This window comes from Planctomycetaceae bacterium (assembly GCA_039680605.1).
In the GTDB taxonomy this organism is placed as follows: domain Bacteria; phylum Planctomycetota; class Phycisphaerae; order SM23-33; family SM23-33; genus JAJFUU01.
Genome location: JBDKTA010000071.1, coordinates 1 through 54,881, shown reverse-complemented (window position 1 = coordinate 54,881; position 54,881 = coordinate 1). Strand labels below are relative to the sequence as shown.

67 protein-coding genes and 2 tRNA genes (1 of these 69 running past the window's edge) are annotated in these 54,881 nt (G+C 62.7%); all 69 read right to left on the bottom strand.

Annotated elements, in window-relative coordinates:
* Positions 1-1,046: the 5' portion of a right-handed parallel beta-helix repeat-containing protein gene (locus tag ABFD92_21680; GenBank protein MEN6507155.1), read on the bottom strand. It extends 445 nt beyond the left edge of the window; only the first 1,046 of its 1,491 coding nucleotides appear in the window; its start codon is at positions 1,044-1,046; the stop codon falls past the left edge of the window.
* A gap of 3 nt (positions 1,047-1,049) precedes the next feature.
* Positions 1,050-1,820 carry a hypothetical protein gene (locus ABFD92_21675; GenBank protein MEN6507154.1) on the bottom strand — a complete coding sequence of 257 codons (771 nt, stop codon included), beginning with the start codon at positions 1,818-1,820 and terminating at the stop codon, positions 1,050-1,052.
* An 8-nt stretch (positions 1,821-1,828) separates the two neighbouring features.
* Complete coding sequence (locus ABFD92_21670; GenBank protein MEN6507153.1) at positions 1,829-2,191, bottom strand: hypothetical protein; 363 nt, start codon at positions 2,189-2,191, stop codon at positions 1,829-1,831.
* A gap of 9 nt (positions 2,192-2,200) precedes the next feature.
* Positions 2,201-2,941, bottom strand: coding sequence for a hypothetical protein (locus ABFD92_21665; GenBank protein MEN6507152.1), 741 nt, complete (start codon positions 2,939-2,941; stop codon positions 2,201-2,203).
* Positions 2,938-3,858: a hypothetical protein gene (locus ABFD92_21660; protein MEN6507151.1), complete on the bottom strand. Its 921-nt coding sequence runs from the start codon at positions 3,856-3,858 to the stop codon at positions 2,938-2,940. Before ABFD92_21660 ends, ABFD92_21665 begins: the two co-directional genes overlap by 4 nt.
* On the bottom strand, positions 3,855-4,142 hold the full coding sequence (locus ABFD92_21655; protein MEN6507150.1) for a hypothetical protein: 288 nt from the start codon (positions 4,140-4,142) through the stop codon (positions 3,855-3,857). Before ABFD92_21655 ends, ABFD92_21660 begins: the two co-directional genes overlap by 4 nt.
* Positions 4,143-4,242: 100 nt before the next feature.
* Positions 4,243-4,449 carry a hypothetical protein gene (locus ABFD92_21650; protein MEN6507149.1) on the bottom strand — a complete coding sequence of 69 codons (207 nt, stop codon included), beginning with the start codon at positions 4,447-4,449 and terminating at the stop codon, positions 4,243-4,245.
* 28 nt (positions 4,450-4,477) lie between these two features.
* Positions 4,478-5,407, bottom strand: a complete 930-nt coding sequence (locus ABFD92_21645; GenBank protein ID MEN6507148.1) for a hypothetical protein — start codon at positions 5,405-5,407, stop codon at positions 4,478-4,480.
* A gap of 3 nt (positions 5,408-5,410) precedes the next feature.
* Positions 5,411-5,800, bottom strand: coding sequence for a hypothetical protein (locus ABFD92_21640; GenBank protein MEN6507147.1), 390 nt, complete (start codon positions 5,798-5,800; stop codon positions 5,411-5,413).
* Positions 5,800-6,489 carry a hypothetical protein gene (locus tag ABFD92_21635; GenBank protein MEN6507146.1) on the bottom strand — a complete coding sequence of 230 codons (690 nt, stop codon included), beginning with the start codon at positions 6,487-6,489 and terminating at the stop codon, positions 5,800-5,802. The genes ABFD92_21640 and ABFD92_21635 overlap by 1 nt, the downstream gene beginning before the upstream one ends.
* A 116-nt stretch (positions 6,490-6,605) precedes the next feature.
* Positions 6,606-6,779, bottom strand: coding sequence for a hypothetical protein (locus ABFD92_21630; protein MEN6507145.1), 174 nt, complete (start codon positions 6,777-6,779; stop codon positions 6,606-6,608).
* A 29-nt stretch (positions 6,780-6,808) separates the two neighbouring features.
* Positions 6,809-6,881: transfer RNA gene (locus ABFD92_21625), tRNA-Ile, on the bottom strand.
* Positions 6,882-6,948: 67 nt separating this feature from the next.
* Entirely contained in the window at positions 6,949-7,350 is a 402-nt protein-coding gene (locus ABFD92_21620; protein MEN6507144.1) for a hypothetical protein, read from the bottom strand.
* Between the two features lie 374 nt (positions 7,351-7,724).
* On the bottom strand, positions 7,725-7,985 hold the full coding sequence (locus ABFD92_21615; GenBank protein MEN6507143.1) for a helix-turn-helix domain-containing protein: 261 nt from the start codon (positions 7,983-7,985) through the stop codon (positions 7,725-7,727).
* 187 nt (positions 7,986-8,172) lie between these two features.
* Positions 8,173-8,385 carry a hypothetical protein gene (locus ABFD92_21610; GenBank protein MEN6507142.1) on the bottom strand — a complete coding sequence of 71 codons (213 nt, stop codon included), beginning with the start codon at positions 8,383-8,385 and terminating at the stop codon, positions 8,173-8,175.
* The gene (locus ABFD92_21605; GenBank protein MEN6507141.1) at positions 8,382-9,341 is read right to left on the bottom strand and encodes a phage Gp37/Gp68 family protein; all 960 of its coding nucleotides are present in this window, start codon (positions 9,339-9,341) and stop codon (positions 8,382-8,384) included. Before ABFD92_21605 ends, ABFD92_21610 begins: the two co-directional genes overlap by 4 nt.
* 767 nt (positions 9,342-10,108) lie before the next feature.
* On the bottom strand, positions 10,109-12,646 hold the full coding sequence (locus tag ABFD92_21600) for a phage/plasmid primase, P4 family (GenBank protein MEN6507140.1): 2,538 nt from the start codon (positions 12,644-12,646) through the stop codon (positions 10,109-10,111).
* A 39-nt stretch (positions 12,647-12,685) separates the two neighbouring features.
* Entirely contained in the window at positions 12,686-12,886 is a 201-nt protein-coding gene (locus tag ABFD92_21595) for a hypothetical protein (protein ID MEN6507139.1), read from the bottom strand.
* A 2-nt stretch (positions 12,887-12,888) separates the two neighbouring features.
* Positions 12,889-13,551, bottom strand: a complete 663-nt coding sequence (locus ABFD92_21590; protein ID MEN6507138.1) for an ERCC4 domain-containing protein — start codon at positions 13,549-13,551, stop codon at positions 12,889-12,891.
* A complete protein-coding gene (locus tag ABFD92_21585) occupies positions 13,548-14,585 on the bottom strand; it encodes a DNA cytosine methyltransferase (GenBank protein ID MEN6507137.1) in 1,038 nt (345 codons plus the stop codon). Before ABFD92_21585 ends, ABFD92_21590 begins: the two co-directional genes overlap by 4 nt.
* A 164-nt stretch (positions 14,586-14,749) precedes the next feature.
* Positions 14,750-15,646: a putative metallopeptidase gene (locus tag ABFD92_21580; protein MEN6507136.1), complete on the bottom strand. Its 897-nt coding sequence runs from the start codon at positions 15,644-15,646 to the stop codon at positions 14,750-14,752.
* Between the two features lie 22 nt (positions 15,647-15,668).
* Positions 15,669-15,923, bottom strand: coding sequence for a hypothetical protein (locus ABFD92_21575; protein ID MEN6507135.1), 255 nt, complete (start codon positions 15,921-15,923; stop codon positions 15,669-15,671).
* 1 nt (position 15,924) lies between these two features.
* Positions 15,925-17,391 carry an AAA family ATPase gene (locus ABFD92_21570; protein ID MEN6507134.1) on the bottom strand — a complete coding sequence of 489 codons (1,467 nt, stop codon included), beginning with the start codon at positions 17,389-17,391 and terminating at the stop codon, positions 15,925-15,927.
* 163 nt (positions 17,392-17,554) lie between these two features.
* Positions 17,555-18,553, bottom strand: coding sequence for a helix-hairpin-helix domain-containing protein (locus ABFD92_21565; GenBank protein ID MEN6507133.1), 999 nt, complete (start codon positions 18,551-18,553; stop codon positions 17,555-17,557).
* Between the two features lie 13 nt (positions 18,554-18,566).
* On the bottom strand, positions 18,567-19,454 hold the full coding sequence (locus ABFD92_21560) for a hypothetical protein (protein MEN6507132.1): 888 nt from the start codon (positions 19,452-19,454) through the stop codon (positions 18,567-18,569).
* 36 nt (positions 19,455-19,490) lie between these two features.
* Positions 19,491-19,561, bottom strand: a tRNA-Ser gene (locus ABFD92_21555).
* Between the two features lie 63 nt (positions 19,562-19,624).
* The gene (locus ABFD92_21550; protein MEN6507131.1) at positions 19,625-20,215 is read right to left on the bottom strand and encodes a hypothetical protein; all 591 of its coding nucleotides are present in this window, start codon (positions 20,213-20,215) and stop codon (positions 19,625-19,627) included.
* Between the two features lie 80 nt (positions 20,216-20,295).
* Positions 20,296-21,690, bottom strand: coding sequence for an ATP-binding protein (locus tag ABFD92_21545; GenBank protein ID MEN6507130.1), 1,395 nt, complete (start codon positions 21,688-21,690; stop codon positions 20,296-20,298).
* Between the two features lie 30 nt (positions 21,691-21,720).
* The gene (locus ABFD92_21540; GenBank protein MEN6507129.1) at positions 21,721-22,140 is read right to left on the bottom strand and encodes a hypothetical protein; all 420 of its coding nucleotides are present in this window, start codon (positions 22,138-22,140) and stop codon (positions 21,721-21,723) included.
* Between the two features lie 361 nt (positions 22,141-22,501).
* A complete protein-coding gene (locus ABFD92_21535; protein MEN6507128.1) occupies positions 22,502-22,984 on the bottom strand; it encodes a GNAT family N-acetyltransferase in 483 nt (160 codons plus the stop codon).
* Between the two features lie 305 nt (positions 22,985-23,289).
* Entirely contained in the window at positions 23,290-23,808 is a 519-nt protein-coding gene (locus ABFD92_21530) for a hypothetical protein (GenBank protein ID MEN6507127.1), read from the bottom strand.
* 542 nt (positions 23,809-24,350) lie between these two features.
* Positions 24,351-24,572: a helix-turn-helix transcriptional regulator gene (locus ABFD92_21525; protein MEN6507126.1), complete on the bottom strand. Its 222-nt coding sequence runs from the start codon at positions 24,570-24,572 to the stop codon at positions 24,351-24,353.
* A complete protein-coding gene (locus tag ABFD92_21520) occupies positions 24,563-24,997 on the bottom strand; it encodes a hypothetical protein (protein ID MEN6507125.1) in 435 nt (144 codons plus the stop codon). Before ABFD92_21520 ends, ABFD92_21525 begins: the two co-directional genes overlap by 10 nt.
* 50 nt (positions 24,998-25,047) lie before the next feature.
* Entirely contained in the window at positions 25,048-25,236 is a 189-nt protein-coding gene (locus ABFD92_21515; GenBank protein MEN6507124.1) for a hypothetical protein, read from the bottom strand.
* 96 nt (positions 25,237-25,332) lie between these two features.
* Positions 25,333-25,533: a hypothetical protein gene (locus ABFD92_21510; protein ID MEN6507123.1), complete on the bottom strand. Its 201-nt coding sequence runs from the start codon at positions 25,531-25,533 to the stop codon at positions 25,333-25,335.
* Positions 25,534-25,570: 37 nt separating this feature from the next.
* A complete protein-coding gene (locus tag ABFD92_21505; GenBank protein MEN6507122.1) occupies positions 25,571-25,774 on the bottom strand; it encodes a hypothetical protein in 204 nt (67 codons plus the stop codon).
* 146 nt (positions 25,775-25,920) lie between these two features.
* A complete protein-coding gene (locus ABFD92_21500) occupies positions 25,921-26,619 on the bottom strand; it encodes a glycosyltransferase family 2 protein (GenBank protein MEN6507121.1) in 699 nt (232 codons plus the stop codon).
* The gene (locus tag ABFD92_21495; protein ID MEN6507120.1) at positions 26,619-28,739 is read right to left on the bottom strand and encodes a hypothetical protein; all 2,121 of its coding nucleotides are present in this window, start codon (positions 28,737-28,739) and stop codon (positions 26,619-26,621) included. Before ABFD92_21495 ends, ABFD92_21500 begins: the two co-directional genes overlap by 1 nt.
* A 60-nt stretch (positions 28,740-28,799) precedes the next feature.
* Positions 28,800-29,084 (bottom strand): hypothetical protein, encoded by a 285-nt coding sequence (locus ABFD92_21490; protein MEN6507119.1) that lies wholly within the window; start codon positions 29,082-29,084, stop codon positions 28,800-28,802.
* Positions 29,085-29,182: 98 nt separating this feature from the next.
* Positions 29,183-30,004: a hypothetical protein gene (locus ABFD92_21485; protein ID MEN6507118.1), complete on the bottom strand. Its 822-nt coding sequence runs from the start codon at positions 30,002-30,004 to the stop codon at positions 29,183-29,185.
* The gene (locus tag ABFD92_21480) at positions 30,001-30,690 is read right to left on the bottom strand and encodes a hypothetical protein (GenBank protein MEN6507117.1); all 690 of its coding nucleotides are present in this window, start codon (positions 30,688-30,690) and stop codon (positions 30,001-30,003) included. Before ABFD92_21480 ends, ABFD92_21485 begins: the two co-directional genes overlap by 4 nt.
* Position 30,691: 1 nt before the next feature.
* Positions 30,692-31,348: a methyltransferase domain-containing protein gene (locus tag ABFD92_21475; protein ID MEN6507116.1), complete on the bottom strand. Its 657-nt coding sequence runs from the start codon at positions 31,346-31,348 to the stop codon at positions 30,692-30,694.
* Entirely contained in the window at positions 31,348-32,283 is a 936-nt protein-coding gene (locus ABFD92_21470; GenBank protein MEN6507115.1) for a radical SAM protein, read from the bottom strand. The genes ABFD92_21475 and ABFD92_21470 overlap by 1 nt, the downstream gene beginning before the upstream one ends.
* On the bottom strand, positions 32,280-33,026 hold the full coding sequence (locus ABFD92_21465) for a hypothetical protein (protein MEN6507114.1): 747 nt from the start codon (positions 33,024-33,026) through the stop codon (positions 32,280-32,282). The genes ABFD92_21470 and ABFD92_21465 overlap by 4 nt, the downstream gene beginning before the upstream one ends.
* Positions 33,023-33,757: a hypothetical protein gene (locus ABFD92_21460; protein MEN6507113.1), complete on the bottom strand. Its 735-nt coding sequence runs from the start codon at positions 33,755-33,757 to the stop codon at positions 33,023-33,025. Before ABFD92_21460 ends, ABFD92_21465 begins: the two co-directional genes overlap by 4 nt.
* A 1-nt stretch (position 33,758) precedes the next feature.
* Positions 33,759-34,328 (bottom strand): class I SAM-dependent methyltransferase, encoded by a 570-nt coding sequence (locus ABFD92_21455; protein MEN6507112.1) that lies wholly within the window; start codon positions 34,326-34,328, stop codon positions 33,759-33,761.
* On the bottom strand, positions 34,304-34,990 hold the full coding sequence (locus tag ABFD92_21450; GenBank protein ID MEN6507111.1) for a radical SAM protein: 687 nt from the start codon (positions 34,988-34,990) through the stop codon (positions 34,304-34,306). The genes ABFD92_21455 and ABFD92_21450 overlap by 25 nt, the downstream gene beginning before the upstream one ends.
* Entirely contained in the window at positions 34,987-35,742 is a 756-nt protein-coding gene (locus ABFD92_21445) for a hypothetical protein (GenBank protein ID MEN6507110.1), read from the bottom strand. The genes ABFD92_21450 and ABFD92_21445 overlap by 4 nt, the downstream gene beginning before the upstream one ends.
* Positions 35,739-36,104, bottom strand: coding sequence for a cupin domain-containing protein (locus ABFD92_21440; protein ID MEN6507109.1), 366 nt, complete (start codon positions 36,102-36,104; stop codon positions 35,739-35,741). The genes ABFD92_21445 and ABFD92_21440 overlap by 4 nt, the downstream gene beginning before the upstream one ends.
* 266 nt (positions 36,105-36,370) lie before the next feature.
* On the bottom strand, positions 36,371-37,432 hold the full coding sequence (locus tag ABFD92_21435) for a hypothetical protein (protein MEN6507108.1): 1,062 nt from the start codon (positions 37,430-37,432) through the stop codon (positions 36,371-36,373).
* Positions 37,429-37,743 (bottom strand): hypothetical protein, encoded by a 315-nt coding sequence (locus tag ABFD92_21430; GenBank protein MEN6507107.1) that lies wholly within the window; start codon positions 37,741-37,743, stop codon positions 37,429-37,431. Before ABFD92_21430 ends, ABFD92_21435 begins: the two co-directional genes overlap by 4 nt.
* Entirely contained in the window at positions 37,740-38,255 is a 516-nt protein-coding gene (locus ABFD92_21425) for a hypothetical protein (protein ID MEN6507106.1), read from the bottom strand. The genes ABFD92_21430 and ABFD92_21425 overlap by 4 nt, the downstream gene beginning before the upstream one ends.
* A complete protein-coding gene (locus ABFD92_21420) occupies positions 38,255-39,769 on the bottom strand; it encodes a hypothetical protein (protein MEN6507105.1) in 1,515 nt (504 codons plus the stop codon). The genes ABFD92_21425 and ABFD92_21420 overlap by 1 nt, the downstream gene beginning before the upstream one ends.
* A 15-nt stretch (positions 39,770-39,784) precedes the next feature.
* On the bottom strand, positions 39,785-40,279 hold the full coding sequence (locus ABFD92_21415; protein ID MEN6507104.1) for a hypothetical protein: 495 nt from the start codon (positions 40,277-40,279) through the stop codon (positions 39,785-39,787).
* Between the two features lie 12 nt (positions 40,280-40,291).
* The gene (locus ABFD92_21410) at positions 40,292-41,089 is read right to left on the bottom strand and encodes a hypothetical protein (protein ID MEN6507103.1); all 798 of its coding nucleotides are present in this window, start codon (positions 41,087-41,089) and stop codon (positions 40,292-40,294) included.
* A 47-nt stretch (positions 41,090-41,136) separates the two neighbouring features.
* Positions 41,137-41,682 (bottom strand): hypothetical protein, encoded by a 546-nt coding sequence (locus ABFD92_21405; GenBank protein MEN6507102.1) that lies wholly within the window; start codon positions 41,680-41,682, stop codon positions 41,137-41,139.
* Between the two features lie 37 nt (positions 41,683-41,719).
* Positions 41,720-43,558: a hypothetical protein gene (locus ABFD92_21400; protein ID MEN6507101.1), complete on the bottom strand. Its 1,839-nt coding sequence runs from the start codon at positions 43,556-43,558 to the stop codon at positions 41,720-41,722.
* A 3-nt stretch (positions 43,559-43,561) separates the two neighbouring features.
* Positions 43,562-45,439 (bottom strand): hypothetical protein, encoded by a 1,878-nt coding sequence (locus ABFD92_21395; protein ID MEN6507100.1) that lies wholly within the window; start codon positions 45,437-45,439, stop codon positions 43,562-43,564.
* A gap of 30 nt (positions 45,440-45,469) precedes the next feature.
* Positions 45,470-45,700: a hypothetical protein gene (locus ABFD92_21390; protein MEN6507099.1), complete on the bottom strand. Its 231-nt coding sequence runs from the start codon at positions 45,698-45,700 to the stop codon at positions 45,470-45,472.
* Positions 45,701-45,708: 8 nt separating this feature from the next.
* Positions 45,709-46,029 carry a hypothetical protein gene (locus ABFD92_21385; protein MEN6507098.1) on the bottom strand — a complete coding sequence of 107 codons (321 nt, stop codon included), beginning with the start codon at positions 46,027-46,029 and terminating at the stop codon, positions 45,709-45,711.
* The gene (locus tag ABFD92_21380) at positions 46,029-47,444 is read right to left on the bottom strand and encodes a hypothetical protein (protein MEN6507097.1); all 1,416 of its coding nucleotides are present in this window, start codon (positions 47,442-47,444) and stop codon (positions 46,029-46,031) included. The genes ABFD92_21385 and ABFD92_21380 overlap by 1 nt, the downstream gene beginning before the upstream one ends.
* Before the next feature lie 2 nt (positions 47,445-47,446).
* Positions 47,447-47,656, bottom strand: a complete 210-nt coding sequence (locus ABFD92_21375; protein MEN6507096.1) for a hypothetical protein — start codon at positions 47,654-47,656, stop codon at positions 47,447-47,449.
* On the bottom strand, positions 47,653-48,081 hold the full coding sequence (locus tag ABFD92_21370) for a hypothetical protein (GenBank protein ID MEN6507095.1): 429 nt from the start codon (positions 48,079-48,081) through the stop codon (positions 47,653-47,655). Before ABFD92_21370 ends, ABFD92_21375 begins: the two co-directional genes overlap by 4 nt.
* A 22-nt stretch (positions 48,082-48,103) precedes the next feature.
* Positions 48,104-48,592 (bottom strand): hypothetical protein, encoded by a 489-nt coding sequence (locus ABFD92_21365; GenBank protein MEN6507094.1) that lies wholly within the window; start codon positions 48,590-48,592, stop codon positions 48,104-48,106.
* A 13-nt stretch (positions 48,593-48,605) separates the two neighbouring features.
* The gene (locus ABFD92_21360) at positions 48,606-49,115 is read right to left on the bottom strand and encodes a hypothetical protein (GenBank protein ID MEN6507093.1); all 510 of its coding nucleotides are present in this window, start codon (positions 49,113-49,115) and stop codon (positions 48,606-48,608) included.
* 88 nt (positions 49,116-49,203) lie between these two features.
* A complete protein-coding gene (locus ABFD92_21355; GenBank protein MEN6507092.1) occupies positions 49,204-50,250 on the bottom strand; it encodes a hypothetical protein in 1,047 nt (348 codons plus the stop codon).
* A gap of 72 nt (positions 50,251-50,322) precedes the next feature.
* Positions 50,323-50,748 carry a hypothetical protein gene (locus tag ABFD92_21350; GenBank protein MEN6507091.1) on the bottom strand — a complete coding sequence of 142 codons (426 nt, stop codon included), beginning with the start codon at positions 50,746-50,748 and terminating at the stop codon, positions 50,323-50,325.
* A gap of 69 nt (positions 50,749-50,817) precedes the next feature.
* Entirely contained in the window at positions 50,818-52,797 is a 1,980-nt protein-coding gene (locus tag ABFD92_21345) for a hypothetical protein (GenBank protein ID MEN6507090.1), read from the bottom strand.
* 314 nt (positions 52,798-53,111) lie between these two features.
* Positions 53,112-54,881, bottom strand: a 1,770-nt coding sequence (locus tag ABFD92_21340) for a hypothetical protein (GenBank protein ID MEN6507089.1), incomplete at its 5' end; no start/stop codon positions are given.

Below are 54,881 nucleotides of genomic sequence, written 5' to 3'. Positions count from 1 at the left end.
TTGTAGATGTCGCAGCCGACAATCTGGGCACCTCCTCCAGTGGCACCGATGGCGACATGTACACCATTACCTGAGTTTGACTCCGAAACGCAGTCGATCAGCCATGCCGCGCTGCCGTAGTTGCCAATCGTGAAACCGGCTGTCAGTGTCCCTCCAGAGTTATCGTGGGAAATGCACCTACGAGCAACGCCCTGCTGGACGAAGAAAGCAGCGGTATTCCCCATTCCACAACCATACACCTCGCACTCGAAAGCCTCAGCCGAAGCACTGGCGACAATGATCCCGTTCCCTCGAATCGCCGTGGCGACACATCGCATTATCCAGTTACCGTTCCCGGCTATATTCAGTCCGTATCCCTGCGGATACAAATTTCCGGCCCCGTTGTTTTGTGCTTTGAAGTATCGCAGTCCGTTTGCCGTTCCGCGAAGCTGGAACATATTCAGCGACGTGGCCGGGCTGCCGCCGTCAAGGATCGCATAGCCGCCATCACCAGCGGCAGTCGTATAGCCCTCGAAAACCACCGGACCTGCGAGGTTGTGGTCAATGCCTGCTGTGATATTGAACGTGCCGTTGAAGTTCACTCTTGGACTGCAATTTCCGGTGGTATCTACAGCAGCACCGGTGATGAACGCAAACGGAAACTGCACGGTTGCTGCCGGTCCAGCCCAAGCCCCGCCTACCTTGATCGTGTAGCCGTTAGCTTGGTCTGCTATTGGCGTTCCGAGTGTGTTTCGCTTGGCGATGCTCAGCGTGATCGTCTTTGCTGTGTTGTCGATGGCAGTAATCAGAGCGTTGACGTAACGATTCGCAGTAGGGGTTGTGTCTCCGTCCTGAAAAACGCTGGCGTACATGCCGACCATGCCAGCGGTAAGCGTAGGCGAGTCGGAACAAGTAAACGTGCTGACGGTGGTATCCGTCGCAATGGCGTCCCAGGCTCCGTTCGTGCTGGTCAGTACGGCCGCACCAATAGCGGTCGTGGAAGTGCCTTCGCTGCCCCCATTCATGTTTGAGCCGGCGGAATTGCAGAAGAATTCTTGGTACGCCATCGCCTACCCTCCCATTGCTTCCGCCAATGCCGCCGGCACGTCGGTCAAGGCCGCCTGCACCGGGGCAATTGTGGCCGTCAGCGCGTCCCGTTGCACGCCGAGTGTGGTCAGCGTGCCGTCGAGTTCGGCGATGGTTGCTGGCAGGGAAGCCGCCTGCGAAGTCGCCTCCGCAAGCTGGGCAGTGAGTACCAGCACTTCGCCGGCCGCCACGTCCCGCTGATCTTGCGTGGCGTCCTCCGGCAGGGCCGCAACCGCTGCCTCTGCCGCCGCGATCTGGCCGGGCAAGGCCGCAACGGCCGCTTGAGCCGTCGCGAGGGCTTGCTCAGCATCGACCTTCGCCCCAGCAGTCGCCACTATCTGCGCGTCAAGGGCTGCCAGTTGCGGCATGAGAACCTCATCCAGCAACAGGAGCCGTGGGGCCGCATTGTTGACGAGAAGCATCACCAGCCCGACCACGGGCCACTGCTCGCCGAGTGCATCCACGTCGGGGTAGGCGTGGTTGAGTGGCCGGCACTTCGCGCGGTCTGCATCGTTCAGGAGGGCAAGATCCTCGGGCGAGATGAAGGTCTGGGCTGCCGAGTTGTAGCCGCCGCGAACCGTCAAAGTCAACTCGCGAAACCACTCGTGTTCGTCGGCGGGGTTGCCCCGCTCGTTGGCCGGCTTTGGCTCCCGTCGCATCCTGAGAAACGTCGTGGCGACGTGGGGATGCGGGACGGCCGGCCGCTCGGGTACCGTGACTTCGCCAAGAGGATTGATGACGGGGTTGATTGGCATGATTGCTCCTATGCCTGTGCTTTGTCTTTGATTCGAGTCGCTATGCGATCCACAAGCCGGTCGCTTCGCTCGTCTGTGAGCAAGCATGGCTTGCCTTCAAGAGTGTCGCGCAAGTCACGGATTGCCGTTGAGTTGTCCACAAGCGCGGTTTGCGTCTTCTCGATCATGGTCGCCAGTGTGGCACGCTGGTAATCCTCCAGCGTGTTGATCCGTGCAGCCATGGAGTCCTCGCGCTTGTTGGCCTGCGCCATATACACCTTAACGAGCCAGGAAATAGCGGCGATGCAAGCGATCAAAACGAACGCCACCATCATTGGCTCCCAGCCGCCGCTGTCGCCGGCCTTACGGATAATCTCGGTTGCGTCGGGCATGATGATCCTTTACTTCTCGATGAATGTCAACGTGCTTGGATCGCCACCAAAGAACACCGGCCGAAACTTCTTCGCGTGCTCCACGGTCATCTTGCCAGCGCCAGGATGCTCGTAATAACAGCCGTGGAACTCAACCTCAGTGGCAACGCTGCCGCGATACAAGCACGCCTCGCGCGACTCGAAGGTCACGCCAAACGAGTACAAGCCTCGCAGTGGATTCGGCAGGCCGTTCAGCGATTCAATGAAGGTCGTGCCGGGGTATGGGCCGGTCATCTTCCCCCGCCGCAACACAATGTCGTTCGCCCAGCCGCCAGCCTTTGCTTCCATGACTAAGCCGCGTTCAGCGTAGATTTGCCCGAAACTGATTTCGTTGTACGAGCAGCTTTTGCTGTCGCCAACCAGCTTGATGCCGGTATGGAAGTAATGGATGAAGTCGATATCCAGCTTCGCGTAATTGACGTTGACGAGTTCCAGGCCAGTCAAGCCTTGAGGTCGCGGCTTGTCCGAGTTGTAGGGTGCTTCCAACCGCAAGCCGGTGATTCGCGCGAAGCTACACTTGGACAGGCGGATTGCCGGGCGAGGTTCAAGCGTAATCTTGATTGTGACCCCGTGTGCGAGCACAACCGGCGAGCCCTTGCCTGCCCACTCCAGCGTGCCGTCTGTGAGGTACGTTCCTGGCGGAATGGCCAGCACGCCGCTGTCCGGCAGGCGGTCCCACAGTGACTGTAGATAGCGAGTATCGGTATTCATCTCGCCCTCCTCAGCAACGGCTGCCATTGGATGCCCTGCGTGCCCTGCGCCCCAGGCGTAGGACACTGGCCCCCAGGACAGCCACCGGGCGCGGCGAGTCGCGGTACGGCTGCCGGCACGCTGTACTCGCGTGGCATTGACGCGCGAGGAGCGGCGGGCTGGCCCGTTGGTGTGTTGACCGCCGCGGCCGGTGGCACGCCTACGATCATTCGTTGCAGCCGAGCGCTCTGGTATTCGATCAGTGCGGCCAGCGGCTCGGCGTCGTAATCGGGTGTGCTGCGCGCGATATCCAGCAGGGTGCGAGCGTAAGCCTCAAACTCCCTGCACACCTCGATACCATGGCGTATGTTGGCCCGGTCGCGCCTGAGGATGTCGCACTCCAAACCGTTGATGTAGCACGACCACTCATTGAGCACGTAGGTTGGCTCGTTGTCCCATCCTGCGCGCGCCTGCTGCACCAAGTAGAGACCGTATCGCTTGCCGCGGAGTCGCTCGGGGATGGCCCTGGCCACGGCAGTGAGCGTGAAGCGTGGCACCGGAATCAGCGCCGCGCGTCCATGCATGAGATACACCGCCTCGTGGCCCGGGTACTGCTGGCGCAACCGTCCCTGCACGCCGTGGCTGTCCTCGTGCGCATCGTAGTTCCCGCCGCCATGAGCAGACGGATCGTCGCATAGATCGCGAGGGACGCGGAGGCGCGGCACGGTCACCCAGCGGATGGCGCTGCGGACTGGCGTGATGGCAGGCCGGACAAGGATCGGGGATGGATCGTAGAAGCGATAGTCGGCCGACCACCAGACGTAATCGGTGGATAGTGCTGTGCTGCCGATCAGCGCCCACAGAAGCAGCGCGAACAGCGCAAATACAACATGCAAAATGAAGTCCCATGGACCAGCGAAGTCGTTGTCGTGTTTCATCCCCCATCCTCCCTCAGTATTTCGGTTTCATGGGTCGCCCCACACTCCCTGCAAGTAACGTGCTTTGGCACAAGCGTAATGCGGTTTATCAGCACAGCTGACGAATAGCTGCCGTCGTCCTGCTGCTCAGCGTTCGGTGCAAGGAAGTCTTCCACTACCTGGTCGCGGTCGGCAATCGCCTGAAACGCTGCTTCGTCAAGGTTGCCTTCGATTACGCGAGTGAAGTTCTCGGTTCCGCACGAATCGCAATCCCACACGAAAGCTGGGTGAAGTTCTGCTGTCATCTTGCATTCACTCCGTAAGACGCTGGCCGGGGAGTTGAACCCCGCGCTTCTCTCGCTATGGCCACTTGCGAGAGGGCGAGCAAACCGGCTGCCAGTGTGTCTAGCGACAGACCTTCCCATCGCGCCCAACGAGCTTGACGCGACCAAGGCTCGTCGTAACCTTTCCGATCTGTTCGACCATGGCGGGATACGAAGACACGGCGTATTGCATGCCGCTCCCGTCGCCGTCGTCGGAACGTCGCGCCTGCTCGATTACGGCACTCAACATGGCCACAAGGGCCTCCGCGTCCTCAATGAAACGCTCCATGATATCTCCCTCGATTGTGTCTGGTAAATCAATAAAACAGGTAATCCAATGGTTTCGGCTCAAACCCCTCCATGTCGCTCACGGCATACGCCTCGCCCTTCGAGACGATCTTGTCGAACTCGTCCGCCTCGCAGAGGTAATCGCCGTCAGGCATGTCTTCCAGCACGCCCTTTGGCCCGGCCACCCAGTCGTCGCCCCAGGATTTGTTATCGAGAAGAATCCCCGGCCGTTGCCGGTCGTCGACTACGCCTGTGGCGATCCAGCAGTGGCCCGTGCTTCCTCGCGTGGTGAGGAATCCCTGCTTGTCGCGTTGTGCCGGCAGCGAGCGTCCCCACTGCGCGCGAGAAGTCCCGAAGATCACCACGTAACCGCTTGCAATCGCGTCGCGTGCCTGGGTGTAGCCCGAGATGGGAGTCCACGCCTTGACGATTCGCCGCTTGGCCAAAGCCTCGAGCGCGGCGGGAACGCCCTCCTTGCGGTCGTTGCCCCATTTCTGGGCGAGATCATCATCATCCGTCGCAGGCACACCAGGATCACAGCGGAGCACGCTGCCAAATTTCCGCATCGCTTCGACGACCCAGGCCACCACGGCGCCGTCCGATGGCGGTCGCTGCTTGTGTTCCAGTAGGCCGACTTCGATCCGTGCGAAGGCAAAGGCCGCCTCCGAACTGGCGAAGGCTGTCCACGCGCCCTGCATGGCCTGGAGCAGGTCCACGGTACGAGCGCCACCACGGCCAACACACGTTCCCGAGGTCTGATTTGGATAGGTTGGCTGGCGGCCGAGCGTATTCGAGAACGCCCGATACAAGCACACGGTCTTGCCCTCGCCGATCCCTGGCGTTGGCGCACCCCAGGTAGTGAGCTTGTCCGCCGTGGCCTCGATCACCGCGCCGATCGACACAGGGTCGTAGGTCCAGCCGCCGTAGTCGAGAAGACGGTCCATGAGTTTGAAATGCATGGTTTAGCTTCCTTTCACCTGCACGTCCATAATCGCCGCTTCCGGTGTATCGCATATCGCGGACGACGATGCCGAGCGATTATCGTGGTGGTAGACGTGATACCGCCACCGCACAGGTCCGCAAATGCGCGGTGAGTCAAACTCGCGAAACGAGATCAACGTGACTGTTGAATTTTCCTCCGCATCGGCGCGAAGTTTGCCAAGTACCGCCTTCAGCCTCGCTATCTCTACCCCCGCGGCTTTCAGTGCGTCAAGCGCCTCAAGCATCATTTCTACATCGGCAATGGCGTCACTTCTGCGCTGCTGAACGAGTTGCACATCGGCTCGCTCTGCCGCTTTATCGAGCACCCTCTTGCACGCATCGCGAATCTTTTCCTGCCGTTCCGTGGTCACTACTTCACCTCCTTGAGTCCGCGCGACAAGTCCGTAAACGGCTGCTGATGATCCTTCGCCGTCTTGAGCTTTCCCGCTTTGGCCTCCGCGGCAAACCACACGCGACAAGCCTCCCACCACGGTCCCCAGGCCTGGCCCTCGGCCGGCGTGAGGGTGAGGTGCGTGCTCGCGTAGACTGCCGCCACGCAATCCGCCGGCGTGGCGAGATCCCCGGCAGCGATGCGAGTAGCCGCGCCCTGAAACGCGGCGGCGATCTTCGCGGCGGCCTGGCGTTCCGTCTTCACGGCGGCCGACCAGTCGAGCGAAAGTTTCGCGAGGCCGGTCAGAGTCTCTGGGGTAGGTGTTGGCGGGGTAGGTGTTGGCGGGGTGGGGGTAGGTTGCGGCGGGGTTGGGCCCGGAGTCCCGCCCTCGGGCGAGACAAGAAAGGCGCCGGTGTCCTCGCCGTTGGCAAACACCAGCATCCAGCCGCTTGGCGTGGCGACTACGCGGGCCTTGACGTGCTTGCCATCCGCGAGGACCAGCCAGACTTTCGAGCCGACTTGCAAGCCTGGCTCCGCGCCGCTCACCAGCGGCACCAGGGCCATTATGGCGGTCCAAATGGCGAGGATCAGCAGCAGAAGCCAGAAGCGAAGTTTCGCGGCGCTGCGCGTGCTTTCGCGGTGGCGTGGTTCGTAGGGTCGCGTTTCCATTGCCGTGCCTTTCGCTACAAATGATCGGCCCAAAATATCACCGCCAGCAGAAACACCAGATCGCCCAGCAGCACAGCCATCATCACGGTGATGAAAAGCGTGAGAGTTTCCATCACTTACACCTTTCCGCGGCTGAACTCCACCACGGCCCCATTCGGTTTTCCATCCGAACCAAAGGAAATCGCTACGCTTGCTGATCCTGCCCCTTGGCCCGCCTGTCCCTTGGCAGCCTCGATCAATGCGTCATACACTTCCTTCAGATCAAACAAAACGTGGATCGTGGTCTTCATTTCATGCTCCCTGCTTTGCTTGCTTCCAGTGGCCGAGGCGGGACTCGAACCCGCGAACTCCTGGTTATGAGCCAGGCGAGGTGCCAACTCCTCCACTCGGCGTCTCGGCACACGCTGGCCCCAGCGCGCGGATGCAACTCCACGCGCTGGGGCATCCCTGCAGGGTTCGCTACTTTGCCGGTTCCACGTCCGGCGTCAAAAACAGCGGCAAGACGAGCGGCAGGATCTTCTCCGCCAGCTCCAGAAACTTCAGCAGCGCCTCCATCAACTTGCCGTCGCCAAGCTTCCCAAACACCTCAGGATCGTGCTCAGCCAGCGCCCCGCAAACCATCGGCACCGAGGACCGGTCGAAGCGGTACACGCCATCGTCGCCCCTGGTCATGCTCAGCGTGACGCCGTTGGGCAGCGAAATGAACGCCTCGCCAGTCGTGACGATCTGCTTGGCGAGCGACGCCACAAACTCGGAAATGGAAGGGCCGAGGCCGTTCCACCAGGCGAGGAAACTCGCCGCATCGGTGAACACCGGCAGCGGAATGGCTGCCTTCAGTAGCGCGAGCAGTTTCAAAAACATCTTGGCTCTCCTTGGTCGGCGCGGTCGGTTTGGCCTGCGCCTTTGGTCTTGAAATGGCATTTTGTGCCTCGTCGCCATCATGCATACCACAGGTTCTGGAAAATGTTAAGCGCACTCATTTTCAGATTTTTAGCCTACAGCTCGGGGTTATCGCCAGTAGGCAAGTTTGTACTGGCCGTTTGCCCGACGACAGCACTGGTAGCACCATGGCTGCCGAGACCAATAAGATTGCCTGGCTGCGCCCCACCCGCGCCGTGGAAATACCATGCGCACACGGTCTGACGATCCACAGAGCGAGCATGGCTTGTTAACGAGCAAATGCGCCTTGATGTTCCGTGGTTTTGGAGTTTCGTTAGTGTTAATCAATTTTTTTCTCACCTAAAGTCCCCCTCGCGCATCACCAGCCTCTCCCGCCTATTCCGCTCCGCACACAAACAGATCAGGCACGGCCGCAGCGTGACGCGATTCCCGCAGCCAGGACAGCGGTACGCAGGCACTTCCACGGCCGGCCGGGCGAGGATGGCAGAGACCAGGTTGCGGTTTCGGTTGACGATTCGCGCGATCTCGGTGGCGCAGAGGCCACGGGCGGCCAGGTCGAGGATGCGGATCCGCTCGGTCATGGTGGTGCGGTTCATGGTCGCTCCCTTTTTTCCCAGCACACGCAACCGAAATCGTTGCGAGTGTAGATCACTCCGACCAATACAATGCTCAGCCGCTCCCGCTCCTCTCCACGGTCTCCTGTGAGTTTCACGCAACCATAAAAGTGAGGTTTACTTGGATGCGCCAGGACGCCCGACCACCAATGGCAGGTTTCGCAGAAATTCATCTTTTCACCCTCGCCTTCACGTGATGGGAGCACACCGCGGCATCGTACCAGGTGAAGCTCAGTTCCGGGTTGGCGGCGAACCGTCCCATGGTCCGCATGAGTTTGTCCTCTTCGGACGGCGTGAAGAGGAAGATATACCTCTCGGTGCCTTTGACGAAGACGAGCTTGCGCGCGTTGCCTAGTTTGTACAGCGTGATGGATGGGGTCACGTGGGGAACTCCTTGTGCTCGCGGCCGTCGAGCAGGCAGCCGGCGGCGTGCTTGCCAACACGTGTAACGAAACTGAAATTGCCATCATGGGATATGAGTGATCGAGGCCATGCTTCGCCTTTCCGCTGAAAATCTTCGTCGGAAATAAGCCTTCGCCCATCCCGGTAGATGCCTTGCGCTGGATTCAACTTGGACCCGTAATTACCCGGTGCCCACGATCCCCATTGTTTGAAAAAGTAAGGCACGCCAGCCGCCGCGCACTGATCGCGCAGCGAACGGAACCAGTCGGGGTGCGATGGCCTGGCGTTGGGGCCGCTCTCGCCGCCGGCGATGACCCATTCAACACGGCATTGCATGATGCATGGCCCGTTCGTTCCAGGGCACTCCGCGTAATCGTACTCATTGCATCGACGGTCGCATGGGGTTGCGAGACGAAGATTCACCGGCCCCAGCAATGGCTCGCACGACAAGAACCGCACCTTCGCCGGGCACCGCAACAGCATCGGTATTCGCTCGTCGGCGGTCGCCTGGTTCTCGACCGTGACACCCAGCCAGACGTTATCTGGAGGTGGACCATATCGCCACCCGCCTCGCCCGTTAAAAAACTCCTCCATACGCCCTGGCCGCTTCGTTAGAATTTGGAACGTGTGCTTCGGACAATCTCGGATCACGTCGAAAACGTGCGTGGCCCAACCAAACGGGACGTCTTTGTGGAAGAGGTCACCCATGCTCACGACGAACACGCGGCGCGGCCTCCGCCAGCGCCGCGGCTCGTCGAGTAGCTCGGGATGAAGCGTCACGCGAAATGGATCGTCGGCCGGGTAGCCGCAGCACCCGGCCAGCCGCTTTGCCATCCGCGCGGCATAGCAGTTGTCGCACGCCGCGCTGATTGGCGTGCAGCCGGTGACGGGATTCCATGTTGCGTCCGTCCACTCGATCTTGCTGTTGGCTCCCATATTTACTCCAATCTGTGGATTTATCGTCTTACCTTATCGCCTCCGCTTATCGCCTTCCTTCCCTGCTCGCCTTATCACCTTCCTTCCATACTCGCCTTATCGCCTCCGCTCCTCATCTCGCCTTATCGCCTTCTCACGCCTCGCAAACCACTCCAGATTATCGCGTGCATCTATCGCCTCGCGTCGCGTGACGCCTGGCCGGCGGTAGATGATCGAGCCGTTTGCATCGAAGACGATGCGGATGTGGGATGGAATATCGAGTGGCATGCGTGATGCATCAGAACCGTCACCAGCAGCAGGAGCCGCACCAGCAGCAGCCGGAGCAGCCGCGGCCGCCGTTCCTCCTCCGCCACCACCGGCAGGCGGAGCAAGGCCGGCCGTTGCAGGCGCCGCAGGTCCAGCCGAAGCAGCCGCCGGCAGGCTAGCCGCCTGGCGTTTCTGACGTTCGAGCAATTCGCGGATCCCGGCCATGATGATACCCCCTCTAGGTTCATACCCCCCTGGCAATGTTAAAATGGGTAAGTGTCATAGGTGTCATAGGTGTCACCCTCCTGCTACTCCCTCACATAGCGCTATTTATTACTATCATATATATATGTCTAATTCTTTTTTGCTTACGTGGGGGTATGGTTTACTATGACACCTATGACACCTATGACACCTTTACCTATCTTAACATTTCGTGTCATAGGTGTCACGGTGACACGCACGGTTTTTGAAAATGCAAAAATTGGTGTCATAGGTGTCACGGTAGATGCTTCACTTTTTCAAAATAGTTCTTTGTCGGCCGTTGTCTCTCCCGCGATTTCGTCCTGGCTGTAAGCGATTCCTTCGTAAGCGTTGAACCGATCCGACTTACCCCCCCTTCTGACTTTCTTCGTTCCGCGAAACACCCTCATGACCTCTTTCCCGAGGTTGCCGGAGGCCATCGGCTTGTGGCCGTTGGCTTCGCACCAGCGGCGATACAGGCGGTAGATATGGTCGGTGCGGACAACAGAACCATCGGATCGCTCCAGGTTCTCGCACAGGAACACCCGGGCCGGATTCATCTCCTCGCGATACTCCTCCAGCGTATCGTTCATCACTTGCGAGTAAGTAAATCCGTTCTGTGCTCTGAGGCGATGCAGGCCGGCAACCGCCCAGTTGAAGATACCGCTTAGCTCGCCTGACCGCTCCCACCAGTCGGTTTGATCCATCCCTTTGATGCGTCGCTTTGGCTCGATCTGCACGCGCCAAGGCACGATAAGCATGCGACGGAATACCCCATCGCTGTGGTCGTTGAAGCGAGGCCGGTTGTTGCATGCGACCATCAGGCGGGCGGTTGGAGCGAGGTCTAATGGGGCCATCCCCTTGCGATCGAAGGTCATGGGGTTGCCGGCAGTGAACGATTTCAGGTGGCCCTCGGCGGCCCGCTCGATCTCCCCGGCATCCGATGCGATGTTGCAGAGCTTGCCGATGGTTTGGGTGAGCTGGAACCGCTCGCCGAATATCTCCAGGGGGACGTGGGAGACGTTATCCTTGCCGAGCATGGACTCGATTCCGGCGCAGAAAACGCTCTTCCCATTGGCCCCCTCGCCCTCCAGGATCATGAATTTTTGCTCCCCGGTGTACGGGAGAAGCAGGTAGCCGGCCCACTCCTGGAGCAGCTTGATTCGCTCGGGGTCCAGCTCCAAGTTGTACTCCAGGAATGCCAGCCACTTCGGGCACTCCGCTGCAATGTCGAATGGGTACGGGAGACTGACGGTTGAGAACCAAGACGGAGAGTTCGGCCGCAGGAAATCCTCCGGCTCGGCGCCGGCCAACAGGGCCTCCACGTTGAGCAGGCCGTTCGCGAGCGAGATCAGCGGCAGCCGCTGCTTCGTCGGCAGCCAGGTATTGTGCTCGATTTCGCCGGACAGGACCGTCATCCCCGACGTGGCCTGGAGCACGCTCCCGACAATATGCGTGGATACCTTTTGGACCTCCGGCGGCCCCTTGTCTTTCGTTGGGTCCAGCAGGCCCAGGGCCTTTCGCTCTTCGTAGCTCTTGACATCCACGATGTTGAGTCGGTCGAATTCCGCCTTGATCGACGTGGCGATCTTCGCGCGCAGTTCTTTCTCGGGGATCTTGCGGTAACGATTCCTTTTCCACGCATACCACTCGTCCCGCCAAAAGACGATCGTCCGACCGTCGTGCCGGGTCGCGTAGCGCTCGAGGTTCACCCGGGCCAGTCGGTGCGGGTCGTCTGGGGCCTCGTTGGGCTTGATGCCGGTGGCGTCGATCGGCTTGATGTCGGCGGCCGGCGTCTTCTCGACGATTTTCAGAAACTCCTCGAGGGTGCCCCCGGCCGCGATCCACTCCACCACGTCGCCCTTCGGCGGGAGCCCCGGCAAGCGGATGATCTTGATGACCTGGTCCTCGGGCCGCTGGGTGCGAAGGATGGCGCCCACGGCCTGGCCGAATCGCTCGCCGGCCGAATCGTTGTCTGTGACGATGGCCACGGTCTGGAAGCGAGCCGCCGGGCCCCAATCGGTCAGGCGGATGGCCTCCTCGCCGCCGGCGTTCGTGGTGCTGGGGAGGAGGATGGAGGCCGCGGCGGCGTCGGCGGCCTTCTCCCCGCCGTGGATCGTGAGGAGGGATGAATCAGTATCGGCGGCCGCCTGGATCTCTGGCAGGCGATACAGCGGCCGCGGTCCAGGCGGATAGCCGAGCGCCCACCCCAGCGTGCCGGAAGTGCCGAGCGGGGCCTGGTGGACGGGTCGGAATTCCTTGCGTTGCTTTTCGCCGGCAGGGGTGGGGAGGTCGAATCGCAAGACCGAGAAGGTGGGGTACTTCCAGGACCGCACGAACCGCACGCCTGGGCCTTCCTTGGCAACCAGGGCATTGTGGATCGTGTGGACGATGCCTTCCGCGGTGGCCCAGACGCGGGCCTTGTGCGGCTTGCTGGGGGCTTTTTTGGGAGTGCTGGGGGATGATGCGGTGGTGCCATGGGATGGAGCAGGATCCAGGTGCAGGTAGCTCGTCAACTGCGCCAGCACCGTGGGAAGCTCGCTGCCGGTCAGCCAGCGGATGGACGCGATCCCGTCGTGGTTCTTCTCCGCGAAGCATTGATTACAGTAGCAGCCGCCGTCCCGATCCCCGAGGAAGCGGAAGCGATCGGTCCCGCCGCACTTGGGGCAGGGGTGGTGTTTGCCGTCCAGGAAATCGGGGGCGATGCCCGCCAGTGCCGGGAGGATCTCGCGCCAGCGGCCGGAGGCGGCTGTCTTGATGGCGAGGATGTCGGGGGGCTTGTGGCTGGGGGATTTCTTGGCTGGCGTCTTGCTCATGGCGTGCATCCTGTCTGGCTACTGGTCAGTTCCACACTCCTACATCTCCGCTTTATCCATCCTGCACGCACGGCAATCGATGCCGTACATTTCCGCCTGATATTCTGCCGCGAGTTCAGCCGCTCGCTGAGAGCGGTAAACGATCATCCCCTGGTCGTCTGATTCAGGGTTGTCATCAATTGGAACCACTGGCTCATTTGATTTGCATAAAACGACAGTCCATAAATCTTTGATTTTCATGTTCACGCCTTTCTTTTCTGGGTTTGCTCTTTCCACCACGCCTTCAGCACCCCGAATACCCGCTCCTCCGCCTGCCTCCGCGTTCCCATCGGCCACCAGTGGACCACGGGATATCGAACCGACCAGGCCGCGATCGTCCCTTCCACGCTTCGCGGATCGAGCCGCGAGTGCCAGCAGGGGTCGGCCTCGTCGGGGTGCAGGATATCCGTGGCGGATGCCTCGATCACCACGGCCGCGAAGTCCATCTTCGCCAGCCGCTCGAATTCACGCTCGAACCGCTCCCGGCCGGCGCCCAGGGTGCCGTAGAGGTCTTGCAGGGATTTCCGCTCGATGGCGATCTTGTCCTGAAATCCTTCAAGCGAGTAATCGCCTGACTCCAGGCCCAGGCGGATCACCGGCACGATGATTTCCCGGCCGGCCTCCTGCATGTCGTCGAAGGTGTAGGGGAGCTGCTCGCGCGTGTCCACGATGATCGTGAACGGACAGATCGAGAGGGAGCGGAATAGCGACGGCGCGCGGGGTGATGCGTTAGGCTTCGCCGATTCACCCGGCTTCCCGGACTTCCCTCGCCTGCCGGAACGTGCCGGCAGACTAGCGGGAGGTTTCGCGGGAGGCCGCGCGCCGTCGCTGAGGTCAATCTCGATTTCCGCTGGCTTGGTTTTCACGATGTGCTTTCAATAAACGCCCTTATGAATTCCGCCGCCGTTTGGGGGCAGATGGCGTTGCCCGCTCCCCGCAGAATGCCCACGCGATTGGGAAGCCCATGAGCCAGAGGGAAAAGCGCGGGTTCAAGCGGTATCCTCCTCCACTTCCCGTCTCGACAGAGGATGGGGCGGGAGTCGGACCATATCGACCTTCCGCCTGATTGGTCAGGCACGCTTGCTGAGGACCGCCCGCGTTCTCGCTGTCCATTGCCTGTGGTGTCGCCCAGCCTTGGAGTCCCAGGCCCAGTCCTCCCATCAGCAACTCGTCCTTGCGGTTCCAGGATCGGCTCGTCGAACCGCCTTCCATCGCATTGGGCGTCGGCCAGTCTGCCAGTTCCGCCGCATACCCGGCAGTGGGTCGCAAAGTCATCTGAGAATCTCTGGAGATACCATCCCCTCCCATCACAGACGGAACAAGCATCGCCGTCGATTGCAGGTCGATCCCGCCGCTGTTCGGCCGGTGGCTCTTGTCCATCTCGCAACCGCGATTCGGGACATTGGGCGTCGGCCAGCCTGTCAGGTTCGCCGTCACCGCCCCAAGCGTCACAGACCTCTTGGCCCCGCTCGGTCGCGTCCCGCCGACTTCCTTGCTCACACGGCCGCCGTCCGCGTCCGATTTCTCCGGTGTCGGCCACCCAGTACAACCGCTGTCGGATGTGCGGCGCGCCGATGCTGTGTGCGCCAAGTACGACCGCCCCGCAGGCGTAACCTTCTCTTTCCAGGTCTGCGAATACTCCATCGAGCCATCCGTGGCCAATCGCGCTTGCAACCTGTTCTCCAATGACCGTTGGAGGGCGACACTCACCGATGAGGCGGGCGAACTCGGGCCAGAGGTGGCGGGAGTCCGCTTGCCCTTGCCGCTTCCCCGCCGCCGAGAAGGGTTGGCAGGGGCAGGAGCCGGTCCAGACTGGTCGATTCTCTGGCCATCGGGCAAGCTGGAGGGCGAGATCCCAGCCGGCAATCCCGGCGAAGAAATGGCATCTTGTGTATCCCATAACATCGTCTGCCGTAACATCCGCGATACTCCTAGTGTCGATGTCGCCCGGCATGATGAGGCCGTCCGCGATGAGTTCCTTCAGCCATGCGGCGGCGAAGGGCTCAATCTCGTTGTAATATGCGGCGGCCTGCATCATGCCTCTTTCCTCTTCTCCCCTCTCCCCTACTTCTCATCCGCTTGGAATTCCGGCCTCGCTTGCCGCATTGCCGCAATCGCCTCGGTCAGCGCGTCATATCCGTTCTCCCCGAGACCTTTGATTGCCTTGTACCAGAATCCCGGCTCCGCGGCCTCCTGAATCGACCTCATCAGCTTGCCGAGCGTGCCGAGCCCCGCCTCACAGAGCAGCTTGACCTTCCCGGCAGGCAGGCCGTAGTGCCCCAGCACCTCGGTCTTCCAGGATCGCCAATCCACGTTGCTGGCCGCGGTGCCTTCGATCGGCGTGCCGGCAGGGACGGGAACACCGTTGGTGTAGGTTGCGGGGGTGCTGGTGCTGGTGCTTCCATTCCCGCCACTGCTGGAATTTCCACCGCCATTCAGCAGCGGCCGCTTCTTATCGTTCACCGCCGCTCTGGCGATACTCTCCAGATCCTGCGTCCACAACCCGTGCCGCTCCACGATGCACCTAAACTCCTCCACGTCATGCTTCTTGGTCCGGCAGACGAGCCGCTCTCGGTCGTTGATCTTGGGATTCCCGTCGGCGTCCATCGACAAAGCCGCGTGGCACAACTCGTGGTCGAGTAGCGCCAGCTTCTGCTTCTCGTTGAGCGTCGGCCACGCCTCTTCGTTCAGGAGGATGACAAAATCAAAACCCGTGTACATCTCCCGATCGAGGTCACTGGACTTCCGGCACTGGCCGAGTCGCATGTGGCCGTCAGTGTCGGACCTCCAGCCGAGGCGCCACGCCAGGCCGATCTTCGCTTCCGCGAGGTGCGCGTGGTACTGCCGGCGGATATCCGCGAGCAGGCGATGGGGCTCCGTGATCTCCCCGGCGTGCTTTTCCTTGATGATGCGGACGGTTACTTTCTTCCGCTTCTTGACCTTGCTCCCTTTGCGTCCCATGTCGTTTCCCTTTCCTGCTGGATCAATCGTTAAACCACCGTTGGAGACCTTCCAGCATGTTCTCCAGGGCGGCATATTGCTTGTCGGTGACGCGGTTGTGGCGTTCGATATTGGCCGCGATGTCGCGGGCCTTCTCGGTGACCGATGCGGCGAAGTCCTCGCCTTCCTCCGGCACTTCGGAAGCGAGTTCTTCGATCTCCTCCGCGAGCTCCAGTGCCGCCTGCACGTCCTCGTCTTGCGGGTCGCCGAGGTCGATGCTCAGTAATTGGTCGGCCATGTCATACCTCCATTAGTTCGCGGTCCCACGCTTGAGCGAGTCCCGCCTGCTTGAGTTCCGAAATCTTCTCCACCAAAAACGTCTTCCTATTCCACAGCCCGCTCTTCCGGCACATGTCGTCGGCCACCCCACGCTGCCCCAGCGTAACGCCCATCGTCTTCGCGCGAGACAAGGCGGTATACAACCATTCCCTGGTGCAAAGCATCCTGGCCCCCGGATACGCATCCAGGAGCGTGATTACCACCGGCCACTCGCTTCCCTGAGACTTGTGGCAGGAGACAGCGTAGGCCAGCTCCCAATTGCAGCCGGCGTTTTCAATCTCGCCAGCCTCGTTGGTATAACTGTCTCCCTTCGGAATGCGGACCAGGCGGTCTGGCGCCCAGAGCCTGGCCACCGTGTAGCGAGGGAAGACGGCCAGCACGCGGGCCTGCTCGCCGTTCGCGCAGTAGACCTTCCCTTCCTTCTGGTCGGCGTTCACTCGCACGCCGGCCAGTTCGCGCGGTCTGCTGGCTTCCACCGGCACCCAGCCGTTCTTCGTGCAGACGAGCTTGTCGTTTACCCTGAAACCATTTCCCGGCACCTGCTGGCCGGCGGGATTCAAAAACCCCTGCAAGATGGCGTTGAGTGCCTTGCGCCCGAGCGGCGACTTCTCGTTGACGGCCGTGATGATCTGGCAGTCCCACACGGGATCCACGATGTTCCCAGCGATGCGCGAGCCGTTGCGGAATTTCTCCAACATGGCCTTCAGCGCTTCAATCTGCGCCTCCGGCTCCCGCCGTTCCACGTGCAGGAGGTTCTCGGGGGCCTCCCCTGAGAAGTCCAGCTTCGCGGAAGGTGCATATCGCTGCCGGTCGATGATCTCATGGCATGCTTTGACGATCCTCCCGCTATTCCGCTGGATCTCCGTCAGTTCGCCATGCGGCACCCCAGCAGCGATCAGATCCCGCAGCGGCGCCCCGTGGCCGACCGGCGCCAATTGATTCACGTCCCCGATGAGCATTACCCGGCAGCCGGTCCCCAGGGCTGCAAGTAAGCTGCCGGCAAGCGGGGTGTCGATCATTGATCCTTCATCAATGAAAATGTAATCGAGCGGGAGCGGGTTCGATTCATCGTGCTCGAATCCCCAGCCGTCGCCGTCGTCCTGGTCGCAGACCTTGAGGAGGGAATGGATCGTTGTCGCTCGCACGCGCGGCACCCCAGCACGGGCCAGCGATTCCGTCACGCGCACGGCGGCCTTGCCGGTTGGGGCAGCGACTGCCGAGCGCGCGGAGGGAATGGATTTCAGGATGCGAGCGAGCGTGAATGTCTTGCCGGTGCCCGGCCGGCCGCCGAGGATTGAGAGGGAGCCGCGGTTGCTGGGATGCGATGCGGCGAGGGCATATTGCTCGCGCTGGTGGCTGGAGAGATCGGGGATGGATTGGGGGGAGGGGAGGGTCAATTCGATTCCCTTTCCGGCTTGTCCTTCCATTCGAATGGATGAATGCGAGTGACTCGCTTCGCCCCGTGATGCTTGTTTTGATACCACCTCTTGTCGTGGCTCCAGTAAAAACCCGTGCCCTCGCTCTTGTCGCCGAACTTTACACAAACGTCGCGGCAACTATCTGGAGGCAGTGCCACTGAACACCAATCCTTCATTTTGCTATCCTTTCGTTTTTGCTGCTGAAATCCTCCACCATCGCTCGCCAAACACAATTCGCCAGCCTCGTCTCGGCCGCCGCCTTCGCACCATCCGCCATCCATCGCCTGACCACCCTGCACCCGCCTCCCTCGACCACCTCGTCCCTCACGGCCACGTGGCCGGCCTTAATGGCCCACGCCAGGCCACCTGCCATCATCACGCCATCGACCTGCACGCCGGCCACGCCGTCGCGTATCGCTCGCTCCGGCACTGTCACCGGCAGCCAGGTGTGCCCCTGCCGATCGCTATAGAGCGAATGCCAGGCACACCAGCCGAGGCGTTCTGGGGCAGCGGGATCTTTGCCGAGTTGTAGGTAGAGTCGATCCGACCGTCCGAATCCCACGCCATGGAAACGAATCAAAGAGTAGGGATTCTCTTTCACCTTCTCGGCCGCCTTCACCCCGAATCTCTCGATCAGCCGGTCAACCAGCTTCCGCGGCGTCCCCATGCCGCTCAGCAGCTCCAGCAGGTCTTGCGTGGTCTTCTCGGCCGCGATGTGCGACTGAAAATAGGCGGCGGCTTCCCGTGCCTTGGTTTCCGTGAGTCCGTGGCACTCCGCCGCCGCCCGAGCCGGATCGGTCCTGATTACTTCCAATGCGCTCGATCCGTAGAGATCCCAGAGCTTCGCAGCACGCTTCGGACCGATGCCGGGACCGCGCGTCAGGTAGGCGATTGTCCCCTGCTTGCCGGAAGGTTGAGCGAGGATAAAGCTCTGGAAGGCGAATTGCCGGCCATACTTGGGATGCGTGGTCCAGTAGCCGTAGAAGCGGTAGGTGAGTCCCGATTCCAATTCACCCTCGCGGGCCTTCCCTTTCACTACCGTTCCCGAGGTATTCGAGTCCTCGCCGCCGCCGTCGTCCAGCACGCCGATGATGGAACGGTCGTCTTCGCGACCGAAGACATTGCGCTCGTATCCGAACTCGGCGATCAATTCTTCGCAGCGGCGAGGCATGGAAATCCTTTCTTTAGACGGGATCGGCGGATTCGCTTCCGACTGCCGGAAGGGCTTTGTCGATGGCATTGCGAATGTCTACCAGGACGTCGACCAGTAAGCCGCAGATTTCGTGATAGACGGCCTGTGCATCTCCAGAGACTTCCGGCACCGTGATGTACGATATCGCTTTTACCACCCACAGCAGCTTCTCCCGATCCGGCCGCAATGCTTCTGCTTGTGCCTTCGCCGCTGCTTGCTCTTCTTGCCTGGCCTTCTCGCGCGCCGCCTTCTCTTCCGCCTCCCTGATAAGCCGCTTCTCCGTTTCGATTATCGCTTTCTCCATCGCCTCCGCGCGGGCCTTCTCCATTTCCAGCTTCCAGTTTTCGGCGTCAATGCGGTCCTGCTCCGCCTGCTGCCTTGCACGCTCGGCCGCGATCTTCTCTCGCTCCTCTTCCATCGCTCGCCGCTCAGCTTCCAGCTTCTCACGTTCCACCCGCAGCCGTGCTTCTTCTGCCTCGCGCTCCGCGCGAATCTTCGCTTCTTCCGCCTCTCTTTTGGCACGTTCCTCTGCTTCTGCTTTCAGCCGTGCCGCATTCTTGATCCGCTCTTTCTCGGCCTCGTATGCCTCCTCTTCTTGCGAGAGGTGCGATTCGATCGGTTCCAGCAGGCTGGTGATTCGCTTGGCCTCCGCGTCCACGCGCCGGCCGTACTCCAGGGCATCGGCCTTGAGTTCCTTGCGGAGTTTCTCGACCTCCACCCGCTTGTTTTTCACCACCATGCGGGCAGCGTGGACTGCCTTGTAGCCGGCGGTGTCGTTCACGTCGCGGATCGTGAGCGGGAGGTATGCGGCGGACATTTCCGCGATGGCAGAATCGCTTGCGGAGAATCGAGCCAGTTGGTTGTCGGAAACTGTTTCCATGGTTGGTGTCGTCCGTTGGGTTGGGATTGATTGCAGTGGGGCGGGCAGGATTCGAACCTGCAACAAGGCCCTTCCTGGGCCACCTCTTCCAATTGGGCTACCGCCCCCTCGCGGCAGCGCGGTCGAAATACCTCCCGCGCCGCCGCTCGTGGACCTGCTGCTGGGAATCACTACAGCAGGTCATCCACGTTATCGAAGACGCCGGCAGCGGCGGCGTTTTCTTCCTTCTTCTCGCCGCCTCCCGTGCCACCAGCTTCCCTCGGAATCCCTTCCGCCTTCGGATCACTGGGGTGCCAAAGATCCCAGTGGCCCTTGGTGAACAGCGTGGCCTTTGTGCCCTCACTCCCATCGGCCTTCGGATACTTCTCGTGCTTGATGATTCCGCAGCATCGCCGGCCGATCGCTTCGACCAGGTTCACCCGCAGCTTGGGGTTGGCCTTCAATTGCTCCTTCGTCGCCAGTCCCAAAGCGTAGAACAACTGCCGAAAGATGCTCCGCCTGACGCCGTTCGCATTGTCGCTTAGTCCCGTTTCGGGATACTTGAAATACTCGTGGTGCGTTCGGCCCTTCTGATTCGGCTGAGTGCCAGCCGTGACCTCCAGCTTGACGAGCATGTCGCCACTGTTCTCGGTGTGCGGCTCGATATCCACGAGCACGAACTCATAGCCGCCTTCCGGCAGCATGCCGCCAGTGCCGTCCTTGTCGATATCGTCGCCCTCGAAGTCCATGTCGAAGGTGAAATCGTCGTTTTGCGTGCTCATTGTGTTGCCGTTGCCTTTCTGGTATTGATTGGGTTTTTCGTAAATAGTGGTTGGTGGTTGGTGGTTAAATTCAGTTTCGCTCAGCCGAAGGGAATTTCATCCGTTCCAGTTGCCGGCGGTGTATCACGCGTGTCGCCAGGCTTCTCGTCGCCAGGCTGCCGGTCCTTCGCGGTCGATTGCTTCGCCGCCGCACTCGCCGCCGCCTCCCGCTTCTTCATCGCTTTCCGCAAACTCTCGATCAGCGTGTTGCAGTCGGCTCGCTTCAATTGACTCGCTTTCTCGACCCCTGCCTTCGACAGGATGGAAACCATCTTCGCCTTGTCGAGGTTCAATTGCTTGAACAGGTCGATCACCTCCATGGCCTGCTGGCGGGTCGCGAAGTCTCCGGCAGCGGCTGATTCTTTGCCGTTTCCACCGGCAACCTCCCGCTTCTCTTTCTCCTGCTGGTTTCCTTCCAGCAGGCGAGCCTCGCTGGCTTTCGCGCCGGCCATCTTCGCCTCGGCCTCCGCCTTCAATCGGTCAATTTCCTCCTGGGTCGGCGTGCTGGAAGAAGAGGAAGATGTAGCCGGCTTCCCGACAGGCTTGGCTTGCGGTGCCGGTGCCGCATTGGCTTCCTTCCCCTTCCCTTCCTGCTCCGCCTTCACCTCCGCGGCCGTCTTCTTCCCGGCCTTCGCCTTCGCCTTCTCGGCCGCCGCCTGCTCTTCCTCCCGCGCCGCCGCACTCAATTGCAGGTCGTACTCGTTCGCCGTGTAGTACCCTTCCGGCGGTTCGCTCCCTTCATTGAGCCAGGACACCAGGGGCGCGAACGTCTCGGCGCCCGGCTTCACTGCCACCAGGCCGTCGATGTTCGGGCAGCGCGTCTTCTCGATCGACAAGGTGTGCGTGAGATCCATCCGGCCGAACACGTCGAACTCGTATTCCACTCCCTCCCGTTGCACCGGTTTCATTCCCAACTTGACCGGAACCGCCTTCCCGTGCTCATTCTTCTCCAGCGAATACTCCGTCTTCGTCCGCACGGTGGCAATGACGTGGCAGGGGCTGCGAACAATCGCCTCGAACAAGGCCCGATGCATCGGCGTGACCTGGCCCCAGCCGTCCGTGAATTTGTTGCCCCTGCCGGCACTGGCCTTCTTGTCAACCAGCTCCAGGGCCCCGCCTGTGCCTTCCCACTCGTGGGAGAGCGAATCGATCACGCACACGTCGTAGCGCTCCTGCCCGGCAGCCACGACGGCCGAGCGGTATGTCGAAGGCGAGTAATCGTCCAGCGTGCAGATATCGAAGTTCCATTGCACGCCATCGGGGGCCAGGCCGACATACTTCTCAGCGGCGCCCGGCTCGGTGGCAATCATGCACACCTTCTTCCCGAGGGCGAATGCGGCCCGCAGGGCGGTAAACGTCTTGCCGGATCCAGAAGGTCCGGCGATGGCAGCGCGGAGTTTCGATTTCGTCCGCGATGCCGGCTTGAAGATTCCCATGTGATTCCCTTTCTTACCTGATGATGAAAACTACACTCCCATCCGTTCCAATTCCGCCAGCGCCTTCACCAGCGCGGCCTTGGCGAATTTCAATCCTTCCACCTGCGCTTCCTCCAGCGTCGCGTAGGCCGGCTCATGCCAATAGCTGGTGGCCGCCGAGACGTGAAAGCGTCCCTCGATTGCCATGGCATAGACAGAGAACACCCCGCCGAGATCCAGGCGGCGCGAGTCCCGGCAGTTGGCATTGACTCGCCATTCCGGCAGCGGCTTAGGACGCGGTTCGCCGTGGCACGCCGGCAGTTCGTTGGTTTGCTGGAGGTCGGTTTGTCCTTCTTGTCCTGGTGGCATTGGTGATTCAATCCTTTCAAAATGAGTGTGGCCGTTGAGCGCGAGCCCCGGATATTGCTGGGCCGGCACGGCGCGATAAAGTCTTGGTGGTCCGAGTCGCATGATTTCTTACTCGCCCTTGCGGGCCTGCACCTCACACCACAACATGACGGCGACGGCCGTCAGCACTGCACACGCGTATTCCATGGCTACCCTCCGCACCTCCTCGATCTCTCAACCCGATCGTCCATCTCCGACCTGGTCATCCTTGGCCGCTCCGCGTTCCTCCGGTCGCACTCCTCCTCGTAAGCCTTTGCCTCGAATTGGTCCAACTCGCGAATCTTCCGCAGCACTCCAGGCACGCCACACACGCTGCAGTACATGAGGTACTCCGCGCGGAACGTCTCGGTAAAGCAGGGAAACCGCGCCTTGCATGCCGGGCACTCGTAGATGGACCACGCGCGTTTTTGCAGGGGAAAATCCATCACGCATTCCTCCAGACGAATCGATACCCATCCAGGCCGTGCTCTTTGTAATACCGCGGCATGATTCGCACGCAACGGAATCCCATCGCTCGAAAGAACACGTGGCCGTCCAGGTTGTTCTCTGCCGGATGGACGATGATTCGCTTCCGGGAGTACATTCGCACGCGCCCTTTGACGAACTCCACCATCGCCTTCCCCACTCCGCGCCGTGCGAAGGCCGGGTCCACGGCGAGGTTCGCGAGGTCTACTCGATCGACCTCCAGGTAGTAGATCGCGAACCCGGCAACGCGGCCGTTCACCTCCGCCACGATCCCGATCGCCATGCAAGAGAGCACTCGTTTGAAGTCGAAGTCGCTCCAGGGGTTCTCGAAGCAGGCTGATTCGATGCGAAGGATGTCCGGCATATCGCGGCGGATGACGTGGCGGACGTGGACCTGGAGGTTGATGGGAGAGGCGGGGTTAAGCGGGGCTGCGGTCATCATCGGGGCGGTTCCTTTCGTGGTTTGGTTGTATTTACTGCTGAACCAGAATTACCGATGCACCTGGAGAGAGAATGGAAACCCGCAAGGGAGAGGCACCCTCGTCAACTGTGCCTGTGCATGCGCACTTCGTTAGGTTCACCAGATAGCTCTTGGTGCGGAGTACCACATCGCCTGGACCGCAGTCGCACCACTTTCCCTGGGTCACGACGGCCATGTCGCCTACGCGCATTTTCACGGGATTCACCCCAGGCAGGTTGTTGACAATTGAGAGTTTCATGGGGATGGCCTTGGGTTGAGTTGGTTGGTCAGTACCTGGCGGCCTGCGCTGTCAATCGGTTGCGAATTTCCTCACGCACTTCTTTTGGCATGCGCTCGATCTGCATGGAACTCACTCGCTTGAGAATCCTCGTCATCCAATCGAGCGCCGCAATCATCTGCCGCGGCATGTCCTCGCCTTCGTCAATTCGGGTGAAAAGTTCTTGGAGGACCATATCGAGGTCCACGTCCACCTCGCCGCTCACGTCCACCGTCTCGCAAAATCTGACTTTCATGGTTTGGTCCTTTCTTGACAGGAGGGGCCGGCTTTTGTTGGCACAGGGAGAATGACGAACCCGTGTCAACTCAGCCTCGTTCGCCTGCCGGCCCAGTTCACATGCCTGGCCGCGTCCCGTTTCAACACGGCCAGCCCCGACGAGGCGGCGCGGGGTCACGATTCCGTTTTCAAAAGCGCGGCCGCCCTTGAGGAAAGTACCGGCCGCGCAGTCCGGCGTCCCGTCGGCTACGAGCCAGGGGAAATAACGCCGTGGGCAAGTTTCGTTAGTCATGGCATCCGCCTTTATAACCGCCGCCCGCTCCCGCCAACTGACAGGCGGGAAACGGGACGGCGGCCCACTAGACTGCGCATAAATAAGGTGTACGCCTGGCAAGGTGTAGTGGGGCACCGCTAGTCAGGCGGCGGCAAGGTCGGCCGAAGAGCGGCCAAAGATGCCTAGTGGTTTTTCCGATAGGGAATTTTCTGGATTCTCCATCAGCAATAGTGGGAATTTACCACAAGCGTTTTTTCGTGTCAACAACCATTTTTTCGGATTTGCCCAGAGTCTACAAAGTGCCGTCGATTTTCTACAGCAAGAAATGCACGGAGGGCCGAACTGCCAGAACCACTAAGCACCACACTAGGCAGGGTGCTCGGCGGCGGGGGCCTCGCGGTTGCCCCACAGTTCTGCCCTCTATGCCTCCAAGCAAATCCTAGACAGCCACGGTGTCCGATAGAATCGGGAGAATCGTTGCGGCGGGGTGGGGGTTTAGATGGCCAAGAAAAAGAAAAAGCCCGGTCTCCCGGGCCTGAGTGAATCGCGGATCGCGGTGCCTACCGCTTCGCCGGCACCTTGCTTCCCACCGGCCGCAACAGTTCCGCCGGCTCCACTCCCACGCCGCGAGCCAGCGCCTCCATCATATCCCGCCCTGGCCAGCGTTTGTCGAGCTCGTATCCGCTCCACATCGCCTGCGGGATGCCGGCGGCAGCGGCTGCCTGCTCCTGGGAGAGGCCGGCGGCGAGGCGAAGTTCGCGAAGGCGAGGGCCTAGTTGCATGGCTGATCTCCTGTTGCTTTGGCGATGGCGGCGATGATCATCTTCACACAAGCCTCTTCGCCGCGCGAATCCGGGTCCAGCCAGTACAGCGCCTCTCGGCACGCCGCCAGCAGGTCCGGTGCGGCATCGCGGAGTCGCGCGTCCGCCTCGTCCGGTTCGTAACGGCGGCTTTCGGCGTTTGTTGGGGTGATGACCTCCAAGCCGGCCAAGCACTCGGCGCGCATGCGATCGATTGCGGCATCGCGGAATTTGTCCTCATCGCCGGGGTCGGTATCGGTATCCCGGCACATCTCAGCGTGCATCTGCCACTCGTCACCAGCCCACTCGCGGAATGCAGGCATCATGTTCTCGACTACGGCATTCAGCGATTCGGCCTCAAAAGGGCCTGCTGCGCCGTATGCGTCGTTATTGTTGCGGTAAAGCACAATCGTTCTCCTTGCCGGTAGCCCGGCGGTTGGGGGTTGGCCTGGATACTTCAGACAAGCATCAAGGCAGCGTCGATATCGTATTCACCCGAGACCGGCGATCCGAGGACGGTCCCGGTGAGGATTACAGAACGGCAGCCCGTGCTCTTGAGGTGCAGCAGGTTGACGCGGAAAACTGTCGGGCTGTCGGTGGTGGTGACGTGGCATCCCCGGCAGGTGATCGATACGGAAGTCTTCATCGGTTTTTTCTCCTGGTTCGTGGTTCGTGGTTCAGGTTTCAAGTTCGTTGCATCCCGGACCCCTCGCGGGGTTTCGGCTGGACGCCTCCAGCCTCATCAGCGGGTCAAGAAGGCAATGATCTCGGCCAGCTTGCCGTTGACCTCGGCCAGGGAGCCGACGTGGCCCCAGTTGATTGTGACCTCGCCATCGGGGGCCGGCATGTCCTGGAGCAGTTCGCCGATGTGGGCCAGGAGGTCGGTCGCCACCATGTGGGCGCTCTCGTAAGCGGGCTGGGCTTCTAGCTTCGGTTTCGCCATCGTTCTTCCCTTTCGTGTTTGGGTTTCGCCTAACTGGTTACGGTAACTCTCCGATTTTGCGTTTGAGTTCGGCGAGCGATTCAGCCACGACCCCCATCGCCTCGTACCGGCACTCCCGGACCTCTTCGAGCATCCCGTTCGGCCCGATACGCCAGTCACGCGGCCCGAGACAAGCGGTGTAGCGGAATTCACAGCCTCGCGTGTCGATCGCCGTTCGCGTGAATCGTTTCATGGTGGCCATGGCTTGCTCCCGTTTCTAACATTATAGCACTCCGCTCTTAGCACGTCAAGCTCTGGACACCACAATTCCGAAAAGATTCCCAAAATAGGTATTTTTCCTACCCTTGCCCCGGCAGCGGGGGAGCTACCAAAATGCCAATTCCGCCGTCAATCTACCTCGCCCGGCACGCTCTGCCGGATTCGATAGCATGCCGGGATCGGCCAAGACCAGCCCTCGGTCCCGAGGATCGCGCGAAAGAGGCGGTCCTCGCTCGTGTTATGCGCCCACGCCGTGCCGGTCGCGGGCTTCTGGTGCCGTCGCGAGTCCGGGCAGTAGCCTCGCTTGCGGGCCACGGCGCCGGGCACGATCTGCATGCCGCCGATCGCCTTGCGGGTGCGATGGGGAACGAAGTCGGCCGGGTCGATGTCCACCACGGCAGCCGGATCCTGGGCCCGCCGGGCGTACTCGTCCCCGCTGGCCCTGGTCGCGTTGTAGAGCGTCTCCTCGGGGAAGAATAGCGGCTGGCCGTCGAGCGGAAGGTCGGCCAGCGAGTCCAGGCAGCCGGGGCCGAAGAAGTAGTCGCAGTCAGCAAACCAGAGGACGTCTGCCGTGCTGCCGATGGCCGCGATGTTTCGCCCAATGCCCCGCTTGAGCAGTTCCTCGGGCGGCTGGATCTGAATGTTGAGCGCCGGCAGGCGGGCCGCGAAGGCGTTCAAGACCGCCGTGGTGCGGTCATCATCCAGGGCCGCGAACACGGTCATCTGCACGGCGATGTTGGCCGGCGGATAGAGGACGAGGGAAGACAGTTGGTATTGCAAGACGCGACTGTACTGCCAGCAGTGGCTGACGATTTGGAGGGTTCGCATTAGTTGCCCGGTCGATTTGTCCACAGGTCACAGATTGAGTCGTCCTGGCCGCCGCTTTCGACAAGCTGGCAGGCTTGGCCTTGCTGCCAGCGACAGTCGGCACACCGCACGCCGGCGAATCCGCTGCGGTAATTGGCGTCGGCAGGGGAGTATTTTTGCGGGGCGGGGGTGCGGTCGGATACGAGTTGGCTCCTCCACTTCAGAAACCGCCCGTATCGTTCTCGTGCCCCATGCTTCGCGAAGGGGACCGGTTCCTCCTCTTCCTGCCGCGCCGGCTGCGGCTCGCCGCTCCATTCGTCCCAGTCGGATGCTGGCTGGTCGACCGTTTCGCCTGCCGGTTCGTCGACCGGTTCGTCGGCGGCTGGCCCCTGTTCCTGCCCCTGCTTCTCCCCGGCCAGGATGAAATCAGCCGCCTCACTCAGCACCTCGTCGTCATAGATGCTGGGCACATGCGGATCCTCACCCTTCATCAACTCCCATAGCCGCTCGGCGTAATTGGTATCGTCGTATCCCGCGCCACCGGTGTAGCCGGTCCCGATGCCAAGCTCTGGGTGTTCCCCGGCAACCGATCGCGCCGTGTTCGCCAGCCCGGGCCATGTCGAAGAATCGCCGCCCTCATCCTCCCAAGCGTCGATGGCATCGCGAGTAAGCCCAGTGGACTTGCGTACCGCCTGAAAGGTCGCCAGACGATCGGCGGCCTCCTGGGTGCCCTTTTCACCGAGGAGCCAGGTCGCCGCATCTTCTAGCTTCTTCTCGTCGATGCCGTGCTTGGCCGCGGCGTTGGGGATGGCCGTCAGTTCATGGAGTCGCTGGTCGTGCCGGTCGATCTGGTAGCGGGCCTCGCGCATGAGTCGCTTGCCGGTTTTCCAGCGGGTTTGGAGTTCCTCGGTCGTCCGCTGCTTGCGACTGGCAGGCACGCCCCTAAGCATCGCCTCGCCTTGCCGGTAACGCTGGCCAGCGGCTTCCTTGGCCGCTTCGATCTTCGCTACTTCGGCGCCCCGGCCAGCGGCGCGCTTGGCACGCTGGGCCTGCTCCCACTGCTGGTGGCTTTCCCATTCCGGGTATCGGCTCTCGCCGCCCGGCTGCGCGGCATCCAAGAGCGCCTGCGGCTTCGCCTGACGCTCGGCCGCCTTCTTTGGGGCTTTGGCCGCCTTGGGCGGCTCGGCCCTCAGTCGCTTCGCCAGGGCCTCGTGGTGGGCACGGGATTGGGCCAGCACGGGATAGAGGCGGGTCTTGATGTAGCGGCTCCACTCGTCGGCGGCCGATTCCCAGAGGTTCGCGTCCTCTTCGCGGCCGGCGGATCGCAAGACCTTGGCGACCTCTTGGATGCCCCAGCGGGTCTGCCATGCCTTCTCGAAGGCTTTTTCCTGGCTGGCCAATTCCCGCTTGGCCACGCCGTGGGCCGTGCGGAGGTCGCGGCGGCTGCCCTCGAAGGCCGGTTCCGGCAGGGGCTTGGTCTTGTTGGCTAGGATGCCCTGCTCGATGATCTTCGTGGATTCCGGGCCGGCCTGAAACCACGTCCCAGTGCCGGAGCGGTAGCGCCAGCCGTCCGGGTGCTTCTCGGCTTGAAATTGCTTGCCGTTGTGCGTGAAGGTTCCGGTGTCGGTTGGGGTTGGGCTTAGGGGGAGAGTGGATTGCTGGGGCTTTGCTGGGGCAGATTGGGCCGGCGGCTTGTCGGCGCCAGGCTTGGCCACGAATTGCCCGCCCTGCTCGCCTTTGCCGCGCGGGTGGAGTCGCTCGAAGTCGGGGTCGTTGGGGGTCGTTGGCTTCGGGGTAGGTGCCGGGGGATCTGGCTTGAAGTCGTAGGTGCCGGGATCGGTAGGTGCTGGAGGCTTGGGCGCCGAGGCCGGCTTGGCGTGCTCGGCCGGCTTCGTGGGAGCGACGGGCTTAGCTTGCTCGACGGGCTTTGCGGGTGCTGCTGTTGGCTTCTCCGCTGCTGGCTTAGGCGGGTCGTTCTCGCTCAGGTCGATCTTTGGGAAGTGGAAGGACCATGCGTAGCGCTTCCGCGCATAGACCTCCGCCCGCAAGACGCTCGCCAGCGTCGGGGCCTCGGTCAACTTGACGCCCCTTCTCCACAACCTGGCGGCGATGCGGTCGATCTGTTCGGCGGTCGCTGGCATAATTCACTCCTACCGCCCGGATGCTGGCATTATAACGCGCGTCGCGCCCTGCATCATCCCTCAGTAATCGTAGGGCCGCGGCTCGCCCTTCAGGTCCGCAATCGCGTTCTGCCTCATTCGCTCGTTGGGCGTCAATTTTGGCTCCGTGGCCGCGTGGTAAGCTGCCGAGCAGACCAGATAGATCAGGAGCAGCAGGGGCACGCCCACGGCCCACAGAAGCCACTTGGCGGGACCAGCGGGCTTGCGTGGTGGCTGCGGTGGCCGGCGGATCGCCTCCCGCTTGCCGGTGCCTTGCGCGGTTCGCGTGCTTCGCGTCGTTTCGTTCAGAAAATCAAGTTCGCCCATGATTCCACCCCTCGTGTGCATTGTGTAGAAAGAAAGTGCAGGAATTGAATTTTCTTCAGTTTACCACAAGGGGGGAATGAAAAGCAAGAGGAAAATCCTTAGTCGAGGAATCGGCCGGCAGTCAAGCCGCGCGTGGTTTTCTCGTGCTGGCCGAACCACTCCCGGATCCCGCCGATGTTGGCCGCGAGGGTGGCACGCAGGGCAGGTTCCCAGAGGGCGCGCCCCTGGCCCTTGCGCCAGTGCTTGTCGCCGTGGAAGTGCCAGACCTTCACGTCGGGCCCTTGCTCGCTGTAGATGGGACTGGCGTTGTAGCGATCGCTCAGAATCCGCACTCCCGGCAGGTGGGAGAGACATTGGGCGACCACCTCGTCGAGGATGAACGTGCCGGCGTTGGCCTCGCTGATGCGGTTCCAGAGGGACAGCCACTCGGTGGCCTTATCTCGCTGCCAGGCCATCACGCCCGTGTTGACGGCCGGATGAGGCTTGGCAAGCTGGGTGCCGATCAGGCGGTCGACGAATGGCGACTTGCCCTTGAGCCAGAGGATCCGTCCGCTCACCTTCCGGCCGGTTGAGATCCAGGTCGAGAACTGAGTCAGGGTGACCGGATGGCCGAAGAGGTCGTCGAGTGGGCCGGCGATGATGGTGTCGGCGTCGAGGAAGAGGGTGTCGTCGTAGGGGCTCCAGGCCGGCATGCGGGTCTTCGTGACGTAGGCCGCGTGCTTGCTGCCGGCGAAGGGTTCAATGGTCTTGATGTCGGCCTGCACGTCGGCGGCAATGCGGGCCGCCAGGGGGCATGCCGCGGCGTCGGTCAGGATCGTGACTGGTCCCTGATAGTGCTGCCGGAGCGTGTAAAGGGACACGGCCAGCCGTTCCGCGAAGGCGGGGCCGTGGATTGTGAGGTAAAGGATGCCGCGTGTCATTGCCAGCCGTCTCCGTGGATGATGGCGCAGTCGGATTCGCGCCAGTGGGGATGCCGGGCCGTCTCGGCGAGGTCGGGGTTGGGGCCGTATTGGTGGCCCAGGTACATGACGCAAGCGGTCAGCCAGAGGTCAGAGGCATTCCAGCCGCGCACCCAGCGGGTCCAGGTGTCGAAGTCGTAAACATGGCGGGTATGGAAGTTGTCCCAGACCTCGGAAATCAAGGAGCGGGCAATCAGCGTGCCGCCGCCGCCGCCGTAACCCAGGTTCTTTAGGTGAGGGTGGCGATTGAAGATCATCTCGCCCAGCGGTCCCTGAAACGCCCTGCCGGGGGCGTGGTTGCCGGTCATGGGATAGAGTGGATCTGCCATGGGCTTGCGAATCAGGACGTCGTCCTCGAGGAAGAGGATCCACGCGGCATCGGTTGCGTTGGCAACCATGGCCAAGCGGTTGAACCACGCGGCCATGCGGCCCTGTGTGGTCTTGATCTGCAAGCCGATATTCTCGTCGTGCCGGCGGTACGCGCAGCCAAACTCCCTGGCCACCGCGGAAAAGTCGTCGCCCCCATCGCAAACCAGATAGACCGGCGCCGTCTGATAGACCATCCGGAAGTGCCGCAAGACGTTCACGGTCCTGGGGGTGTCGCGGTAGCACAGATAATAGGCGGCGAAGTCTTTGTCGGCGAGCATGTTACGCTTTCGAATATGCGGTCAAGACAAGATTCCCCATGGGATGCACGGGAAACCACTTGTCTTTGATGCCTAGAACCCACAAAGCGGCCCCAGTGATCTCCATCACGCGCTGCACTCGCTCAATCCACCACGGGGCATCCTCGCGGATGATGTGGGTCGTTTCCAGTTCATAATCGGCGCACAGATACTTGCGATCGCGAGCCAGAGGGACGACGAGCATCCACCAATCGGCGATGCTGGCTAGGTACTCCAGCACGGCGTCGATGTCCTCGTAGGGGACGTGCTCCAGAACATCCTTGGAGAAGCCGAATTCACAGTGGTGTGGGAAGGCGGCCGGGCTGAAGAGGCGGTCGCGCACCAGCGGGTCGGCTGCCGCGCGGGCATAGGCGGAGATGTCGATGCCGTAGCAATCATACTTTTGCTCGACCATGGCGCGGACGAAGAATCCCTTGGCGCAGCCGAAATCTACGCAAGGCTCCCATTTTTCAATTCCAAAAAAATCAATGAAAGCGTCAGCTTCTCTGTGTGATCGCTTCGGCTCCCATTTGTAATTGTCGTACCACGAATAGCCCGTGCTGCGGCCGTACTCGTAATACCGCTCGTTGTAGAGGTCGGCGGTGCGATGTGCCCATGCCATATCCCTTTCCGTATCCATCAGCAAAACTCCTTGTCGGGCAGGGGATTCAGGATCGCGTTGGCGACGTCGTTGTGGTCGGCGTAGCGGCAGAAAGCGCAGGCATGGCTGCGGGCCAGCGTCTTGGCCGTCAGGCCACGGTAGTAGTCCAGCACGTTCTCCATGCGACACAAGCGGAACTCGGGGTCGATCGTCCGGGCCGGCCCCACGGGCAGCGGGCAATCGCACAACCAGCCATCCGTATAAAGGAAAGGCTTGATGACGTGCAGGTAGCACGGGCCGGCGTGCTGCTCCAGGGTCGTGCTGAAGTCGAGGAAAACGTGGTCCTGGCCGGCAAGGGCGGGTTTAAGGCGCTCGACCAGTGCCAGGACCACGCCAGGAGAAGCGAAGCAGTTCGGCTCGACCTTCACCGGCAGGTTGTTGTCGCGGGCGAAGGCGATGACCTCGGGCAAAAGGTGGAAGTTCTCCTCGGTGGCCACAAAACAGCCGCTTACGCGGGTCGCCTCGCGGACACGGGCAATCCGCTTTGCCAGCCGCGGCCCCAGCCCCTGCTCGATGGCGTGCAGGCTGACGCGAATCCAGCGCGGGAAGGCCGGATCGTCGAGGCGATCGAGAGCCAGGCCGTTGGTCATGATGCCCACCGAGAAGCCGTAGAGGCGGAGCGTCCACAATAGGAGGTTCACCTTGGGGTGCAGGAGCGGCTCGCCTCCGCCGGTCAGCTCCCAGGTTGTGCAGCCGAGTTCCCGGCAGGCGTCGGCAAACTTCAAGAGCTTGTTGATAGGCAGGATCCCCTCAGGCCGATCGGCATAGCAGCAAAACGGGCACTTGAGCTGGCAGGCGTTCGTCAAGCAGACATGCATCATCACCGGACAGGCGTGGCCGGCCCGGGTACGGATCAGGGTGTCGGCGTTATAGAGCAGCTTCTGACCGCTACTGACGATGGCTTCCGTGTTCATCGCTTGAAAACCTTATCTCGGGCAACCCCCGGCAGGCGTTCGCAGAAAACGGCCTCCTCGGGGAAATATGGCAAGGTGGGGGGGGCGTAGTAGCGCGGGGCATAGCCGGCCGATCGGTAGGCTTCGATCCCTTTCCACCCGCCAAGCTGCTGGTCGAACCACATGGCGAAGGCGTGTTCATCCATGCATAGGCCGTCGGCGAGGGTGGAGTGGATGGCGATCACATCGCGGATGATCTGCGGGTCGCAACAGTAGATCCAGGCGCCGTGGGGAAGTAGCTTTTGGTCGCTTTCGCGCCAGCCGCATTGAGGCCGCCGATACCAGCGCAGGCCCATCTGCAGGGGCTGCTGCCGGCGGAGTTCTTTCCAGAAATCGCCCGGCAAGGGCAGTTCTAGGGTGCAGTCCCAATCCAACCATACAACCTCCTTGAATTCCTCGACGGCCGACAGGATGACCTCCAGCTTGTGTCGCCAGGAGGAAATCCCGTAGGCAATCGAGCCCGTGTAATCCTGGCGATGGTCGCGGTCGACGTCGTGGCCGCTGTAATTCTGGACCGGCTCGGGGTGGATGCAGATCGCCTGGAAGCCAAGTCCGCGAAGAAAGGCCAGGTTGTCGAGGCCGTAGCAAAGCACGGTCACGGGTGCCGGGCGCAGGGGTCTCGATGCGGCCCGCTCCACGTCGCCCCGCACCTTGACGTAGCGGCGGAATCGTTCGTCTCCCCACAATCCTTGAATGAACATCATCGGCCGCGGTACTCCCGGAACATGGGGACTTCGGCCGGGTAGGGCTGCTTGCGGCAGTGGTAGCAGTAGGGCTCCCAGCCGTCCTCGTGGTAATGCTCGATGCCCTTCCAGCCGCCGGTGTGCTGGTCGATGACCCAGGAAAAGGCGTGCTCGTCCGTGTAGAGCGGGTTTTCCATCTGCCAGTCGATGGCATCCTGGATGAATCCCACGTCCCGGCAGTAGATCAGGCCACCGTGCCCCAGCAAGCGGGTGTCCGCGCCCCGCCATGGGCATTGGGGCCTGACGAATCGCATGATCTTCAACTGCAGGGGCTGGCCGGCGTCGAGGCAGTCCCAGAAGTCGGGCGGGATTGGCCGGTCGGTGTTCACGTCCCAGTCGAGCCACACGATCGGACCGCCGGTCCCCAGCATGGCGGTCTTCATGATCTCCATCTTGTGCCGCCAGACCGAAAGTCCGTATTGGACCTTGCCGTCCGGCGATGGATTCCGCTCGGCGGCGCCTGTGAAGTTCAAGAGGGGCTCGTCGTCCAGCAGGATGGTCTCGTAACCCAGGGTATTTAGGTGCTCCGCGTTTTCGCATCCAAGCACAAAATAGCGGATCGGCGTCGGCTGGTGCGGAAAGAGCCGGGCCGATTCGATGTCGCTGCGGGCCCGGTCCACGTTCTGCCAGATCCCCGAGGCCAGTTCCTTGGGAAAGCCCCACAAGCCGCGTACAAAGGTCGGTTGCCCCATGTTATCCTCCGATGGTTGTCGCCCAGATAGATCCTGCCATGATGCGGAGTTCTCGGCCGGCAGCGTTCGCCCACGCGTCGACGGCCTGCTTCACGCCCACGAAGCGGCGGTGCCGGTAGTCGTGCCCGCATAGAATTCCGCCCGGCTTGACCTTGGGCAGCCAGGCCGCAATGTCGGCAAGCACAGCCGGGTAGGTGTGCTCCGCGTCGATAAACACCAGATCCTGGCTGGCGTGGTCCACCCAGTGGGCCATATTGACGGAAGGGCCATGCAAGATCGTGCGCCGCTCGGCAGCGAAGGCGGTGGCGTCGATTGCCATCTGCTTCTTCTCGTCCATCTCTGCCTGGGTCATTTTGGACATTCCGTCGCCGCTCTTACGGTACTCGCTGTCCGGCTCGGCGGCCTTCCAGGCGTCCACCATAATCAGGTGCAAGGGTGGAAATGCCTTAAGCATTGCGGCCGATGCAAAGCCCGTGCAGACCCCGATTTCCGCCATACGCAGGGGCTTGGTGGGGTCGCCTTGCTGGAGGCTTTCCAGGAGACCGATCAGGGTTTTGTGGTATCGGACCATAATCTCGCTTTCCATCGTTCGCTGGGCGTCCTATCTTCCTCGGTAAAGTCCCGCAATGCCTTGGCGTGCTCCGCCCTCCACGCGGCCGGCATGGCGAAGGCGCAATCGGGACACAGTTCCTCGAATCCCCAGTCAGCGGCGGCCGGTAGGTGCTGGCGGTAGAGATGCTCGCAGCCGAAGAGGCGGGCAATCATGATTGCCGATGAGCAGGGCAGCCAGCCGCGGGCATCCAGGGACACCCCGCAACGAAAGGGCATGGAACACGGGCCGACAACAGCATGCCCCAGGTCGATCGGCGAGTGCAGGAAGGGCAGGTGCCGCTTGGCGCCCGGCTGCCTCCCGGCGTACCGCATGCCCGGGACTGCCGGCAGGGGCGGCTTAGGCAGCGTGCCGTTGGTGTCGATCTTCACGCTCTGGATCGCCCCCTGCTGGATGCCATCCGCTAGGATCTCGGCGATGCGGGAGAACTGCGGATGCAAGAGCGGTTCGCCGCCTACCACCTTGACGCGGTTGACGTGGCCGTGCTCTTTGGCCTCGGCAATGAACTGCTCGACGGCTGCCGGGTCGATGTCCTCGGTACGCTCGGGGTACTGCGGGATGAGGCGGTTGCAGCCCGGGCAGGCACAATTGCACCGCATGGTGATGTTTAGCTCGACGTTCATCGCAACATCTCCGCAATTGCTCCGGCAACCGCTTCCTCAAGTCCCCTGCGCGTGCAGCGGTTCGTCCAGCCGGGGAAGCGGGCCTTGACGATGGGCAGCCGCTGGAGTTCGGCCAGATACCAATGGATGGTGTCCTGGCTGGGGACCGGCAGGCGGGGCTGTAGGTAAGCTGCCACCCTCCGGCTCCATTCGGTTTGCACGAAACACTGCTGGGAAATGATTCGGCTATGTCGGTAAACCTGCCTCGTCTCGTCGTGGGGCGGCCAGTCGAGCGGCGGATAATGCTTGGTTAAGAGATTGGAGCGAGACCACGCCTGAAGCGTGTCGATCCACTCCCCCGGCTTCGTGTAGGACCACGGGCGGGCCACCAGCACGGGATTCCGCGCAAACCACGCCTCGTCAACCCATGGCTTATCGTCGGTCGCCACGCTGTCCACGTCTAACTTCAGCCAGTAGTCGGTATCAACGAGAAGCGGGGCGAAGTAGACGAAGGCCGACAGCATCCGCTCCCGCTGGGTCATGTCCGGGAACACCAGCCACGGAAAGTTCCAATTGTGATACGTGACGTTGGGATGGTCGAGTGCGAGGATGCCCTGGTAGCTCGCGTCGCGTGGAAGCAACCCAGCGTCCACGATCACGTGCATGGGCACGTCGAGAATCCCCGGCTTCCGCCGCCACGTCGGCCAGGTCAGTTTCAACTGATCGACAGTCCGGGGATCCACGGCGACGACGATTGAGTAGGAAGGAATCACTCGCCCCTCCCTTCATCGAACCGCTGGATGTCGGCCAGGTCCACGGTCTGCCCCTCGGCGGCCGTGTAAAGCTCATAGAGCGTGGCGTCGGTGACAAACTCCATGCGATGGGGAATACCCGGTGGCACAGAAACAGCGTGCCCCGGTCGCAAATCGAATGAGTATTCCCCGCCGTCCGCGCACTCCACTACGCGGACGCAACCCTCAACCACCAGAAACCAATTCCGCTTGTTCTGGTGGGTGTGCATCGAGGAGCGGCCCCCCGCCTTCCCTCGCGCTATCGCCAGGTCCAGCGTCTCCGTCATGTGCAGGTGCTGGCTCTGGCCCCAGTGGTGCTGGTTGGTCTTGTTCGGACTGTCCATCTTGTGCCTCCTCCTGAAAGGCATAGAGTTGCTCGCGGAACAAACGTAACGCCTCGGGGTCGTCGCCCTTTGGCCAGCCCCGACGCTCAACCTCAAGGTGAATCGTGCCGTTTTCGACACGAAAGAAGGCCATCATGAAATGGCCGCTCTGGAAGGCGCGGTCGAACCTCTTCTGGCAGTGCTGGAGGTCGGCCGGCGTGCCCGGAATCGGGATCCGCTTGGCAATTGGCATTAAACCCGCCCTTTCTCTGCAAAGTATACAGTTCTCAAGTATCGTCTACAAGGGGGCCTACACCCTTTGTGTACCAGTCGCGCGTCGATATCGGCCACTGTTCAAAGGTTTCCGTCGCGCGGCGGATGGCCTCGGCGTAGGGGAGGTGCGGAAAGGCCGTCAATCCGCTCTTCGCGTTGCAGTTCCAGACATGGAAGCCGGCCTGCTCGAATTTCGGAGCCAGCATGCCCAGCATCCAATCCATGTTGCGGTAGGCGCAGTTGTTGCTCTCCACGGCCCCCGCCGATTTCTCGACCTCGAAGGCGTAGGGCTGGCCCTCCTCCATCTTGAAATCGCATCCCAGCAGATACAGGTGCTCGATGCCCAGATAGAAGGCGATGCGGAGCACGGTAAACATGGTATTGATCACGCGGGGGTGCCCGTTCGCGTCGGCACTCTGCTTGTCGTTGCCGCGATTGATGGTCGGCTCGTAGAGCCAGTGCCCCGGGTCGAAGCAGGTATTGCGGTGGTAGCCCAGGATCCCCGGCATGCCGCGGGGCACCGCGTCGGGGATGTACTCGAACCCCTGCCCATCGGCAGTGCGGCGGCGCAGGCTCTTCCGCCGGCACGTCCACTCCCGGACAGCCACGAATTTAAGGACGCCCGGATCCCGCCAGATCGAATCCGAGAACTTCTCGGCCGGATCGGTGCTGGTCCAGAACGTGGGGCGGATCCCCTGGGGCAGGCTGGCCAGCCAGTGGTTGCCACTGAATAAGAGCACGCCGCGGCGGGAAAGCTGGGCGAGGTCGAGGTCGAGCACGGAAGGGCCGCCGGCCAGCAGGAAGCAGTGTGCGCCCTTGTAGAGGTCGGCGATCGCCGCATCGCGCCCGTAGCGGTCCACAAAAACGCCTTGGGGATGCCGGCAGACCGGTGGCAAGACCGCGTGTTCGGCGGCCGGGTCGGATAGGCTGGCTGGCTGCGGGAGGTAGTCAGGGCACAAGGCGCAGTCGGCCTTCGTGGTGCTGCCGTGCTTGGGATGCCGGCAGGCGTACTCGACAATCGGCCCCAGGGGTGAAGATTGCTGCCCCGCCGCCCGGCCCAGGTGCTCGCAAGTCATGTCCATTTCCTGCACGTCGCCCTTTCGTCGAGGATTCGCTGGGAAAACTTGGCTGCCGCCTTGCCTTCGCAGCCGTGGTCGAGAAGTTTGCAGTAGCGCCCCATGCGGTAGGGCTGGTGCTGCGGGCAGGCTTCGCAGAGAGCCAGGCGACGCAAGACCTCGGGGCCGCTGGCCTGGGGCTTGCATGTGGGCGGCTCGCCGCGGCACGTTCGCACGGGGGCGCGCGGGCAAGGCTCCGGATGCTGGTGTCCGCACACCGTGCAGCGCCACAAGTTGGAGTCGTCGGGGGTGTATTGACAAAGCTGTGTCATGCCGCCACCGCCTGGATTCTTACGCTGGCATTGTTCCAATTGCAGCACAATCCGCCGGTGTTTAATGTGGGAAGGGGAATCGTGAAGTCGAGTTCATTGCAGGGGCCGATGGGGTCCATGGCCTCGGTCCATTCGATGGTTTCCGTGCTGTCCCACCCGCAAGAGTTCTGAATGTCCACCTGAATCACGTTTCCATCCGCCGGCCCCTTGAACTGCAAGCGAATCTGCGTGTAACTGCCGGTAAAGATGCAATTGAACCCTTCAAGGGTCAAGGCAAAGAGGCATGCCGAGATTTGCTCCAGGTAGAACGATACGCCGTTGAAGTAGGCCGCACACTGGCCCGGCGAACACGGCGACATTCCGCTATCGGTCACGCCACTGAAGGTGGCCAGGTACTGCTTGGTTCGCGGCCCTTCGCATGCCCCACAACCGCAAGGGCAGGTATCGCAGAGGACCACGCGCTCCGTGGCGCTGATGACCAGCTTTCCGTCATTGAGCCACGCCTTGCCCATCAGCACTCCTCCACGGCGATCCAGATCAGGCAGTTCGCCTCCACGCCCAGCACGTATTTCCCGCCGTCCGGTGGCGCTGGCAGGCCCACGTCGAGCGGGTCGATGCATTCGCCCGAAGAGAGATCGGAAACGGAAGACGCCGACGTGCCGCTCGATGACGAGCTTGACGAGCTTGCACTGGCACTGCTGCTGGTGCTGCTGCCGCCCGAACTGGAACTGGAGGAAACGCCGCTCGACGAACTGGAGCTGCTCGACAGGCTGCTGGAACTGCTGGAAACCTCCGTGTCCACGTAATGGAGTAGCTCGCTATAACCCCAGTTGTAGGGCAACGTGGCCACGCGGGTGTAGAACTGCCATCGCGGATCGTCGGCCTCGATATCGGCCTCCGCCGGCTGGGCACCGAACACAGGCTGGTGCCCGGCGTGATACCAAACGAAATCGTCGTGGCCGGTGATCTCCCACGATTGGACCCCAGCAAAAGAGAGGTCGTAGCACTGGCTGGCCCAAGCGTAATAATCCGTGGCGATCTGCTCGGCTAGGGCGTTGATTTCGCTAAAGTTGTCCGGCGTGCTGCCACCGCTGGAGAAGTTGGCCCAGGCGGTATCGAAGAAGGTCTTGATCGTTCCGCTCGGCATGGCGGCCGTGGAATCGGGCGGGGCCTTGCTGATATAGTATACGTCGCCATCGGCCTGGATCTTCCCGTCGCGCCACTTGGGGAACACCACGCGAACCTCAGCAGGCTGTTGGGCGTGCCGGTGCGTGTGCCAGCCCCCGGCACTGACGTTGCTTGTGGTCTCGCTGGCTGCCGCCTCGCTGCCATTCAGACTCACGGTGCCATCAAGCTGGCGAACCACGCGCTTCCCGATGCACCACGCGGCGGCGTCCAGCAGAACAGCCGCGTTCTCGTATCGCCTGGTGAACTCCTCTGGGTCGGGTTGGGCATACCCGCTGGCCACGCTGCCGGGATCCAGGCTCACGCCAAGCCGGCCAGCCAAGTGCGAGAACAGCCGTCCCCAGGTGTATTGCGTATCGACCACCAGCAAGCCGGCATCGCGGAATTGCCAGAAGTAGCGTTCATCCACCAAGGGCAACAGCCACACCCCGCCGGAACTGACGGCCGACAGTCGCCGCGGGGAAAGCATGTGCAGGCTGGCGGTCACGGTGCGCGTGCCGTCGCCGATGCTCAGCGTGCCGGCGGTTCCCGTGCCCAGGCTGCTGCGGATCGAGTCAAGTTGCGTCTCGGCCACCAAAAACAGCCCCCGGGCCCAGCGGCTGGCCCCGGTCGGCCACCATAGGCTGTTGATCTTCACGCGCGGCGGTGGCGGCCAGTTGGCCCACGGCATGCCCACGCGCTGGAGCTGGTCGCCGCGGGGGTTGGTGCGCGTGCCGGTCAGGCCCAGCGGTTCCCCGAAGAGGTGCAAGTCCTCGGGCGGGAGCCAGTTGTCGAGATAGCGGCCAAGCTGCCCTTGCGGGTCGGGCAATATCAGGGGTTGGCCAGCAAATGTCAGACTCACCGCCCGGTCCTCGTGTTACAGGAGATCCCAGTCAAAGGGGCAGCCGAAGGTAATGGCCAGGCGGCCCAGGAACACTCCAGAGCTTGGATTTTGGAGCACCTGGGGCCGCGTGGCCGATCGCGCGTGAATAAGCTGCCGGAGGAAAGTCGTTCCGTCCGTGTCCGTGGCGTCCCATCCGACAAGGGACGCCAGCACCTTGGTCTTGAGCACGTACAGACCTCGCCGCTCGTCGCGGGTGAGGGCCTTGTCATGGTTGGTTGAGTCGAGCTTGACACGGCTGTAGATCGTCACGGTCACGTCCTGCCATTCCGTGACGTTGCCGGCGGCCTGCTCCTCGGTCTCGAACTGGCCGTCTCCGCCGGCCAGGGTTACAAACCAATCGCCTCCCGGGGGCAGCGGGGGAACGTCCTCGGCCTCGGCCACCTCGATGACCGAGCGTTCCCCCAGCCCCAGAACGGAGCGCAGGCGGGCCGCGATCCGTTCGACAACCACATCTTGGGTAATGTCCACGCGGGCCATTTATCAAGACTCCGAAGAACCGCTGGAGGGCTCGTAACGGAAGGACGACGAGCTGGAGTTGCCCACCGACGAACTGCTGTTGCTGGACAAGCTCTTGCTGGAACTGCTGTTGCTGGACGTGCTCTTGCTGGACGCACTGGCGCTGGAGAGCATCGACGAAGAACTGGAACTGCTCTGCGAGGATGCGCTCGAGACGCTCTGCGAGCTACGCGACATCGACGAAGCGGAGCTTTCCGACATCGAGGATGCGCTCGAGCTGCTCGACCGGGTGTCCGCCGGGAAGCCGCGCACGCAGCGCAGGAACCCGTACAAACGGCCCTCCGTCAAGGCGGCCCCCACCACGGAAAGCACGATGTCGGACGGCTCGTTGTCCACGGTCTTGATGGCTTTGGCGGCGGTGCCATCCGGCACGATGTCGTGAAGGCCGGCCGTCCCGGCAGCGGAAATGAGGGTCAGGGCCAGCACGTCGGCGTTCGCGGTGATACTGATGCGGATGCGGGCCGTGCCTTCGCTATTCAACGCCTCCACCACGTCATACACGCCATCCCAGAGGATCGTGTTGGGTGGGATGGTCTGGCGGAGGGCATGGTCGCCCACTTCGCCGCCATCCACAACCACGTCGTACTCGAAGGGGACGTACTCCATGGGCAGCCAGCGTTCTTCGCTGGCATCATAGACGTGCCGGCCCAGCACGTCCTCGGTCATGCAGGCGGCGCCCATCACGGCGCGGCTGGCCAGCTTGGAGTGGGTCGGTGTGGAAATATCCACGCCGTGCAACTCGGCTCGGGGAAGTCTCGGCATAATAACGCTCACTTTCTAGGCGGCTTGTTTGGCGCGCCTCTTGGGGGTCAAGAGCTGCTTGATTCGCTGGAACGGTTGTCGGTCGAGAACCCGCGCATACAGCGCAGGTAGCCCACAAGGCGACCCTCGGTAAGGGCCGCGTCCGTAATGTTCAGGATGATCTCGGTGTCTTCCGTGGTCTTGAAGGCGGTCGCCGCCGTGCCGGCCACGGTCAAGGCGTGCAGGCCCTCGGTGCCGGCCGTGGCGATGGCCTCGCTGGAAAGGATGGTGTGGGCCTGGCTATCGACAATGGCGATCGACGCCCCTTCACCCACCAGGGCCTCGGTCACGTCGAAGAAGCCGTCGAAAACCAGGGTGTTGGCCGGCAGGGTTTGGCGAAGCGTGACCGTGCCAATGCCGCCGCCGTCTTGTTCGATATCCCACTCGAAGACAAAGTATTCGCGAGGCAGCCACGCGCCCACGTCGGCATCGTAGACGAACTGCCCGAGCAGGTCTTCTGTGAGGCAGCCGCTGCCGGCGTTGCCGCGGCCCGGCAGTTCCGTGAAGGTGCGCACGCTCATGGGCACACCGTGCAGTCCAGCGCGAGAAATCATGGGTACTCTCCTTTCGGCCGGCTTGTTTGGCTCGGCGTTAGGCAATCAGGCTATCGGGTAAGTTGGTCGTGCCGGCGACGGGCAGGAGCAAGCCATTGCCGGCCATGTCAAAGGCGCGGTGGAACCACTCCTGCATGGAACCGCCCCGGTTGTTGGCCACCGTCAATGTCCAGGCGTCTTCCAGCATGGCCGCGGTCACTCCGCTGACGGCCGCCACCCAGGGGCCTCCGGCGTAAAGCTGGACGCCGCGGGCAATGGTCATTTGATCGATGAACACGGACTCGGCTGTGTCAAGGGGGCTGCTCGTGCGGATGCGCAGGTATACGGGGTCCGCCACAAACTTAGGCAGGCGGAAGCTGAACCACTGGCTGGTGTGGCCGGTCATGCTCAGGGCGTCGATGTCCACGTCGAGCACCAGGGCATTTCCCGCCGAATCGTGCAAAAGGCCGCCGTCGATGCCATCCAGGATCTCGACCTTCAGTTCATAGGCCGGCAGCGAACTGGAAGACTGCGAACTGGAGGAATTCGAGGAGCGGGAATGCGAGGACAGGCTCGACGAGGAGTAGGTGGACGTGGAACTCAGGCTGCTGGAGCTGTTGCTGCTGGCACTCTGGCTGCTGGCCGAGGATGCCGACGATTCCGACACCGAGTAGGATCCGCTCGACCAGCTCGACGACGAAGAAGAGGCGGAAGAGGTCTCCGGCTCACTGGTTCTTCGACTGGCCCAGAAATGGCAGAAGTAGACCGTCTCCTCGGCCAGCGTCAAGGCGTGGTAGATCGCGGGGCTCGTGGTGCCGTCGCCTCGGAACATGAGCGAGGAACCGCTGTAGCTGCCATCATGGCCATGATACAAGACGGCATGGGTTATTGTGCCAAATCGCGTGCTATTCGCGGAGGTCAAGACAGCGACCTCTCCACCCACCCCCGTAAAGGTCACGGTGTGGGTGTAGTTCGGGCTGGTGCCCGTAGTCTCCACGGTGACCGATTCCAGGCCCGGAATCTGCCGCAAAGCCGCCTGCACGTCGGCCCCGCTGGCGTTGTAGGCCAGGGTCGGCGCGGCCCGCTTGATGCCGGCAGCGTTTGTATACAAGAGGACGTAGCTCCCGCCGCTCGGCGTGCCGGTAATGGCGATCGTTTGGATGGCCGGCCCTGTCAAGCGCACCGTGTCGCCGGCCGTACCCGTGCGGATGATCCAATTGTCGGGCGTGTGGGCGATTGCCGCGTCCTCGAAATCGCCATTGCTCAGCAGCGAGGCCGCCGGGCTGACGGCCGCGAAGCTGGTGTTGACGCCGCTGCCCCCGGGCCACTCCTGATTGAGCCGATCGTAAGCCAGTTCTCCCGTCACGCTGATCGTGGGCGTGCCGGCGGATTCGGAGGTGACCTCGAATTCCAGGTCCTCGGCCAGGGCATTGGCCTCGGTCTGCCCATCGCCGCGGCGTTCCGTGTAGAGAAGCTGCACGTCGCCGGAGTTGGCGGCCCCGGCAGCGAGGCTGAGGGCAACGGTGCTTGCGTCGACGTAATAGCCATCGGCCTCCATTTCCTCAACCAGGTAAGCCAGGGCCGTGGCGATGTTGTCGGGGATGGAGGCTTTATTGGCTTGGCAGTACTCGATGACCAGGCGGGCGCAGGCGTCGGCCATGTAGGAGGACAACGAATTGCCGGATGCCTGCCAGGATCGCAAGGCCCCGGGCACCGAAGCCACCGCCTCCTGGAATTGGGATCCGCTGTGAAGGGCGGTCTGCGTCAGAAACGCCTCCACGCTGGCATCAACCGTCGTGCCGCTGGCGGTGGCCAGGTCCGCCATGGCCTTGAAGCCTTTGCCCAGCACGTCGAAAAGGCCGTCGTTGTTGACTGCATCCCGATATTCAATGGTCATGATTTACCCCTGACTGGTTGCGCTCGTGTAGAGGTCGGACAGTTTCAGCACCTCGACGTGTTCGTTTTCGTAATCGGCCGCCGGCATGGTCTCGATCTGCACCGTGTCTTTTTCCGTGGTCGCGCGGGCCATCGCGTAGACGTAGCTCGCCCCAGCTCGATAGACCTTGCCGGTGGATCCCGGCAGGGGGATGGGCGGGTGGACGCGGACACTGTGGCTCAGCAGCGTGTAGGTGATGCCACTCTGCGCGAAGGTCTTACTGGCCTTGGGCACCTTGGGCATGATGCCGATCCGCTCGTGTTCCACCTGGAACTCCATGCGGGCGATGGGCTCGGTGAGGATTACCACGGCGGAAGTCGCCCCGTTCTCGCCGGCGGCCCCCAGCGGGCAATGCACCTTGCACTCGCTGATGATGATGCGGTTTTCGACCGTGCAAATCGTGTAGGGCGCGTTCCGCTGCTCGGCCGAGAGGTCGTCCTGGGTGCTCCGCTCCTGGAGTTGCGAGGTCGACCGGGTAATCTCCGTCTCGCCCCGCTCGCCCGTCTTGGGTTGTTTGGTGACGCTGGGCGTCGTGCTCCCGCCCGGGATGCCATGCGTGCCGCCATCGCAAGGGCTTTGCAGGGCGCAGCGGACGATGAACGTCTCGATGGGGAAGCGGTAGCCCTCCTGGCCGGCGTGGATGTTGAAGCCATGCGCTCCCGGCAGGGGCGAGAGGCGGGGGTCGTACTTGTGTCCCTGCAGGTCGGGCAGCTTGAGCTTGTCGGTGATCTTCGCCGAGGCCAGGTTGGCGAAGTCCAGAGACTGCCCCTTCTGCCCAATGACCGTCCGTGTGCGAAGGCTAGCGGAAACGATATTCGCGTCCCCAATGGGCACCGTGAAGCTGGCCGATTCGACGATGCGGATCTGCTTGTCCTGGTCCTGGTTTACGTTATTGAGCTTCGACAAGTCGCCCATGCGGCTCTCGATAACTTGCACGCAGCGCACCAAGAGCAGCTCGCGGGGCGTGCCGGGGTGCCCCTCCAGGCGGACATTCACCTCGTCCAGCATGGTCAGGCCGTCCGCGGTCGAGACCGATTGGCTGCCCTCGATCTTGCTGGCCGGCCACGGCGCGGCCTCGAAGACCTGCCGGTCGGTAATCGAGTACTCCGCCTCCAGGCCGTTGGCGGCCGTGGTGAACTCGATCCGCTCGCGGCGGAATCCGTTCTCCAGGCGGGGGATGACGTCTTTGCGGTACGCCTCGGCAGAGAGGTTGGCCGACGAGATCCGCATTCGCCCCCGGATCGTGCGGGTGGTGAAGAAGCGGTCGTCCATGGTCTCCTGGATCGACCAGCGGTTATTGAGCACGGGAGGCAGGCTGCGCGTCGCCCCGCCCGGGCAAGGCAGGATCGCCGCGTCGATGCTGAAGGCAATACGAAGAACCTGCTGCCCCAGCACATGGGTGATTTCCACGGCCTTGGGCTTGGGGCCGTTGTCGGTGTCCGCGTATCCGGCGCCCCCAATGCTCGACGTGGCGGCGGCCACCTCGAGCGCGGTCTGGCTGCCAAAGGACACCTTGAGGGCCTTGCGCGGCTCCCAGAGGCGACGGCGGATGTCGTCGAGGCCGCTCTCCAGGTTGGCCGGCATGGCATTCACGCCAATCCATGCCGGGGCCCCGCCTCCGCCCTGCATGCCGCCGGTGTAGGCCCCGCCAGGGCCGCCGTAATCGGACAGCCCGGCCACGATTCCCGCCGTACCCTGGGCGTGCAGGATGCCCTCAAACCGCATGCGCACGCGCACAAAGAGGGCGTCGGCGCCAGACTCATCCATCTGGACCTCTTCGCTCCACGCGCGGGTGACCACGTTGTAAAGCGTGACGCCGTTGTAGGTTACGGTGGTTGCCATGCGGTTGATTAGGCCGTCCGATTGACTTGGTTATCCAGCGGAAACGGTCAGGGTGCCGTTGTCGTTCCACAACTGACCTTCCACGCCCGGGTCGGCGGCCGGGACGATCAGAGGCGCGAGGGCAGTCCAGCCCGAGGGTGTCTTGATCTGCGCTTGATCGAGGGTCGTGTCGTAATAGACAAAGCCCGTGGGGGCGCTGTCCGGCTTGCCGGAAGTCGGCCCGGAAATGTCGCAGCCCAGTTGGTTGGCAATGACGGCCATAAATCCTCCTATCGCAGATCGCGAGGTCGTTGGTTGCGGGGTTTGATTAACCAGTCTCGGGCGGCGGCCCCGGCATCGTGTGCCTCGCCGATGCCTTCGATTTGCAGGGCCGCGAAGTAGAGGGGCAGTTGTCCCGTGCTAAGGGCGAATCGCATCAGGCCCAGGCGCACGGGTCGCGTCGGCACGGGCGGGGCCTTGCCGGCCACGGCGCGCATCAACCACAGCAGCATGTCACATAGCACGCGCCAGCCGTTCTGATCCTTGAATTGCATGGCCCCGCCCACGGCAGCCTTCTTTCCCAGGGTGATGAACACGTTTTCCTCGGCCATCAGTTGACCCTCCCCGGCCGCTGGTTGCGGGCCTTGGCCCGATCGGCCTCCAGGTTGCCGCGGCCCATGAACTGGAACCATTGGGCCATGGGCGGCTCTTGGGCTTCGCCTTCGCTGGTGATCTTTTCCAGCTGCTTGGAGATCCAGGTCAGGGGGGCGAGGATGACGTTTAACACGCGCATGATTTCGGTGGCCATGCGCACCATGTGGCCGGTCACTAAGTTCTTTATGGTGCCGAAGGTCTCGCTCAAGGGCTGCATCTGCTCCTTGAGGTTCATGAGTCCTTTTCCAGCCCACGCCGCGCTGCCGCCAGTAGCCGCAGCGTAACGTCCGCCAAGAACCAGCTTCTGCCGGTCCAGGCTGGCGAACATCACACCCAGGCGGCCGTTGAATTTCTCCAGCCCCCGGTAGCTTTCAATGGTGGCATCAGCAAATTTTTCAATCGCCTTGCTCACCAGTCCGAGGGCCGCGAGCATCACCCCGAGCCCAACGACTGTGGCGGTTACTGGATTGGATAATCCAGCCACGGCAGCCGCTGCAGCGCCACCCAAAGCTGCACCGCCTCCAGCCGCTGCCGCGCCGCCCGCTGCCCCGGCAGCCACCGCGCCTCCTCCTGCTCCTGCCCCGCCCGCGGCCACGCTTGCCCCGATGGCGCTCATCTTAGCCCCGGCCCCGGTCATGCCCAGCATGCTCAGGGAGCGACCCACGGAAGAGGCTGCGCCTCCCATGGTGCTGCGCCCCAACTTAGCCAGTCCTCCGCCGATCTTCCCCAGCAGCCCGGGCCGTGACGATTGATCCCACTTCGTGCGGTGCTGGGCGAAGTCGGGGGCGAGCTTTTCCAGTTCGGTCGGCTCGGGCGGCTGCGGGTTGGCCTCCGCGTGGCTCTGGGGCATAAACGCCTTGACCCACTCTCGATTTGCGGCCCTCCGCACCTCGCGCTGTCGGCCCTCGCGTTCAATTCCCATCCGCCGATCGCGGGCCGCGTCCATGACCGGATCGCCGTAGCCCTCGCTCTCGCCTGCTGGTGCCGTCTCCGCGCGGCGACGTCGCCTGCGTCGTTCCGGTGCCGGAACCGGCTGGGGCGGGCCGCCGCGCAACAGATCGGCATATTGCTGCGCGTTCATGGGGTTGTCGGCATCCAGGTCGATGACCTTGCCGCCAGAGCCGCCAGAGCCGCCGGAACCGCCGGAACCGCCGCGGGTCAGGGGTGACTTCCTGCCTTGGGGCTTGAAGTAGTCCTTGACCACGCCGATCAGCTCGTCGAGCTTGCCGCTGATTGCCTTGGGATCGTCGCCAGGGCCACTGGGAGGCAGGGGTGGCGCCTTCAAGCCTTCGGCAACGCCGCTGGCCAGGCCGCCGATGGCGTGCCGGGCTGCGAGTGCTCCGATCAGGGTGGTGAGAAGGTCGTTGGCCACGTTTATCCTACGTCGGGCGGTTTACTTGGCTCGTTGGCCCACCGCACTCGATCCGCGTGCAGGCGGTAAGCCGCCCGTGCTTGCTCCGCGTCGTCATGCGTGGCCAGAAAGTATTCCTCGGGTTGCGGTTGGCCGAAGGAGGCCGCGATTCCATCGCTGACCCCCTGCAACACGCGGTTGGCGTGCCGCAATTCGGCCCGTTCCATGTTCAAGTACAATCCCCACAGGCATTCCCTGGTTCGGCCTGGTCCGTCTGCGCCGTCGAGCACTCCGATGCCGTAGGCGACGGCGAGGTCGGCCCAGGGCTGGTATTTTTTTTTACATCGTTGGCGTAGGCGCCCAGCAGGCCGACGAGGTTGACGATCTCCCAATCGGTCAAGCCCGTCTGATCCGCGCTGTCGAAGCGCTTCACGCCAAAGGCCGCGCTGGCCACGTCGAGAAACTGCGTGGTCTCCGGCTCGTGGCCCTTGTCCACAAAGGGGGCCAGGGAGACAAGATCCACCCCGCCGCTGTTGAGCTTGCGCCACACGTCGAATGGGTCGGCATAGCGCCAGCCCGTACCATCGTGGAAGCGCAAGAGGCCACCGCTGCGAGCCATGCGCCGCAAGCGGAACCATTTTTTGAGTCGCTGGAACATCGTTTCGCCGTTGTCGTTTCGATCAGGTGACTGTGGAGTTGAAGAGCACGCCCGAACTGTCCTTGTGGGCCTCGAATTCCAGGACCAGCCGGCTGTAGACCGTGCCCTTGTTGATCTCGTAGGGGGCCCGCACAATGCAGCGAGGGAAGTTGAGCGGGGTCGTGGGGCTGTTGACCACCACGCGGAACTGCTTGCTGTCCGCGAACATCAGCGTGCCGGCGGGCGAAGGTCTCCCGGTCGTGGCCCCGGACACGCGGGTGACCACTTGGTCCGCTACGGCCGCCACCCACTTGGTCAGCTCCAGTCGCACGCGGGCGATTTCGCCCAGGTACTGCACGTCCACGGGTGGCCCGGCGTCTCCGCCGTTCTCGTCGCCCGGCACATTCTCGAAGAAGCCGTCCGCGGAGATTTGCGCTCCTTGGCGCGTGTAGCCCAAGACTTGGAGGGCACCGCCGGCGAGTGCAATCTTGATTTCCGCCAGACCGGCAACTTGTACGGCAGGGGTAGCCATGGATCATGTCCTCTCAGGTCGCCCGGCCGATGGGCAAGCGCCCGCCCCGGCCAGGATAGTAGTTGTTGGTTCGGTCGGGCAGCATGTGCAGCCGCTCATAGGTTGTCAGGGTGGGGCCGTCGATGGTCGGCAGTCCCGCCTCGCGATTGGCGATCACGTCAAACAGTCGCTCGCCTTTTCTGAGGCGGTCCAGGTACTCCTCGACCTCCTCGGCAATGGCCTTCCAGTAATCGCTGGCGAACTTTTCCGGCCGCCGGCGGGCCAAGCTGACCATGAATGCTTTGCATACGATCTCGTCGCGAAGGGCCGCGCTGTCGCCCGTGAGGTCATCCAGGTCGGCCGCCGCGTACATGTTGGAGACCGTGCAGGCGGATGCCAGCCGGCCGCGGGCCGCGGCAAGCAGGGTCAGTGCCTTGGCGTCGGCGGTCACGTCGAGGACCGGATCGCCGCTGTCCGAAAGCAGATCCTTGGCCGTCTGCTCGTCGAAAAACTGCGTCACGGCGCTTAGGGCGGTTGCCGGCATCTCGATCTCCTCTATGCCATGCCAGGGCCGCCGCTACCGGGCGGGTTCAGCGGCGGTTTGCCTGGCACGGCGAAACGACGAAGCACACTCAGGAGGCGTAAGCCCCAGTGAACAGCACGCCCGAGGCCGGCGCAACCACGGCGGGGGCGAGGTTCTCGACCACGCGGCCCAGGGTGCGGCGATTCGGCGCGTCGCGGAGGGTCTCGACGGTCATCTCCTCCTGGATGAACAGCACGCCCGTGGAGAAGTTAGGGGCGTCGGCCACGCCCACCAGTCCGCCCGGGCGGCTGCACATGAATGGCGTGGTGCTGGCGAGGACCGCGCTGCGGGCCGTGGTGGCGCCCTTCTTCGTGGTCACCTTGTAGGTGGCCTCCACGCAGATCGGGTAGCCATAGAGCTTGTCCGGCAGGCCGAAGAGGACGTTCTTGCCCGGCAGTTCGCCGCGGACCTGGGCCAGAGCGTCGGGGGAGTGCTTCAGGTAATCCACGATTTCCTGGCACTCCGCCATGCCGGCGGCCAAGTTCGGGCCGATGACCACCATCAGGTCGTCGAGCTTCACGCCGTTGAGCGTGTCCTTGAGGATCAACTCGGCGGCGTAGTTCAGGCTCCGCTTGATATCCTGTCGGGCGGCGGTCGATTCGTTCCAGGCCCCCGTGTTGCCGGTGATCGCGGTCACGTCCACGTAATGGCTGGCGTCGTAGTTCGAGCTGTCGGTCATCGCCGAGATGCCCAACTGCGTGCGCATGGTCATGGCCTGGCGAGACTTGATCGACGAGTGCTGCGCGAGGATGTTCCAGGTGGCCTGGTCGATGGTCAGGTCGCCCAGCAGGAAGGGGAAGGCCCGCCGCACAGTGCGGTAGGGCAGGTACTCGTGGGATTCCAGCCCGTCGTTGCCTTCCGGGGCGGGCTGGCCGTCCGCCCAGAGGAAGTTGGCGCCGTCGGTGGCCTGGATGCGGCCGGCCTCCTCGACGGTCATTTTCAGGTACAGACCCTCCGTCTTCTTGACGGGCACGATCTGCATGTACTGGTTGACCGCAAACTCCTTGATGTTGCGGGCAAAGTCGACCACCATCTTCCCCGAGGCCGCATGGTCCCGGACGAAGACGTTGGCTGCACTTGGATAGGCGGCTGCCATGGATGGGGTTCCTTATCGATGTGTGTACAGGGGGAAGGTCATGGTCAAATCCGCCCGGATTCGTGACTACACTCAGGTTTGCGTGAGGGTGCCGATGGTGACCTGCACGCGAATCTTCTCGCCGCTGGCTCCGCCCTGGAGGGCGCGGGCCCCGTAGTACTGCGGCGTGCCGGCCCCGGCGTTCGTGAGGATGGGCACGCCCTTGCCGTTGGCATCGCTCTTGAGCAACTGGCCCGTGGTCACGGTGTCGCCCAGCTCCAGGAGGCATTCGTCGCCCTCGCCGAAGATGCGGATGTTCTGGCCGGCGATGGCCGCGTACCCGGCGATGGTGATCAAGCTGTCGTTGATGGGCGGGTAGTTGGTGCCTTCCTGGCTGATGCCAATGACCACGCCGTTGGCGGCGGCCTGCTCGCACTTGAATGCGGTCGAGGACATTTTCAGAAAGCGGCTGGGATAGATGTTCCCGGCGGCCATCAGGTTGGGAGGGGTGTTCGGCATTGTCTGGTTCCTTTACAAGGGGACGTTGGGGTCGATGGGATCTTTCGGGTCGACGGGAAGGGAAGCGGATTACTCCAGGGGCTGGCCGGCAGCGGCCTTCTCGAGCGCCTCCGCGTAATTGACGTGCTGGCCCTGCTGGGCCTTCTCGGTGATGAAGCCCACCACGCGGTCCACCACGTCGCGGGTGTAGCGCTCGGGCTTGCGCGGCTCGATGGGGGCCTGCGCGCCGGGCTCGTCCGGCACGGGGAAGGCGGCGCCAAAGGGGATGGAGAGGTAATTTTCCTCGATGGTGGTGACGTGGTCGGCGAACTGCTCGTCGCTCATCTTGCCGTACTTGCAGCGCTCGACCTCCTTGTCGAGGTCGAAGGTGCGGAACTGCCGCCAGTAGGCCAGCTTCGAGAAGCGTTCCGCGTCGGTGCGCGTGGCCCGCTCCGCATTGAGGCGGTTGCGTTCCTCGGCCAGTTCGCCGCGGAGCTTCTGCACCTCGCCCTCCAGGCGGGCATATCGCTCCAGTTCGCCGCGCGGCTTCTCGTAGCGGCTCGCCCCCTGGGTAACGCCAGAGACCGAACCGTCGTTCTTGCCGGGGGCCGGCCCGTCGCCGTCCACGTCGCCCTCGGAAGGCTTGGGATTGGTGCGGTGGTCGCCGTCGGCTTCGCCCTGGGCGGCGCCGTAACGCTTGGAGCGCGAGCAGTTGACGTACTTCTCGAACTCGTCGTCGTCCATGTCGTCGGGGTGCTTGGAAGCGGAACTGCCGGTTTCGACGGTCATGCCGCCGGCAGGGATCTCGGTCCCGGCAGCGTACTGCTTGGGGGGCGGTGGCTTGGGCGCGTTTTTGGCAGCCGCGTCCTTCAATTGGTTGTGCTCGGCGTAGGCTTTGCCGATTTCGTCAAGAGACCGATACGGAACGACAGGCGCTGGCCGGTTGCCGTACTTCTCGTTGCCTTCGTCGGCGTCCGGGGCCTTGGGCGGGCTTGCGTCGGGCGCGGGAGGCGGCCCGGCTTCCGGTGCCGAAGGGCCGGCAGGAGGGCCGGCAGGTATCTCGTCGCCGTCCGGCTCCGCGTGGGGCGCGGGCGGCATGGCGGGCGGCATGGGCGGCGGCGCGTTGGCATCCAGCCCTGCCGGTCCAGCCGGTCCTGCCGGAGGCATCCCCGGCGCGCCCCCCTCGGGCGCGGGAGGCATGGCGGCGTTGTTGCCGGCGTTGGTGGCCAGCAGGCCCTTCACGCCTTGGACCCAGTCGAGTTCCTCGATGGCGTCCACGATCTGGCGGATGTCTTCCGGGCTAAGCATGGTAGCGGTCCCTTCGGTCGGGGTTTGAGTGTCGGGTGATGCCGCCTCGGCGGCGTAGCGTTTCGCGTTGTCGTCCGTGGCGACAAAGACATTCGAGCAGGCCGGGCCGGCGGCGGCGTAGCGTTCCCGTTTGCGGCCCTGCACCTCGGCGGAGTACATGTAGGCCATGGCCCCATCCGTGCCCTTGGCGCTCACGCCCAGTGTGGTCAGGCCCATGTCGAGCCGGGGGGCCTCGGCGCCCAGCAGGGCGATGGGGTCGAGGAACATCTCCTCGTAAGAGTCCTCCAGCCACAATTCCGGGCTGCGGCGGGGATGCTTGAGGAACTTGGGTAGATCCGCCTTGAAGACGTGGAAGTCGGCCAGGATCGCGTAGCGCTGCCGCTGGCCATCCTCGCCGATGATCCCCAGGCGGAAGGGCCCGGCAAAGCCGATCAGCTCCGGCTCCTTCTGCACGGGATCGGTGGGGTCGCTGGTGTGGCCGATGACCACGGCGGCATAGTCGCCCGTCTCACGGATGCGGCGGTTGCAGCGTTCGCACACCTGACGGAGTTCATCGGCGCCGAAGACGAGCTGCCGGCCGTCGCGGGCCTTGGTCTGGTGCTCGGCGAAGACCGGCACGTTGGGCACGGTGGTGAACTGCGCCGGGTCGAAGGCGGCGGCGGCCCCACGGATATTCCCCCGCGGAAGCGCCCCTTTCTCGATGCCTGCCAGTGCGACGGCCATGCGGCTTTTGCCCCCAAGAAACGAAAAAACCCCCGGCAAGCAGGGGCCCGTTCCTATTCGGGTCCGCACTCGCCGGGGGCTTGGTTGCGTCCAATAACCCTCGTATTGTTCGGTCAGTCACGCATACCGTACTGCGTGACGGTGATTCTCGGCTCACCTGGCCGGCCCTCCTTTGAGGACAACTCCAGGCCCACGGTTCCCGTGAACTGCGGGTCGGTGGCCCGGTCCAGAAGCCGTTCAAGCTCCCGGATCAAGCCGACTCGGAGGTAGCGGATTCTGTCCGCTGCCCGAATCTGTCCACTATTGTGAACTGTGCCTGGAGGGTTTGTCAAGTGGACTCCGTGTTTTTTTTCCTAAAGGACCAGTTTTTCAACGGTCACGTTGCCCCGGCTGCTGCGGGTGTATCGCAGGGGCTGGTTGTCCTGGATCACGGTAATTGAGCCTGCCCCACCGGCCCAGAAGCACTCCTGCTCGACAGGAGAAGACTCGCGGTAGTATCGCTGGCAGAGCTGGTAGGCGAGGAGGTCGCGGTCGCTGTGGCGGGAGTAGGCGACCTTCGGTGAGCCTTTTCCTGGTGCGCTCACAATGTCGTATGCCCGCTCCAAAATCGCCTTTTGCTCCATGTACGTACTGGGGCTGGTTTTATACACGGCGCTTCGATCCTCGGATGCGTTACCACTGCCTCGCTTGGATTCGAGCTTGTCCAATTCCTTCCGAATCCGCTCCGGCGTTTTGTATTTAGCGACCATCTCCTTTGCCATGCGGTCACGCTCAGCGTCCAGTCGCTTTTGCTCCGATGCGTTTTCAGCGTCTTGCTTGGCTATTTTTGCCTTAACCTTTTCGATGCGCTCGAAAAGCGGGTCGATGTCTCCGTTTCGGGCTGCCTCGATGGCGGACTTCAAAAGCGACTTATCCAAGGCATACAACTTTCCGCTCTTCAGCAACTTGGTGGCTTCGTCGATGGGATCGGGTTTTCTTCCGGAATCCTTTCCCTCAAGCTCGTCCACGAACTTGTCGAAGTGTTTGTCGAAGAAGTTGTCCTTGGTCATCGTCGCCGGCGACCGGGCGGCTTGCTCGTCCTCCTCTTGCCGCTTGGCCTTCGCTAGTTGCAGCCCCTGCACGAATCGGTCGATTTCCCGATCGTCGAGCCCCTTCCCCTGAAGGTCAGCCATGATGTCGCCCAGCGGCCACATCTCGCCGCCGTAGTCGAAATGCTCGCTCAGCATGTCGGAGGCGGTAAATCGTGGCGGCTTGGTGTTTTTCGCGCGGCCGCCTTCCTTGCTCTCCTTGATTTCCGACAACTTCACTGAAGTCTCGAAAGGCACTTCTCCTGGCTCGCGTACAATTACGCGTGCCATCTTTTCGCCGGTCTGTGGGTCGTTGTGGTATCCACGAAACTCGGCGGGTGACGTTCCGACTTTATGTTCGTAAGTTACGAGTTGCCCGACCTTGATGGTTTTGGTGGAACGTGGCGTATTGGTGGGAGCGGCGGCGGCGGGCTTGGTCTTGGTTTCGGCCCCGCCTTTGTTTCCCAGTTCCGCATGTCCTTTTCCTTTCTTCTTCGGCACCTCGCTCCACTGCGGCGTGCCGGGCTTGTGGCCGCGTTCGCGCACGATGCGGTAATACCAGTCGGCTTCCCGCTCGCTGCTGTCGGCGAAGTTCGGCTTGCCATTCTCGCGGTAATGCCTCGCTGCATGCATCTGGTAGGCCCCAGCACGGTCGAGATCCTTGCTGCTGAAGCTCTCTGGGTCGCCGGCCACGTTGGCGGCGTTTTCGGCCCATTCGCGGTAGGCGCGTTCGTCGTCGCCGATCAGGGTGTCATCGGCCGCTTTCTTCCTTTCCTCCTTCACCGCCTCCTCGGCCTTCGCGATATCCTCCTTGCTCGGCAGCATCGCCTTCCGCGCCTTGGCCCCGCGGACGGCCTCGGCTCGGCGCCGCTGTTCGTCCTCGGGGATATTCTCCTCGGCGGTCTTGGCGTCCCGATCGGCCTTGGCTTCGGCGAGCTTGGCTTGCCAGTCCTTGCCGGATCCCGCCGGCTTCGACGCCTCAGTGGTCTTGCCTTCTTCCTTCTCGGCGAACTTCCCCTCGTCGTCGCGGGGATGGTCCTCTTCGCGGAATAGGTT

Coding starts and splice junctions, on each gene's coding strand:
- ABFD92_21675 (MEN6507154.1), bottom strand. CDS start 1,820: ATGCCAATCAACCCCGTCATCAATCCTCTTGGCGAAGTCACGGTACCC.
- ABFD92_21670 (MEN6507153.1), bottom strand. CDS start 2,191: ATGCCCGACGCAACCGAGATTATCCGTAAGGCCGGCGACAGCGGCGGC.
- ABFD92_21665 (MEN6507152.1), bottom strand. CDS start 2,941: ATGAATACCGATACTCGCTATCTACAGTCACTGTGGGACCGCCTGCCG.
- ABFD92_21660 (MEN6507151.1), bottom strand. CDS start 3,858: ATGAAACACGACAACGACTTCGCTGGTCCATGGGACTTCATTTTGCAT.
- ABFD92_21655 (MEN6507150.1), bottom strand. CDS start 4,142: ATGACAGCAGAACTTCACCCAGCTTTCGTGTGGGATTGCGATTCGTGC.
- ABFD92_21650 (MEN6507149.1), bottom strand. CDS start 4,449: ATGGAGCGTTTCATTGAGGACGCGGAGGCCCTTGTGGCCATGTTGAGT.
- ABFD92_21645 (MEN6507148.1), bottom strand. CDS start 5,407: ATGCATTTCAAACTCATGGACCGTCTTCTCGACTACGGCGGCTGGACC.
- ABFD92_21635 (MEN6507146.1), bottom strand. CDS start 6,489: ATGGAAACGCGACCCTACGAACCACGCCACCGCGAAAGCACGCGCAGC.
- ABFD92_21630 (MEN6507145.1), bottom strand. CDS start 6,779: ATGAAGACCACGATCCACGTTTTGTTTGATCTGAAGGAAGTGTATGAC.
- ABFD92_21620 (MEN6507144.1), bottom strand. CDS start 7,350: ATGTTTTTGAAACTGCTCGCGCTACTGAAGGCAGCCATTCCGCTGCCG.
- ABFD92_21615 (MEN6507143.1), bottom strand. CDS start 7,985: ATGAACCGCACCACCATGACCGAGCGGATCCGCATCCTCGACCTGGCC.
- ABFD92_21605 (MEN6507141.1), bottom strand. CDS start 9,341: ATGGGAGCCAACAGCAAGATCGAGTGGACGGACGCAACATGGAATCCC.
- ABFD92_21600 (MEN6507140.1), bottom strand. CDS start 12,646: ATGAGCAAGACGCCAGCCAAGAAATCCCCCAGCCACAAGCCCCCCGAC.
- ABFD92_21595 (MEN6507139.1), bottom strand. CDS start 12,886: ATGAAAATCAAAGATTTATGGACTGTCGTTTTATGCAAATCAAATGAG.
- ABFD92_21585 (MEN6507137.1), bottom strand. CDS start 14,585: ATGGGATACACAAGATGCCATTTCTTCGCCGGGATTGCCGGCTGGGAT.
- ABFD92_21580 (MEN6507136.1), bottom strand. CDS start 15,646: ATGGGACGCAAAGGGAGCAAGGTCAAGAAGCGGAAGAAAGTAACCGTC.
- ABFD92_21575 (MEN6507135.1), bottom strand. CDS start 15,923: ATGGCCGACCAATTACTGAGCATCGACCTCGGCGACCCGCAAGACGAG.
- ABFD92_21570 (MEN6507134.1), bottom strand. CDS start 17,391: ATGGAAGGACAAGCCGGAAAGGGAATCGAATTGACCCTCCCCTCCCCC.
- ABFD92_21565 (MEN6507133.1), bottom strand. CDS start 18,553: ATGCCTCGCCGCTGCGAAGAATTGATCGCCGAGTTCGGATACGAGCGC.
- ABFD92_21560 (MEN6507132.1), bottom strand. CDS start 19,454: ATGGAAACAGTTTCCGACAACCAACTGGCTCGATTCTCCGCAAGCGAT.
- ABFD92_21550 (MEN6507131.1), bottom strand. CDS start 20,215: ATGAGCACGCAAAACGACGATTTCACCTTCGACATGGACTTCGAGGGC.
- ABFD92_21545 (MEN6507130.1), bottom strand. CDS start 21,690: ATGGGAATCTTCAAGCCGGCATCGCGGACGAAATCGAAACTCCGCGCT.
- ABFD92_21540 (MEN6507129.1), bottom strand. CDS start 22,140: ATGCGACTCGGACCACCAAGACTTTATCGCGCCGTGCCGGCCCAGCAA.
- ABFD92_21535 (MEN6507128.1), bottom strand. CDS start 22,984: ATGATGACCGCAGCCCCGCTTAACCCCGCCTCTCCCATCAACCTCCAG.
- ABFD92_21530 (MEN6507127.1), bottom strand. CDS start 23,808: ATGACTAACGAAACTTGCCCACGGCGTTATTTCCCCTGGCTCGTAGCC.
- ABFD92_21525 (MEN6507126.1), bottom strand. CDS start 24,572: ATGCAACTAGGCCCTCGCCTTCGCGAACTTCGCCTCGCCGCCGGCCTC.
- ABFD92_21515 (MEN6507124.1), bottom strand. CDS start 25,236: ATGAAGACTTCCGTATCGATCACCTGCCGGGGATGCCACGTCACCACC.
- ABFD92_21510 (MEN6507123.1), bottom strand. CDS start 25,533: ATGGCGAAACCGAAGCTAGAAGCCCAGCCCGCTTACGAGAGCGCCCAC.
- ABFD92_21505 (MEN6507122.1), bottom strand. CDS start 25,774: ATGGCCACCATGAAACGATTCACGCGAACGGCGATCGACACGCGAGGC.
- ABFD92_21500 (MEN6507121.1), bottom strand. CDS start 26,619: ATGCGAACCCTCCAAATCGTCAGCCACTGCTGGCAGTACAGTCGCGTC.
- ABFD92_21495 (MEN6507120.1), bottom strand. CDS start 28,739: ATGCCAGCGACCGCCGAACAGATCGACCGCATCGCCGCCAGGTTGTGG.
- ABFD92_21490 (MEN6507119.1), bottom strand. CDS start 29,084: ATGGGCGAACTTGATTTTCTGAACGAAACGACGCGAAGCACGCGAACC.
- ABFD92_21485 (MEN6507118.1), bottom strand. CDS start 30,004: ATGACACGCGGCATCCTTTACCTCACAATCCACGGCCCCGCCTTCGCG.
- ABFD92_21480 (MEN6507117.1), bottom strand. CDS start 30,690: ATGCTCGCCGACAAAGACTTCGCCGCCTATTATCTGTGCTACCGCGAC.
- ABFD92_21475 (MEN6507116.1), bottom strand. CDS start 31,348: ATGGATACGGAAAGGGATATGGCATGGGCACATCGCACCGCCGACCTC.
- ABFD92_21470 (MEN6507115.1), bottom strand. CDS start 32,283: ATGAACACGGAAGCCATCGTCAGTAGCGGTCAGAAGCTGCTCTATAAC.
- ABFD92_21465 (MEN6507114.1), bottom strand. CDS start 33,026: ATGATGTTCATTCAAGGATTGTGGGGAGACGAACGATTCCGCCGCTAC.
- ABFD92_21460 (MEN6507113.1), bottom strand. CDS start 33,757: ATGGGGCAACCGACCTTTGTACGCGGCTTGTGGGGCTTTCCCAAGGAA.
- ABFD92_21455 (MEN6507112.1), bottom strand. CDS start 34,328: ATGGTCCGATACCACAAAACCCTGATCGGTCTCCTGGAAAGCCTCCAG.
- ABFD92_21450 (MEN6507111.1), bottom strand. CDS start 34,990: ATGAACGTCGAGCTAAACATCACCATGCGGTGCAATTGTGCCTGCCCG.
- ABFD92_21440 (MEN6507109.1), bottom strand. CDS start 36,104: ATGGACAGTCCGAACAAGACCAACCAGCACCACTGGGGCCAGAGCCAG.
- ABFD92_21435 (MEN6507108.1), bottom strand. CDS start 37,432: ATGACTTGCGAGCACCTGGGCCGGGCGGCGGGGCAGCAATCTTCACCC.
- ABFD92_21430 (MEN6507107.1), bottom strand. CDS start 37,743: ATGACACAGCTTTGTCAATACACCCCCGACGACTCCAACTTGTGGCGC.
- ABFD92_21425 (MEN6507106.1), bottom strand. CDS start 38,255: ATGGGCAAGGCGTGGCTCAATGACGGAAAGCTGGTCATCAGCGCCACG.
- ABFD92_21410 (MEN6507103.1), bottom strand. CDS start 41,089: ATGCCGAGACTTCCCCGAGCCGAGTTGCACGGCGTGGATATTTCCACA.
- ABFD92_21405 (MEN6507102.1), bottom strand. CDS start 41,682: ATGATTTCTCGCGCTGGACTGCACGGTGTGCCCATGAGCGTGCGCACC.
- ABFD92_21400 (MEN6507101.1), bottom strand. CDS start 43,558: ATGACCATTGAATATCGGGATGCAGTCAACAACGACGGCCTTTTCGAC.
- ABFD92_21395 (MEN6507100.1), bottom strand. CDS start 45,439: ATGGCAACCACCGTAACCTACAACGGCGTCACGCTTTACAACGTGGTC.
- ABFD92_21390 (MEN6507099.1), bottom strand. CDS start 45,700: ATGGCCGTCATTGCCAACCAACTGGGCTGCGACATTTCCGGGCCGACT.
- ABFD92_21385 (MEN6507098.1), bottom strand. CDS start 46,029: ATGGCCGAGGAAAACGTGTTCATCACCCTGGGAAAGAAGGCTGCCGTG.
- ABFD92_21370 (MEN6507095.1), bottom strand. CDS start 48,081: ATGTTCCAGCGACTCAAAAAATGGTTCCGCTTGCGGCGCATGGCTCGC.
- ABFD92_21365 (MEN6507094.1), bottom strand. CDS start 48,592: ATGGCTACCCCTGCCGTACAAGTTGCCGGTCTGGCGGAAATCAAGATT.
- ABFD92_21360 (MEN6507093.1), bottom strand. CDS start 49,115: ATGCCGGCAACCGCCCTAAGCGCCGTGACGCAGTTTTTCGACGAGCAG.
- ABFD92_21355 (MEN6507092.1), bottom strand. CDS start 50,250: ATGGCAGCCGCCTATCCAAGTGCAGCCAACGTCTTCGTCCGGGACCAT.
- ABFD92_21350 (MEN6507091.1), bottom strand. CDS start 50,748: ATGCCGAACACCCCTCCCAACCTGATGGCCGCCGGGAACATCTATCCC.